Below are 55,311 nucleotides of genomic sequence, written 5' to 3'. Positions count from 1 at the left end.
CTGCATTCCGGTGCCATGGCGAACGGCGAGCTGTGGCACATCCTCGCCGTCGGCCTGCCGCAGGACTTCACCCCGCCCGAGGCGCCGGGCTTCGTGCCCGTCGAGGGGCAGGAGAGCGGCGCGGCACTGGCGCGGCGGGCGCGCGACGCGGGCGCCTTCGTCGCCATCGCGCATCCCGAATGGTCGGGCCTGACGCTGGAGGACGCCCGCAGCCTTTCGGCCGCCCATGCCGTCGAGGTCTACAACCACGGCTGCGCCGTCGGGGCGGACCGGCCGCACGGGTTCTGGACGCTCGACCAGCTTCTGACCGAGGGGCGGCGGCTGACGCTCTGCGCCACGGACGACGCGCATTTCACCGAGCCCGACCATTTCGGCGGCTGGGTCATGGTGCGCGCGGAAGAGAACACGCCCGAGGCGCTGCTGGCCGCGCTGAAGGCCGGTCGCTTCTACTCCTCGACCGGGCCGCTGATTCACGACGTGCGGTGGAGCGGCGAGAGCGTGCGCGTCTCCTGCTCGGCCGCGGCGACGGTGATCGCGCTTGGTGCGGGCTCGGCCGCGGTGGCGCGGCACGGAGAGAGCATGACCGAGGCCGAGGTACCGCTGGCCCGGCTCGGCAACAGTCCCTGGATGCGGGTGTCGGTGATCGACCGCGCGGGGCGGCGGGCCTGGAGCAACCCGGTGTTCCGCGACCCCGCCTGAGCGACGCGGCCGCTTGATCGCGCGCGCCCGGCGGCGGAGACTGGGGGCGCAACGGTGGACTCGGGGGGAGGGCAGGCGATGGGATACCGGATCGGCGGCGTGGCGGCGGCGGCTCTCCTCGGGCTGGCCGCGGCAGGCGCGGCGGCGGACGAGCGCACGCTCGCCGCGGCGCTCTATGCCCAGCACTGCGCCGTCTGCCACGGCGCAGGCGGCGAGGGCGACGGCGAGATGGTGGCCTTCCTCAGCATCCCCGTGCCCGACCTCACCGCGCTGTCGCGCGGCAACGGCGGCGCCTTCCCGATGGGCCGCGTGCTTGACGTGATCGACGGGCGGGCGAAGCGGCGGGGCCATGTCGGCCCGATGCCCTTCTTCGGCCCGATGCTGGGCCGCGCCGCGCCGGACGGTCCCGGCAGCGACGCGGCGCTGATCGACGCGCAGGGCCGCATCCTGCTGATCGCCCGTCATCTCCGGTCGATCCAGCGGCCTTGAGCGGTTCGGAACGGTCCCGGACCGCTCCCGGTTCGCTCAGCGCGAGAACAGGACCGGAAGTTCGAGGTGGCGCAACAGGTCGCGGGTCGCGGCGCCGACGATGAAGTCGTAGACCAGCGAATGGCCGAAGGCGCCGACCGCGATCATGTCCGCGCCCTTTTCCAGCGCCGACCGGTTCAGCATCTCGGCGACGCCGCCCGTCTCCCAGGCCACCTCGGCCAGGGTCGTCTCGATCCCGTGGCGGGCGAAGGCGGCGGCGAGGTCGGCGGTGGTCGCGTCGTGCTCCATCGCGTGGCTGCGGTCGTTGATCCGCAGGATGTGGGCCTTGTCGCCCTCCTGCATCAGCGCCAGCGTGTCGTGGGCGGCGCGCACCGCCTCGCGGGTGCCGTTCCAGCCGATCAGCACCGAACGGCCCAGGCTGTCGCCCTTGAAATCCGCGGGCACCACGATCACTGGCCGCCCGGCGGTGCGGATCACGGTGTCGAGCATCTGGCCATGGAAGGCGGCGTTGCGGCCCGGCGCGACGGCGGGCATCACCACCGCGTCGGCCGAACGGGCGCATTCGGCGATCCGGTCGGCGGCGGTCTGCGCCTCGGTCGAGAGCAGCCGCCATTCCGACACGAAGTCCTCGGCATGGGTGTGGCGGGTGAAGATCTCCTTCAGCGCCGTCGACTGCTCGGCCTGCGAGCGGCGGAAGGACTCGTAGACGGATTCCGGGATGTGCACCGCGACGCCGGGATAGATGTCGAGCGCCTCCAGCGGATGCGCGACGATCAGGTGGGCATCGTGGCGCCGCGCGAGAAGCGCCGCAGCCTGCATCACCGCGGCGGCGGTGTCCTTGTCGGTGAGGACGGCGAGAAGGGTCTTGATGGTCATGGTGGTCTCCTGTGAAGAGGCGAAGGCGGGGGGGGCGCGGACGGGACCGCGGGGCGTCGGGGGCAGGGAAATCCGGCTGTGTCGCGCGCCTCCTTCCGGGGGTTCCGGGGTCCTTCGGGATCGGTTCGACCCTAGGGGGCGGCGCGCGGCGCGGCCTTGATCTCGATCAAGGGCCGGCGCGGCCTGGGCGGCCCCCTTGAAGCGGCAGGGAAAGTGCAGGACAGTGCGAACACCCCTGGTCTCTGCAGATGCGAAAGACGGTGCACCAGCCTTCCGCCCCGCCGGCCCAGCCGGTCCGCTTCATCCTCGAAGGCCCGCGGCTGGCGCTGTCGGGAAGGCTGGATATCGCGGCGCTCGAAGGACTTGACCGGCCCCGGAGCCTGCGCATGGCCGAGGGGTGCCGCGGCATCGACGTCGCCGGGCTGGAGCGGGTCGACACCGCGGGCGCCTGGTTTCTCGTTGCGCTGCAGCAAAGGGCCGGGGAGGGCGTGGCGATCACCGGCGCCGCGCCGGGCACCGCGCAGCTGATCGAAACCGTCCGCCGCAACCTCGCCCCGCCCGCCGCGGCGAAGGGCCGCGCCACGCCGCTGCTCGACCGGCTCGAGGCGTTCGGGCGCAAGAGCGACCGGGCGGGGCGCAAGGCGCTGAGCCTCGTGTCGTTCCTGGGCCAGGTGGTCGCCGCCATCGCCATGCTCCCTGTGCGCCCGCGCCGCCTGCGCCTGACCGCGATGGTACATCACTGCCAGGAGGCGGGGCTGGCCGCGGTGCCCATCGTCGCGCTCATGGCCTTCCTGATCGGCGTGGTGCTGGCGTTCCAGGGCGCCACGCAGCTGCGCCAGTTCGGGGCCGAGGTCTTCGTCGTCGACCTGATCGCCATCTCGGTGCTGCGCGAGCTCGGGATCCTCTTGACCGCGATCATCGTCGCGGGCCGGTCCGGCTCGGCCTTCACCGCCGCCATCGGGGCGATGAAGATGCGCGAGGAGGTGGACGCGCTGAAGACCCTCGGGCTCGACCCGATCGAGATCCTGGTGGTGCCGCGGGTGCTGGCGCTGATCGTGATGCTGCCCGTGCTCGGCTTCATCGCCGACGTCTCGGGGCTGATCGGCGGCGCGCTGATGTCCTGGATCGAGCTCGGCGTCTCTCCGGCCGTGTTCCAGAGCCGTCTCGTGACCAACACCGACGTGTGGCATTTCGGCGTCGGGATGATAAAGGCGCCGTTCTTCGCCCTGATCATCGCCATCATCGGCTGCTATGAGGGCCTGAGCGTCGGCGGCGACACGGACTCCCTCGGGCGGCTGACTTCGACCTCGGTGGTGCTTTCGATCTTCATGGTGATCGTGATGGATGCGTTGTTCTCGATCTTCTTCGCGGTGGTGGGGGTGTGATGGACACCGCCGCCGCCGAAACGCCGCGCGACACCCGGGCGGGAGAGGCACCGGCGATCCGCGTGCGCGGACTCGTCACCCGGTTCGGCAGCCACACCGTGCACGACGGGCTGGACCTCGACGTCAGGCGGGGCGAGATCATCGGCGTCGTCGGCGGCTCGGGCACCGGCAAGTCGGTGCTGCTGCGCGCCATCGTCGGACTGCTGAAGCCCGCCGAGGGGGGGATCGAGGTCCTGGGCCAGAGCGTGCGCGACACCTCCGACGCCGACTACCGGCGCCTGCGCCGCCGCTGGGGGGTGATGTTCCAGGACGGCGCTCTGTTCTCGTCGCTGACCGTGCGCCAGAACGTCGAGGCGCCGATGAAGGAGCAGCTGCACCTCGACACCCCCCTGCGCGAGACGCTGGCGGCGATCAAGGTGCGCATGGTCGGCCTGCCCGAGGTCGCCATGGACAAGTTCCCGGCCGAGCTGTCGGGGGGCATGCGCAAGCGCGCGGGCTTCGCGCGCTCCATCGCGCTCGACCCCGAGATCGTGTTTCTGGACGAACCCACCGCCGGCCTCGATCCCATCGGCGCCGCCGCCTTCGACACGCTGATCCGCCAGCTTCAGGCGGCGCTCGGGCTGACCGTGTTCCTTGTCACCCACGACCTCGACAGCCTGCACGCCATCTGCGACCGGATCGCGGTGCTGGCCGAGAAGCGGGTGCTGGCCGTGGGCACCATGGCCGAGATGATGGAGGTGGATCACCCCTGGGTGCGCGAATACTTCCACGGTCCCCGCGCCCGGGCGGCGCTGGACGCCGGGGGAGTGCACTGAGATGGAGACGCGGGCCAACTTCATCCTGATCGGCGCCTTCACCCTCGCCGCGCTCGCCGGGGCGCTCGCCTTCTTCGTGTGGCTCGCCAGCGTGCAGATCGACCGGCAGTATGCCACCTACGGCATCCTCTTCGACGACGTCTCGGGCCTCGATCCTTCGGGCGCCGTGCTGTTCAACGGGATCCCCGTCGGGCAGGTGATCGGGCTCAGGATCTACGAGAAGGATCCCTCGAAGGTCTTCACCACGATCGAGGTCGACGCCACGGTGCCGGTGCGCGCCGACACCGTCGCGCAGCTCCAGTCCCAGGGCGTGACCGGCGTCGCCTACATCTCGCTCTCGGGCGGCACACCGGAAGCGCCGCTGCTGGAGGGGATCGACGGAGAGCTGCCGATCATCCCTTCCCGCCGCTCGACCGTGCAGGTGCTGGTCGAGGATGCGCCCGACCTCCTGGCCGAGACGGCGAAGCTCCTGCGCCAGCTCCAGCTGCTGACCGGGACCGAGAACCAGGCCTATGTCAGCAACATCCTCAGAAACCTCGCCGCCTCGTCCGAGCGGCTGGACCAGGCGCTGGCCGATTTCACGCGGATCACCGACACGGTCGGCACCGCCACCCAGCAGATCACCCGCTTCACCGACCGGCTCGACAGCATCGGCGCGGCGGTCGAGACGACGCTGCAGGGGGCGAACGGCACGCTCGCCTCGGCGCAGCGGGCGTTCGACGCGGCCAGCACGACGCTGACCTCGTCCGCCGGCGCGGTCGCGCGGATCGAGGGCACCTTCGCCGAGGCCGAGTCCCTGCTCGCGACCCGCGTGCCCGGCATCCTCGACGAGGTGGCGCAGACCGTGACCGACACCCGCAGCGCCATCGCCGATCTGCAGGCGAAGACGGGCGGCGTGCTCGACGGGTTCGGGCAGACGGCGGGGCTGCTGAACACGCGCCTCGCCGAGCTGGAGAACACGCTGCTGAACGCCAACACCGCCTTCGTCGCCGTGACCGAGGCCTCGGACACCTTCGACACGCTGGTGGACGGCGACGGCACGCTGATGGTGGCCGAGGCGCGGGACGTGCTGGCCGACGCGAAATCCGCCATCGGCGGCATCGACGCGGTGGTGAGGAACGACCTGCCGGGGATCGTCGCGGACGTGCGCGGCGCCGTCTCCCGCGCGGCCGCGGCGGTCGACCGGGTGGCGGCCGACGTCACCGGCCTGACCGGGCAGTTCGACCCCATCGCGACCGACACCCGCACCGCGCTCGCCTCCGCCAACCAGCTGCTGACCCGGGCGCGCGGCAGTCTCGACGGGCTCGACACGGCGCTTGCAAACACGAAGGGCGCGCTGGCCTCGGCCGAGCGCGCCTTCGACACCGCCGACGGGCTGATGCGCACCGACCTCGCCCCGGTACTGGAGGACGTGCGCACCGCCTCGGCCCGGATCGGTGCGGCGGTCGAGGACGTGGCCCGCGACGTGCCCGCCATCGCCGCCGACCTGCGCGCCCTGATCGCGCGCACCGACGCGCTGGTCGGCGACGTGCAGCGCGCGGTCGACGGCGCCGCGCCCGGCATCGGCGAGTTCAGCCGCACCGGCCTGCCCGAGCTGACCCGCCTCGGCACCGAGGCGCGGGGCCTCGTCTCCACGCTCGACTCGCTGGTGCGCAAGCTCGGCCGCGATCCCGCCCGCTTCCTGCTCGACAACCGCGTTCCCGAATACCGGAGATGATGCCCATGGCGCGCCACGCCCCGACCCGCAGACTGGTCCTTCTCGGCGGTCTTGCCGCGCTCTCCGGCTGCTCGGCGGTCTCGGCGCTGAACTCGGCCGCCGTGCCCCTCGACACCTACGACCTGTCGCCGCCTCCCGCGGGCCCCGCGGGCCGCGGTGGCGGCACGACGCTGCTGATCGCGCGCCCCGAGGCCTCGGCCGCGCTGACCTCGGACCGTATCATGGTGCGGCCCGATCCCGCCGCCATCGCCTATCTCCCCGCCGCGCAGTGGAGCGACGAGGCGCCGCTGCTGGTCCAGTCGCTGCTTGTGCGTACGCTCGCGGGCACCGGGCGGCTCGGCTATGTCGGGCGCAGCGAGGGCGGGCCGGTGCCGGACGTGGTCGCGCTGGCGCGGCTCGACGCCTTCGAGATCGAGGTGGCGCCGGACGGTGCGCTGACGGCGCGCACGGCCATCGCCCTGAGCCTGATCCGCGACCGCGACCAGCGGGTGATCGGGGGCCGCAGGTTCGAGGCGACGGCCCCCGCGGCCGACGACAGCCCGAAAGCCGTCGTCGCCGCCTTCCAGGCCGCGATGGACCGGCTCCTGCCCGAGATCGCGGGCTGGACCGTGGCCCGCGTCTGAGGCGCGGCGACCGGGATGCTGCCGCCAACCTGTTCGGATCATTACAAGTTTGTAATCCCGGAACTCCGACGTCCCGGGCGGCGCTTGGCTGGCGACATGCAACAGCGACCCCCGTCGAAAGGGCGCCGCAGTCACAAGGACCCGCACCCATGGAGATTCCCGAACAGACGATCCTCGTCCTTCAGGGCGGCGGGGCGCTTGGCGCCTACCAGGCCGGCGCCTATGCCGCGCTGGCCGAGGCGGGACACGAGCCGGGGTGGGTCGCGGGCATCTCCATCGGCGCGGTCAATGCCGCGCTGATCTGCGGCAACCCGCCCGCCCGCCGCGAAGCCGCGCTGCGGCACTTCTGGGAGGGCATCACCGCCAGCCTGCCCGCGCCACCCTTCGCGCTCGGGCCCACCGTGAGGAAGCTCTACGGCGAGGTCGCCGCGGCAAGCGTTACGATGACCGGCGTGCCCGGCTTCTTCCGCCCGAACCTGCCCTTCGCCTTCGCCCCGGTCCTGCCGCACCCGGCGCTCGGGGTCTACGACACCGCGCCGCTGCGCGACACGCTGCTCGACCTCGTGGATTTCGACTACCTGAACGACGCGGGTCCGCGCCTCTCGGTCGGCGCCGTCGACATCGAGACCGCGAACTTCGCCTATTTCGACAGCCGCGAGCGGACGATCGGCCCCGAGCATGTCATGGCCAGCGGCGCGCTGCCGCCGGGCTTTCCGCCGGTCGCCATCGACGGGCGGCTCTACTGGGACGGCGGGCTGGTGTCGAACACGCCGCTGCAATACGTGATGGACAACCTCGGCGCCGAACCGGTGGTGATCTTCCAGGTCGACCTCTTCGCCGCGCGCGGCATGGCGCCGGACGCGATGACCGACGTGGGCCAGCGCCAGAAGGACATCCAGTATTCCTCGCGCACCCGCCTGACCACCGACCGCTATGCCGAGCTTCACGCCCTGCGCCGGGCCGCCTCGCGCCTTGCCGCCAGGCTGCCGAAGGAGATGCAGGACGATCCCGACCTGAAGCGCCTGACCGCCGCGGGCCCGGAGGCGCCGATTAAGCTGGTCGAGCTGATCCACCGCAAGCAGGGCTTCGAGGGCGGGGCCAAGGACTACGACTTCTCCCGCGACAGCATGACCCGCCACTGGGCCGAAGGCGCCGCGGACGTTGCCCGCACGCTCGCCCATCCGAAGTGGTTGGCGCGCAAGACCGGGCAGGACGGGCTGCAGATCCTCGATCCGGGCGCCGCCGGGACCGGCAGACAGGAGAAACGGACATGACGTCCGCGGATGCCATCGCACGGGCACATCCCATCCCACCCGGCGGGCCGGGCCTTGTGCCGGGGATCGTTCCCGCCGTGGACTGTCCGCCGCGCATCTGCGAACTGATGCGCTGTCACCCGGTCGATGTCGCGCGGGAGGGGGCTTCGGAGAGTCCCGCCGCGTCGGACCTCGATCCTCACGATCACCTGGCCGCCTGACGGCCGCAGAAAGGAGAAGCACCATGAACCTCAAGGACAAGGTCTGCATCGTCACCGGCGCGGCCAGCGGCATCGGCAAGGCGATCGCCGAACGCTATGTCGCCGACGGCGCCCGCGTCGCCATCGCCGACCTGAAGATGGAGGCGGCCGAGAAGGCCGCGGAGGAGCTGACGGCGAAGGGTCCGGGCAAGGCGATGGCGGTCGAGATGGACGTCACGAACGAGGACCAGGTGAACGCCGGGGTCGAGAAGGTGGTCGGCGCATGGGGCGGCGTCGACGTGCTGGTGTCGAACGCCGGCATCCAGATCGTCCACCCGATCGAGGATTTCCCCTACAACGAGTGGAAGAAGCTCCTGTCGATCCACCTCGACGGCGCGTTCCTGACCTCGAAGGCGGTGATCCCGCACATGTACGAGAAGGGCGCGGGCAGCATCATCTTCATGGGTTCGGTCCATTCGAAGGAGGCCTCGGCGCTGAAGTCGGCCTATGTCACGGCCAAGCACGGGCTGCTCGGCCTTGCGCGGGTGATCTCGAAGGAGGGCGGCAAGAAGGGCGTGCGCGCCAACGTCATCTGCCCGGGCTTCGTCAAGACGCCGCTGGTCGAGAAGCAGATCCCCGAGCAGGCGAAGGATCTCGGGATCTCCGAGGAGGAGGTGGTCAACAGGGTGATGCTGGGCCAGACCGTCGACACCGAGTTCACGACGGTCGAGGACGTGGCCGAGGTGGCCTGGGTCTTCGCCGCCTTCCCGACGAACGCGCTGACCGGCCAGTCGCTGAACGTCTCCCACGGCTGGTCGATGACCTGAGCCGTCCCGGGATCCCTGCAGGAGCAACGACCATGACACATCGCACGATCCTTTCCGCCCTTGCCGTCGCCCTTCTGGTGGCCACGCCCGGCCTTGCCGCGGGGCCGGACGCGCCGGGGCAGGGGCGCATGGGCGAGACCTCGGCCAGCGACACGGTGCGCACGATGGAGCACCTGCAGGCGATCCTGCGCGACGTCCGCGACCGGGTGGAGGCCGACGACATGGACGCCGCCCGCGCGCGGATGGCCGAGCTGACGAAACGGCTCGACGCCGCGGCACCGGGGCTGCGCGCGGTGGACGAGGTGGGGTTCGGCGTGATCGAGGCCGCGGCCGATGGGGCCTCGGAGGCGCTGAACGGCGGCTCGGCGGACACGACGACGCTGCGCATCCGCCTGATCGAACTCGGTGCCGCGCTCGGGATGCCGCTGATCCGCGACAACGATCCCTCCGATCCGGCAGCGCCTGCGCCCGCTGCAAAGGATGCCGGGCCCGCCCCGGACCAGGCCTCGGCCCCCGGTGGCGCGGCGGTAAAGGGCGAGGACCTGGTTTCGGCCACGGTCGCCGTCCCGCCGATCTGCACCCGTCGCCGGGACGCCCTCCTGGCGATGGCGGACGAGAAGGGCCGCAGCCGCGATCTGAGGGTCGATGCGCTGCTGACCGAGGCGGCCCGGCTCTGCGTCGCGCACGACATCCGCATGGCCGAGGCCCGTTTCGCCCAGGTGCGCCAGCTGCTCGCCGACTGAGCCGCGTCCCGGAGCGTCGCGCCCCGACACAGGGCGCGCGGTGCCATCCTCCCCTTTGCCTAATTTGGAGGCATCCGCACCGGCGCGATGCCTGGAGCCGCGTTGCGCACGGATTCGGATTGCAATGTCAAAACGGCTTGTTCAACATGTCAGGGAAGCAAGTTGGACGCCGCATGTACGATCCGAGTTCGCCCCTCCTGCGCAGCGCCGTCGGCGCCGGAGCGCCCCCGGCCCCCGAGGCCAAGGCACGGTTCGCCGAGGACCGGCTGCTGGATGCCGTCATCTGGTGCGAGATCCGCCCCGGCGCCACCGTCACCGAGGCCGACGTGATGGAGCGCTTCGGCCTGACCCGCGCCGCCGCCCGCGCGGGGCTCGCCCGGCTCGGCTATGACGGCTGGGCGCAGCCCCAGGCGCGGGCGGGCTGGCAGGTGCTGCCCGTCACCGGCGCGCTGATCGGCCATGTCCTGCAGGCCCGGCGCAGCGTCGAACCGGCGCTGGCCGACGCGACGCTGAACGACAGGGCGCTGAAGGAGGTGGCGCAGATCGCCGCCATCCTGACCGCGCTCAGGGGCCGCCCCGAGGCGGCGGCGGTCGCCACGCACAGGAGCTATGTCGACCGGATCGACGGGCTGCTCCTCGGCGCGATCAACCCCTTCACCGCGCGGCACCTCAGGAAGCTCTGGCACCATTCCGCCCGCATCACCCGGTTTCTCGAGGATGCCGAGGCGGGGGTGCTGTTCCACCGTGTGAACGTGCTGGCCCTGGCCGAGGCGATCCTCGCGGGCGACCGCGCCGCCATCGCCGAGAGCCGGCTGAACCTCATCGCCAGCCAGGAAGCCTTCTTCCTGCGCCAGCTGCTGAAAAGCGACGCCCCGCTCACCCCTGGCAGCGGGGTGGTCGGGCACTGGAGCGTAACGACTGCCACTGACAGGAGAGCGACATGAAACACACGATGAGAGCCCTGCTGACGGGCGCCGCGCTGGCGGTCTTCGCCCTGCCGGCCTTCGCCAAGGACCTGACCGTGGACCTTGCGGGCGAGCCGTCCTCGCTGGACCCGCAGGTGCAGTGGAACCCCGACAGCTATTACGTCTATCGCAACATCTTCGACAACCTCGTGACCCGCAGCAACGAGGGCGAGATCGTGCCGGAGATCGCGACCGAGTGGGAGCAGGTGTCGGACAACGAGCTGGTGCTGACGATCCGTGACGGCGTGACCTTCCACGACGGCTCGGCCCTGACGCCCGAGGACGTTGTCTTCTCGGTCAAGCGGATCACCGATCCCGCCTTCGCCTCGCCGCAGCTCGGCCAGTTCAACCAGATCACCGGGGCCGAGGTGATGGAGGGCAACAAGGTCAAGCTGACCACGAACGGACCCTACCCGGCGCTGCTGGCGCAGCTCGTGAAGCTGTCGATCGTGCCGAAGGCGGTGGTCGAGGAGGTGGGCGACGAGGCGTTCAACGCCGCGCCTGTCGGATCGGGCCCCTACAAGTTCGAAAGCTGGGACCGCGGCGTGTCGGTGACGCTGACCAAGAACGCCGATTACTGGGGCGAGGAGGGGCCGTTCGACGCGGCGATCTTCCGCGCCGTGCCCGATGCCGCGACGCGGGTGGCCGACCTTCAGGCCGGGGCGGCGGATCTTGTCGTCAGCATCGACAGCGATGCCGCGGCGCAGTTGCAAAATAACCCGTCGGTCAAGGTGCTTTCGGCCCCGACCGAGCGGGTGGCCTACCTGGGCCTGAACCTCGACATCCCGCCGTTCAACAACCTCGACATGCGCAAGGCGGCAAGCCTCGCCATCGACCGGCAGGGGATCATCGACGGGTTGCTGCAGGCGGGCGAGCAGCCGGTGGCGCAACTGGCGAGCCCCGCGCACTTCGGCTATGCCGAGGACATCGCGCCCTTCGAGTACGACCCCGAGCAGGCGGCCGAGATCGTCAAGGCGCATCCCGACCTCGCCGCGACGCCGGTCAGCTTCGGCACGGCGCCGGTGTTCGACCAGCGGGTGGTGCAGGCGCTTCAGCAGATGCTGAACGACGTCGGCTTCAACGTCGAGATCAGCATGACCGACATGCCGACCTACCTTGCCGCCGCCCGTGCCGAGGACCGCGCGCAGCGCCCCGGCGCGAGCTTCGGCCGCTGGTCCTGCGCCTGCCAGGACGCCGACGGGATCGCCTATCCGCTGCTGAAGTCCGACAGCTCGTGGAGCCGGGTGAACGATCCGAAGATCGACGAGCTGCTGGAGAAGGCGCGCGTCTCGCTGGACGAGCAGGTGAGGAAGGACGCCTATGCCGAGGTGGCGCAGATCGTGCGTGACCAGTACTACGTCCTGCCGATCTACCAGGCGGCGGTGCTCTATGGGGCGTCGGCGAAGCTCGGGTTCGAGCCGACGGCGAACGAGAGCATGTTCCTCAACCGCATGACCTGGGAAGAGTAATGCTCCGCTTCCTCCTGCATCGCGGCGGGCAGGCCCTGGTGGCGGCCTTCGGGGTGGTCACGCTGGTGTTCTTCATCCAGCGCCTGACCGGTGACCCGACGGCGCTGCTGCTGCCGGAAACCGCGACGCAGGCGGATATCGAGGCCATGCGCAGCGCGCTTGGCCTCGACCGCGCCCTCTGGGTGCAATACGTCGATTTCCTTTGGGACATGGCCCGGTTCGACCTCGGCCGGTCCTTCGTGCAGAACGCGGACGTGTGGGACATCATCCTGTCGCGCCTGCCGCGCACGCTGCAACTCGCCGCGGGCGCGCTGTGCGTCGCGCTGCTGATCGGGCTCCCCTTGGGGCTCATCATGGCGCTGGCGCGGGAGCGTGCCGTGTCGCGCTGGATCATGGGGGCGGTGCTGGCGTTCCAGTCGATGCCGACCTTCTGGTCCGGCATCATGATGATCCTCGTCTTCGGCGTCTGGCTGCAATGGCTGCCGCCCTCGGGCACCGGGAGCCTTGCGCATCTCGTCATGCCCTCCATCGCCCTCGGCCTCCTGTCGCTCGCCACCTATGCGCGGATCACCCGCGCCTCGGTCATCGACGAGCTGCTGCGCGACTACGTCCGCTCGGCCCGTGCACGGGGCGTGGGGACGGGGCGGCTGGTCCGGAAGCATCTGCTGCGGAACGCGCTGATCCCGATCATCTCGATCACCGCGCTGGAGCTGTCGCAGCTTCTGGCCGGGGCGGTGATCGTCGAGACGGTCTTCGCCTGGCCGGGGCTCGGGCTGCTCACGGTGCAGTCCATCGCCTCGCGCGACTTCCTGGTGGTGCAGGCGGTGGTGCTGCTGGGCGCCTTCGTCACCATCGGCGCCAACCTTGCCGCCGACATCCTCTATTCCGTGGTCGATCCGCGCGTGCGTCTGGGGGCCAAGGCATGAGCGCCGCCGCGCCCGCCCGCCGGTCCTTCCGCGCCGCCGACCTCCTGTCCTGGTGGCCCGCGTGGCTGCTGTTCGCGCTGGTGCTCTGCGCGCTCTTCGCGCCCTGGCTCGCGCCGATGGATCCGGACCGCCAGAACCTGCTCGCCCGGCTGAAGGCGCCGGGGTTCGAGGCGCGGGGCGCCGTCTATCACCTCGGCTCCGACGAACTGGGCCGCGACGTGCTGAGCCGGCTGATCTACGGCGCGCGGATCTCGCTGTCGGTCGCGGTGCTGTCGGTGCTGCTCTCGGGCGTCGTCGGCGTGACGGTGGGCATGGCCGCGGGATACCTGCGCGGCTGGACCGAGACGGTGCTGATGCGGCTCGTCGACATCTTCCTGTCGATCCCGGCGATCCTCTTGGCGATCATCACCGTGGCGGTGCTGGGGCCGGGCTTCGTCAACGTCATCCTCGTCCTCGCGCTGACCCGCTGGCCGCGCTACGCCCGCGTCGCCTACGGCCAGACGCTGGCGATCGCCGAGCGGCCCTTCGTGCGCCTGTCCCGCGCCATGGGCGCCTCGCCCGCGCGGGTGATCGCGGTGCACATCCTGCCGAACATCGTGGGCCCGCTGCTGGTCGTCGCCACGCTGGAATTCGGGCTGATGGTGCTGTTCGAGGCGGGGCTGTCGTTCCTCGGGCTCGGGGTGCAGCCTCCCACGGCCAGCTGGGGATCGATGCTGTCGACCGGGCGCAACTATCTCGCGACGGCCTGGTGGATCGCCACCTTCCCGGGCCTCGCGCTGTTCCTGCTCGTGCTGAGCGCCAACATGATCGGCGACCGGCTGAGCGACCGTATCGGAAAGGGGTAAGGGTATGGATTTCGGAGAGGAGTTCCACGGCAAGCGGGTCGTGGTCACGGGCGCGTCGGGCGTCATGGGCCGCGCCTTCGTGGACCATTTCGCGGGGGCGGGGGCCACTGTGTGCTCGGCCGACCGCAGCACCGAGGGGCTGTCGGGCTTCGCCGTCGCCGCCGACCTGACGACGGACGAGGGGTTGCAGACGCTGCTCGACGCCGTGAAGGCCGAATGGGGCGCGCCCGACGTGGTCGTGAACAACGCCGGGATCTACCCCTCGGCCTTCCTGCTCGACATGAGCGTGGAGGACTGGGACCGGATCATGGGCGTCAACGTCCGCGCGCCCTTCGTGCTGATGCGGGGCTTCGCGCTCCAGATGATCGAGAAGGGCGTGGCGGGGTCGTTCATCAACATCTCGTCCGGCGCGGCGCGGAAGATGCGGCGCACGGCGGTGACCTATTGCATGTCGAAGACCGCGCTCGACCGGATGACCAAGGGCTTCGCGCTGGAACTGGCCGAATACGGCATCCGGGTGAACTGCCTCGAGCCCGGCTTTGCCGCCGGATCCTCGGTCTCGCAGCTGAGCCAGGAGCATATCGACCGGGTGACGAAGGGCATCCCGCTGGGCCACACGACGCAGCCCGAGGACGTGGGGCAGGCGGCGCTCTACCTCGCCTCGTCGGCGGCGAAGAACGTCACCGGTACCTCGCTGGCGGTGGACGGTGGCAACTCGGCCGGCACCATGGACGTGTTCCAGGACAAGAAGAGGGCGCTATGATCTGGGATCCCGCCCCCTATCCGTGGCCCTCGGGCAAGAGCGCGGCAGCCTGTTTCAGCGTCGACGTCGACGCGACGTCGCCCTGGCTCTGGCAGCACCGCGACGGCATTCCGGCCGGTCTCGCCGCGCGGGAGCATCGCCAGTACGGGATGCGGCAGGGCTTTGCACGGATGGTGGCGATGCTCGACCGGCTGGGCATCCGCGGCAGCTTCTTCGTGCCCGGCGTGGTGGCCGAGGAGAACCCCGATCTGCTGCCGGGGCTGCTGGCGCGGGGCCACGAGATTGCGCTGCACGGCTATTATCACGAGATCGTCGCCGAAAGCTCGGACGCGCGTTTCACCGAGGCGCTGGAGGCGGCGCTGGAGGTGTTCCGGCGGCAGACGGGGGAGACGCCGAAGGGCTTCCGCTCGCCCGCCTGGGAGATGACGGAGCACATGCTGTCCGAGCTGAGGAAGCACGGGCTGTGGGACAGCTCGCTGATGGGGTCGGACACGCCCTACCGGATCAACGGCGTGACCGAGGTGCCGGTGAGGTGGGACAACGACGATGCGATCTTCTTCAAGTTCCTAGGCGGCGGCGACAAGTCCCCGCGCCCGGACCGCGAGGTCGAGGCGCAGTGGGCGTCGGACGCCGCGGCGCAGGGACGGAGCGGGGGGATGTTCATGCTGACGGTGCACGACTGGATCAGCGGCCGCGCGGCGCGGGTCGAGATGCTGGAGCGGGTGCTGCGGCCCCTGGTCGAGGACGAGGCGGTCTGGTTCGCCACCTGCGGCGAGATCGCGGCCCATCACGACCGGGTCGGCGACGCGCTGGAGGTGGAGACGGCAGAGGTGGTGCCGGTCGAGCAGCGGAGGCGCGCCCATGGCTGATTTCGATTCCGCACCGTCCCACCAGACCTGGCAGGTGACGAAACCCGAGGTGACGGGCGAGGGCGGCATCGTCGCCTGCCAGCACTACGAGGCGGCCGAGGTCGGCGCCGCGGTGCTGGCGAAGGGCGGCAACGCCATGGACGCCGCCGTCGCCACGGCGCTGGCGCTTTCGGTGGTCGAACCCTGGCTTTCGGGCGTCGGCGGCGGGGGCTTCCTGCTGCACGCCGCGGCAGACGGGAAGGTCGAGACGCTGGACTTCAACCTGCGCGCGCCGATGGCCGCCGATCCCGCCGACTATCCGCTGGCGGGAGGGGACGGGGGCGACTGGTTCAACTGGCCCCAGGTCGAGGGCGACCGGAACCTGATCGGCCCGCTCTCGGTCTGCGTGCCGGGCGCCGTCGCGGGGCTGTCGGCCGCGCTGGAGCGGCACGGCTCCATCGGCTGGGACGAGGCGCTGGCCCCCGCCATCGCGCTGGCCGAGCGGGGGATGCGGGTGGACTGGTTCGCCGACCTCGCCTTTGCCATCGACACGCCGGGGCTGTCGGGCAATGCCGCCGCGAAGGCGCTGTTCCTCGATCCCGCCGCGCGGCGGCCCGATCCCCGCGACCGCACCGCGCAGTTCCTGCCGATGCCGAAGAAGGCGGCGATGCTGCGGCGGCTGGCCGAGAGGGGCGCCGACGACTTCTACACCGGCGGCACCGCCGAAGCGCTGGTGGCCGATCTCCAGCCGGCGGGATCGAAACTGAGCCGGGAAGACCTCGAAACCTATGTGCCGGTCTGGAACGCGCCCGCCACCGGAGCCTACCGGGGACGCGAGGTGCACACGATCCCCGGCCTCTCCGGCGGGCCGAGCCTGCTGGCGGTGCTCGAGGCGCTGTCGGGGCAGGACATGGCCAGGCTCGGCGAGGCGGCCTTCTCCGCCGCCCATGCCGACGCGATCCGCGCCGTGTACGAACGGCGGCTCAGGACCATGGGGCACGCGGCGGCGGGGGGCGACTGCACCAGCCACCTGTCGGTGATCGACCGGGCGGGCAACATGGTCGCGCTGACCAACACGCTCCTGTCGCGCTTCGGCTCGAAGGTGGTGGCGCCCTCGCTGGGCATGCTGCTGAACAACGGCATGATGTGGTTCGACCCGCGCCCCGGCCAGCCGAACTCCATCGCCGGGGGGGCGAAGCCGCTGGCGAACATGGCGCCGGTCATCACCACGCGAGACGGCCGGCCCGACATCGCCATCGGCGCGGCGGGGGGACGGCAGATCTTCCCGGCCATCGTGCAGCTGCTGACCCGGATGATCGACCGCGGCGAGAGTCCGGGGCAGGCGCTCCACGCGCCGAGGATCGACGCCAGCACGCCGACGATCCTCGTCAACCGCCGCGCCGATCCCGCCACGGCCTCCGCCATCTCGGCCAACCACCCGGTGCAGATCACCGAGGACGCGCTTTATCCCGTGCAGTTCGCCGTGCCCTCCATCGTGCAGGCAGGACGGGACGGGGCGCCGAACCTGGGCGCGGTACATCCGAACAACCCCTGGACGCGGGCCGTGGCCTCGTGACGCTGCTCTCGGTCTCCGATCTGACCATCGAGGCGGGACCGCCCGGCGACCGGCTGAGGCTGGTCGACGGCGTGTCGCTGAGCGTGAAGGCAGGCGAGACGGTGGCGCTGGTGGGCGAGTCCGGCTCGGGCAAGTCGCTGACGGCGCTGTCGATCCTCGGACTGCTGGGCGAGGGGCTGACGCCCACGGCGGGGCGGATCCTGTTCGACGGGCGCGACCTGGCGACACTGGCGCCCGAAGAGCTGCGCAGGCTGCGCGGCGCCGACCTCGCCATGATCTTCCAGGAGCCGGTGTCCTCGCTCAATCCGCTGGTCACGGTGGGCGACCAGGTGGCCGAGAGCCTGATCGTCCACGGCCGCGCCTCGGGAGCGGAGGCGCGGGAGCGGGCGGTGGAGATGCTGAAGCGCGTCGGCATCCCCGAACCCGCCCGCCGCGCCCGACAGCTGCCGACCGAGCTGTCGGGGGGCATGTGCCAGCGGGTGATGATCGCCGCGGCCCTGATCTCGCGCCCGCGGCTCCTGATCGCGGACGAGCCGACGACGGCGCTCGACGTGACGATCCAGGCGCAGATCCTCGACCTGCTGGCGGAACTCGGGGCCGAGGCGGGGACGGCGATCCTGCTCATCACCCACGACATGGGCGTGGTGGCCGAGACGGCGGACCGGGTCTGCGTGATGTACGGCGGCCGCGTGGTGGAGGAGGCGGCGGCGGTGCCGCTGTTCGCCGCCCCGCGCCATCCCTACACGGGAATGCTGCTCAGGACGATCCCGCGGCTCGACCAGCCGCCGAAGCGGGCGCTCTACTCCATCGCGGGCAACGTGCCCTCGCCGCGCGACTGGCCCGAGGGCTGCCGGTTCCGCACCCGCTGCACCCGCGCCGATGCCGCCTGCACCGCCCTTCCGCCACTGGATGCCGCAGGCGAGGGCGACCGGCGCGCCGCCTGTTTCCATCCGCTGGAGGGGCCCCAGTGACGCTTCTGAGCATCGAGGACCTGAAGGTGCATTTCCCCGTGCGCACCGGCCGCTTCGGCGGGGCGAAGGGGCTGGTCAAGGCGGTGGACGGCGTTTCGCTGTCGCTTGCGGAACGCGAGACGCTGGCCGTCGTGGGCGAGTCGGGCTGCGGCAAGTCCACCACCGGCAACGCGGTGCTGGGCCTCGCCCCGGTGACGGCGGGGCGCATCCTGTTCGAGGGGCGCGACATGGCCCGCTTCGACGAGGCCGAGCGGAAGGCCGCCTGGCGCGAGATGCAGGTGGTGTTCCAGGATCCCGTCTCGGCCCTGAATCCGCGCCAGAGCATCGCGCGATCGATCGCCGAGCCGCTGGTGATCCACGGCCATCCCTCCGCCGAGATTCCGGGCCGGGTGGACGAGCTGATGGAACTCGTCGGCCTGAACCCCGACCAGCGGAACCGCCGCCCCGGCGCGCTGTCGGGCGGGCAGCGGCAGCGGGTGGTGATCGCGCGGGCGCTGGCACTGTCGCCGAAGCTCGTCATCTGCGACGAGCCGGTGTCGGCGCTGGACGTGTCGATCCAGAGCCAGATCCTGAACCTGCTGATGCGGCTGCAGGAGGAGCTGGGGCTCGCCTATCTCTTCATCGCCCACGACCTGTCGGTGGTGCGCCACATCGCCGACCGGGTGGCGGTGATGTACCTCGGGATCGTGGTGGAGGAGGGGCCCGCGTCAAAGGTCTTCGGCGACCCGCAGCACCCCTATACCGAGGCGCTGCTCTCGGCGATCCCGGTGCCCGATCCGGCGCTGAAGGGCAGGCGGCAGCGCATCCGGCTGGAGGGCGACCTGCCGAGCCCGCTGGACCCGCCGCCCGGCTGCCCTTTCGTCACCCGCTGCCCCATCGCCGAGCCCGCCTGCCGCGAGGCGCGCCCGGCGCTGGTGGACGTGGACGAAGGCCACCGGGTGCGCTGCCGCGTGCGCGCGCCGGAGGGTGCTGCAAACTCCTGACGCCCTCGCGGCCCGCCCCGTTCACGGCGACCGCGCGCCGCGCCTTCGCCGTCCCCGGCCTGTCGCCGCGGGCGTCGAGGTGACGGAGTTTGGGAAACTCCGCCCGCCCCGCGGCAGCGGTCCGCCCGGCCTCGACGCCGGACCGCCCCCGCCTGCGGCCGGGCCGGTCCTTCCCGCGGAGCGGTGGGGTTGCGGTGTCATGGGGCGGCATCCCGTGCCCGGACGGCGTTTGAAGTCTTCCGGGCGCAGGATGTGGGCATTGCGACCCGCGAGGGCACTACATCCGCTAGCGTTGGCCGGGCCTTCCACCTTGGAAGGCCCCGTCGCGCATTTCGGCCTCGGCTCCGGACCAGTCATTCCCGTGAGGACCGCAGCTCTGCCGCGGCCGCCGCACGGGGCGTGATGCCCCGCGCCCGGCGGAAGGCTGCGCCGAACGCGCTTTGGGATGTATACCCAAGCCGGGTAGCGACCTGTCCGACGCCTGTCCCCTGCCGCAGCAGTTCGTCCGCGAGCTGCATCCGCCAGCCATTGAGGTAGGCCATCGGTGCGAGGCCGACCCGCTCCCGGAACGCGGCGGCGAAGCTCGATCGCGACATGCCGGCCACGCGCGCCATCTCGGCCACCGTCCAGGGACGCTCTGGCGCTGCGTGAAGGGCGTCGAGCGCCGCGCCCAGCCGCTGGTCCGCCAACGCGCCGATCCAGCCGCTTCGCCGCGCGCCGTCGCCCTCGTGGGCATGGGCGCGGAGGACGTGGACCAAAAGCAGGTCCGCAAGGTGTTGGAGTACCAGATCGGTCCCCAGACCCGGGCGATCGAACTCCTCCGCCATCGTCTCCAGCGTCCGCCGCAGCGCCGGCGCGGCGGGAGTGCCGGCCGGGAGGTGCAGCACGCGCGGCAAGGCCCCGGTCAGCAGCGCGCGGTGCTGCGCACTGGCCGAGAAGCTGCCGGCGATCAGCACCACCTCGTCGCCGCCGTAGCGCCCGGTGCTGCCGCCCGCGAACAGCGGAACGCCGTCCTCCGGCGGCAGGGCGGGATCGCTGGCCAGCACATAGGCCGGGCTCTCGGTCAGCAGGAAGACGTCGCCGGCGCTCAGCCGCAGCGGCGGCGCGCCGTCGTGCAGCATCCAGCAGGCGCCGCGCAGGACCGCCGCGAACTTCAGCGCCTCGCGCGCCGGGAAGCGGAAGGACCAGTCGCCGGCCGCCTCGAAGCGATGCGTGCGCGCGCTTTGCAGGTCGAGCAGGCGGAAGACGCAGGTCAGCGTGTCGGTCATTTCGGACGATCGCGAGAGTTATCTGGAGCCAAGGCTATCGAAGCTCCGACGCGCTGCCAATACCTGTGCCCCGAACGGAAGGAGACAGGACATGGATGGCATCCAGGACAAGGTCGTGGCGCTTACCGGGGCCAGCAGCGGCATCGGCCGCGCGGTGGCGCTGGATCTCGCGTCGGCAGGCGCGGCGCTGGTGCTTGGCGCCCGGCGGCAGGACCGGCTGATGGCGCTGGTGGACGAGATCACCGCCGCCGGTGGCCGGGCAATCGCGGTCGAGACCGACGTGCGAGACCGCGCGTCCGTGGGCGGCCTGGTCGATGCGGCGGTGACGACCTGCGGCCGGCTCGACGTGATGATCGCGAATGCCGGGGTCGGGCCGATCTCGCGCCTCGACAAGTTGAGGGAGGACGACTGGGCGGCGATGGTCGACGTGAACCTGAAGGGCGTGCTGCATTGCATCGGCGCGGCGCTGCCCGTGTTCCGGGCGCAGAAGGACGGGCATTTCATCGCCACCGTCTCGACCGCCGGGCTGAAGATCCTGCCGACGATGGCGGTCTATGCCGCGACGAAGAACGCGGTGCGCACGCTGATGGAAGGCTTCCGGCAGGAAGCGGGACCGGACCTGCGCGTCACCGAGGTCTCGCCCGGCTACGTCCGCACCGAGTTCGGGGACAGCGTCACCGACCCCGAGGTTCTGGCGGCGGTCTCCGAAACGATGAAGGCCACCGGCCTGCCGCCCGAGGCGATCGCCCGCGCCATACGCTTTGCCATCGCCCAGCCGCGAGAGGTCGATGTGGGGTCGATCGTGATCCGGCCAACCGCGCAGGGCTGAGGGCGCAAGGTCGCCTCTGCCGCCGCGGTGACTTCGCTTCTCCAGTCAGCAGTTGATCTTCGCTATCCTCTCTTCATCGCTCGCCAGCTTCTCCCCGCCCGCGACCGCGGCAAGCCCGGATCGGCGCACAGCAGGACAAGGCGCACCGCGCGATCCTGCAAGCCATGCGCGGCACGCCGGACCCGATGCTGGACAGCATCGCGGACGAGCGGATGCTCGAAGCGCTGTTCCGGGCCTGGACCGACGCGGCCTCCCTGGCGGATGCCCGCAAGATCGCCCGGCATCCGCTGTGCCCGCCCTCGATCGTCGAGGCCGTCGCCCAGCGCGCCGAGAAGCCGGCGAACGATGCGACGCTGCCGAACCAGAAGCCGCGGCCGCAGGCCGCGGCGGACGAAGGCTGAGCGCGTGTGCTGCGTAAGGCTGCCGATGGGCGTGGCCGGGAGGTTGCGCCCCTTCCTAATTGGGACCGAGCGCTGGCGGAAACTTCAACCGACTGTGCTCAGCCCCAGTCGAGGGGCTCGCCGCCCATGACTTGCCCGAAGACGTTCTCCCTGTGCCAGCGCAGGTTCTCGGGGTGCGGGGCGTTGCGCGGATCCTCGGGCTTCAGCAGCTTGCCGTCCGGCGCCAGCAGGCGGTCGACGACATCGCCCGGGACCTTGTTGCGCGAGACGAGGATGGTCTCGCAGTCGTCGGCGACGGAGATCAGGCCGCGGTCGAACATCCAGTGCAGCGTGCCCGACAGCGCGAGGCCATTGCGGACGGAGTCGCTGCCCTGCCGCTCCACGGGCCGGATATGGGCTGCCTGGACCTCGGGCCGTCCGCCGCCGTTGCGCAGGTGCAGGCCGGACATGGCGCAGCGGTAACCGTAGGCCTCGCGGACCTTCCGGCGGAAGGCGACCTCGCGGTAGGGCCGGCGCGTCAGGCGTTCCAGGACGGGGCGCTCGAAAAGCTCGGCGCCCTCGGCAAGCTCCGCCGGCTGCGGGTCGTAGCGGGTTGCCTCCTTCCGCTCCAGGTCCTGCGGCAGGCCAAGGTTCACGATCCGTGCGAAGTCCGCCTCCTGCAACCGGCGCACGGCAAGCTGGACGGACCCGCCCTTCTTCGGCGACCCGTCCGGCTCGGTCAGCGCAGCCTCCAGCGGGCGCCCGTTCACGAGGCGCGGCACCTCGCTGTCGAAGGGGAGGAAGCTCCCCGGTTCGATCAGGGCGAGGAAGCGGCCCTCGACACCCGGCTTGGGGATGACCCGCGAGATCTTGGCGACGGCGAAGTACCCGCGCGGTCCCGCCTTCACCGGCTCGTAGTAGACGACCCAGTCGCCAACGGCCTCCTCGACCGCCTTCAGGTAAGACCTGGGGAAGTCGTAGACGACGTCGGGCTCGTCCTCGTAGATCGAGTCCGCCTTGTGCAGCAGAACCAGCTTGACCATGCCGCCAGGAAACCAATCCAGCGCGCAAAGGCAAGGCTTTTCAGCGGCCTGCGCTACCCACCAACACAACGCAGACCCGTATCATTCCCCACGGGAACACACCGCCGACGACGAGTACAAACACTGGCCGGGCGGCGCCCTCTGCCCCGTCAGCCTTCGCGCTTGAAGCGGAGGCGCGTCACGCGGGGGCCGGCCACCGCCATCTCGTCCGGGCCGGTCGGCACCAGCAGGAAGCGGCGGGGCCAGGGGCCGGTGAAATCCTCGATCGCCATGATCCCGGCGGGCAGGGGGGGGGAGACCCAGGCGTGGGCCCAGTACTGCGGCGTGCGCACGCGGTAGCCGTCCGCGTCCCTGGTGACGATCAACCGGCTTGCCGTTTCCCCGCACCACCATGACCCCGCCAGCGCGCCCTCCTCGCCGAGGGGGGGCAGGGTGTCGAGGGCCTGCAACCGGACCACCTCTCCGTTCCTGCGCTGCATCTCGATGTATCCCTCGGGGATGCCGGCGATGTCGAACCAGGCGGTCTCGGCGGCGCCCGCGGCCGGGGTGAGGCGGGTCGGGCTCTCGGCCAGCACCTCCACCTTGCCGCCGTGGATCTCGAGCTTCGGCGTGCCGTCCTCGATGCAGAGACCCACCATGGTCAGCGTCTCGGGGCTGAAGTACGGCCCCTGCGCCGCGCCCTCGGCCCAGAGGTCCATGTCGGGCGACCCCTCGGGCGCCGGGGCGAGGGTGCCGTCGAACAGCCGCTCGGCCAGCTTGCGGTTGACGAGACGCGGCACCAGCGTGCTGAGGTTCGACAGGCAGACCAGCGTGACGTCGGGGTCGTCGAACCAGACGATCTCGGCCTGGTAGCCGGGCCAGAGGCCGGTGTGCCCGACGCTGGACATGCCCCGCCAGGGCTCGGCGAACAGGCCGAAACCGTAGTAGCCGGCACCGCCGCCGCTGAAGGCCGCCGGAACGCGCATCCGGGCGATCAGCCCGTCGGGATCCTCGCGGTAGTAGCGGGCCCATTTCACCAGGTCGTTCAGCGTCGAGTGGGCCGAGCCTTCGCCCCAGAGCTCGGTCGTGATCTGGCCGCGGGAGATCTTCCCGTCCTTCTCGACATAGCCCGCGGCGAGGTGCGGGATCACGTCGTGGTGGCCCGGGCGCAGCTTCGTCGAGGTCATGCCGAGGGGGGTGAAGAAGCGCCGCTCGATGTAATCCTCGATCCGTTCGCCCGCCGCCTGTTCGGCGATCCGCGACAGCAGCAGGAAGTTCGCGTTGGAATAGAGGTAGGACGAGCCGGGGGGAAAGTTGGTCTCGGTCTGCCGCGCGCACATCGCCACGCTGTCGCGCAGGCGGTGCGGCACCGGCAGGCCGCCACCCGCGATGTACCAGAGTTCCAGGTGGTCGCGGATGCCGGAGGTGTTCGACATCGCCTGCGCGATGGTCACGGTGGCGGGAGTGCCCTGCAACTCGGGCAGGTGCTGTCCGAGCCTGTCGTCGAGCGACAGCTTCCCGGCGTCCGCCAGCGTCATCACCGCGGCGCAGAGGAACTGCTTCGTGACCGAGGCGATGCGGAACACCGTGTCGGGCGTGATCGGCACGCCGTGCTCGACGCTGGCCATGCCGGTGCAGAACTCGGCCGCGACCTCGCCCTTGTGGAGCACGGCCATGGCGCAGCCGGGGCCTTCGGCGGTTTCGGGCAGGCAGGCGCGGAAGTCTTCCTCGCTCGGCCGCTTCAGGGTTTCGGCATCTTTCACTCGGTCTCTCCCCCGGTCTCGCCCGGCGGATCGGTCAGCCGGGTCAGGTAGTTGGTCAGGTGGAAGGGCACGGTATCGGCGCCGCCGTCCTGCCCCTTGGTCATCGCGATGATGTCCTCGCTCAGCGCCACCAGCCGGTCGCGCACGTCTTCGAACTGGTCGCGGGTCAGCCGTGCCTCGAAGTCGAAGTAATAGCCGTCTTCCAGCCCCTCCGCGTCGGCCACCGCGCGCGTGCGGTCGCCCGAGACCTGGAGCATCGCGGCGAGGAAGGCCGAGATCGCGCCCACCGTCTCGGGCGAGACGTTGCCGGGCAGGGCGCCGCCCCTGGGCATCAGCTTGCCGAAATGCAGCATCCGGCCCGCGGTGACATAGAACTTTTCGAGGATGCCGTTGGACAGCGCCTGCGAGTGCGGCTTGACCACACCCACCGCTTCCAGCTGCTTCAGGTGGTAATGCGCCTTCGGCCGGGTCAGGTCCAGCGCCCGGGCGAGCCCCGCGCAGGTCATCGGCCGCGCCAGCAGCAGCGCCATGCGGTAGCGCAGCGGATCGCCCAGCACCTTCACCTGCTCGATATCCTCCAGGAAATACACATCGGGCACCGGCTCCCCCTCCGGCGCCGCGCTTTCGGGGGCGCGGGTTTCGTCTTCGATCACCTGGTACTCTCCTCCTCCACCAGCCAGCACGCCGCCCTGTGCTCCCTCCCGAGCAGCGGCGGTTCGGCTTCGGCACATCTGGCCATCGCATACGGGCAGCGGCCGCGAAAGCGGCATCCCTGAGGCAGGTCGTCGGGACTGGGGATGTCGCCGGTCAGCGGCGGCGGAGTCCGGCGGGCCGGGTCGGGCTGCGGGATCGCCTGCATCAGCGCCTGCGTATAGGGGTGACGCGGCGCTGCGAACAGCGCGGCGCGGGGCGCGACCTCGACGATGCGACCGAGGTACATGACCGCGACGCGGTCGGCCATGTGCTCGACCACCGCGAGGTTGTGGGAGATGAACAGGTAGGTCAGGCCAAGTTCGTCCTGCAAGTCCTTCAGAAGGTTCAGGATCTGGCTCTGGATCGACACGTCGAGGGCCGAGGTCGGCTCGTCGCAGACGACGAGGCGGGGGCGCAGCACGAGGGCGCGGGCCATGACGACGCGCTGGCGCATCCCTCCCGAGAATTCGTGCGGATAGCGGTCGGCAAGGCTGGGGTCGAGGCCGACCTGCCGCATCGTTTCGGTGACCCGTTCCGCGCGCTCGGCGCGGCTGCCGATGCGGTGGATGTCGAGCCCCGCTCGTATCGTCGCGCCGATGGTGGCGTGGGGATCGAGCGAGGCGTAGGGATCCTGGAAGATCAGCTGCATGTCGCGCCTGAGCGCGCGGGTGTCGAGGGCCGAGAGGTTCTTCAGCTCCTGCCCGTCGAAGGTGATGCGGCCCTTGGCGAGGTCGCGCAGGCCAAGCACCGCGCGCCCGAGCGTGGACTTGCCGCAGCCTGATTCGCCCACCAGTCCCAGGGTCTCGCCCGGCGCGATCGACAGCGTCACCTCGTCCACCGCCTTCACCCAGGACGTCGGCCGCCGCAGGACGCCGCCCTTGACGGGATAGTGGACGCTGACCTCTTCCATGGACAGGAGCGCGGTCATGTCGTGGCCTCCGCCGGGGCATCGCACCAGCAGCGCGACACGCCGCCTTCGACGGGATACAGCGCGGGCATCTCGTGGGTGCAGATGGTCATGTTCCTCTCGGCGCGCACGGCGCAGCGGGGGGCAAAGCGGCAGGCCGCGGGCATCCGGCCCGGCGGCGGCACGCTGCCGGGGATCGCGCCGAGGCGCGGTGCGACGCGCCCCTGCACCGGCATCGAGGCGAGGAGGGCGCGGGTATAGGGGTGACGCGGGTCGTCGAACAGGCGGGCCACGGGGCGCTCCTCCACGATCTGGCCCGCGTACATCACCGACACCCGGTCGGCGGTCTGGGCGATCACGCCGAGGTCGTGGGTGACGAGGATCATCGCCGTCCCCGTGTCGCGGCAGAGCTCGCGCAGAAGGTCGAGGATCTGCGCCTGAATGGTGACGTCCAAGGCTGTTGTCGGCTCGTCCGCGATCAGCAGGCGCGGCTTCAGGGCCAGCGCCATGGCGATCATCACCCGCTGCGCCTGGCCGCCCGACAGCTCGTGCGGATAGGCCAGCGCCTTCCTCTCGGGGGCGGGGATGCCGACGCGGGCCAGAAGCTCCACCGCCTGATTCATCGCCGCCCTGCGCGAGGCGCCGCGGTGGTGGATGAACAGCTCGGCGATCTGCGCGCCGACCCGGCGCACGGGGTTCAGGCTGGCCTTCGGCTGCTGGAACACCATCGAGATGCGGTCGCCGCGAAGCTGCACCATCTCGCGCTCGCTGGCCTGAAGCAGGTCCTGCCCGCCGAACATCACCCGGCCCGCGACGATCTTGCCCGGCGGAGAGACCAGGCGGATCAGCGAGAGCGCGGTGATCGTCTTGCCCGAGCCGCTTTCGCCGACGAGGCCCAGCACCTCGCCCTCGTTCACCGAGAGGTCCACGCCGTCGACCGCCCGGACCAGCCCGCTTTCGGTCTGGAAGTGGGTCTTCAGCCCCTCGACCTGCAACAACTCGCTCATGTCCTGGCCTTCGGGTCGAGGACATCGCGGAGCGCGTTGCCGAGAAGGTTCAGCCCGAGGATCGCGAAGAAGATCGCGAAGCCCGGCGCGGCGACGACCCACGAGGCGGTGCGCAGGAACGAACGCGACTGCACCAGCATCGCCCCCCATTCCGGCAGCGGCGGCTGCGCGCCGAGGCCGAGGAAGGACAGCGCGGCGGCGGAGAGGACGGCAAGCGGCATGGTATAGCTTGTGTAGATGACGAGGGGCGAGGCGATGTTCGGCAGCACGGTGCCGAAGGTGATCCGCCAGTTCCCCGCGCCGAGGACGCGCATCGCCTCGACGTATTCGCTTTCGCGCACGCTCAGCGCCTCGCCCCGGACGAGGCGGGCATAGCCGGGCATCGAGGCGACGCCGACGGCGACCAGCGCTGTCACCAGCGATGGCCCGAGGATCGCGATGATGGCGAGGAGCAGCAGGATGTAGGGAAAGGCCAGCATGATGTCGACGATCCGCATCACCGCCATGTCCGTCCACTTGCCTCCGGCCGAGGCGAGCAGGCCCAGCAGGATGCCGCCCGTCGCGCCGATGGCGGTGGCGACGCAGCTGACCAGCAGCATGTAGCGGGTGCCGTAGATCACCCGGGTCAGCAGGTCGCGCCCCAGCTCGTCCGTGCCGAGCCAGTGGGACCAGGAGGGCGGTTGCAGCCGGTCGATCATGTCGAGCTTCAGCGGATCGTAGGGCGTCAGCCAAGGCGCGAAGATCGCGCAGAAGACGATCAGCGCCACCAGCCCGCCGCCGATCTTCCCCGACCGGTGCCGCCAGAGGCGGCGCAGCGCGGCGCGGAAACCGCCCCGGGGCGGGCCTGCGGGCACTTCATCCAGCGCTGTGCCGAGGTCGGCGGCGGCGAGTTCGCGGGGGTCTGCCAAGGTCATCGGCTCAGCCCAGCTTGATCCTGGGATCGGCCCAGGCATAGAGGATGTCGACCACGAGGTTGACCAGCACATAGGTCGTCGCGGAGACGAGGATGATTGCCTGGGTGATCGTGAAGTCGCGCCAGCCGATGGCCTTCACCGCCAGCTCGCCGATGCCGTGCCAGCCGAACACCACCTCGATGATGAAGGCCCCGCCCAGCAGGCCGCCGATCTGCAGCCCGAGGATCGTCAGGATCGACAGGAGCGCGTTCGGCAGGGCGTGGCGGAAGATGACGTGCCGCTCGGGCAGGCCCTTGGCGCGGATCGCCTTGACGTAATCCTGGCTCAGCACCTCGACCATGCTGGCGCGGGTGATGCGCGACAGCGGCGCCGCCTCGATCAGCCCCAGCGTGACGGCGGGCAGGATCAGCCCCTTCCAGTCGCCCGCGTTCATCACCGGCAGCCATCGAAGCTGCACCGCGAAGAAGAAGATCAGGATCAGCCCGAAGAAGAAGGCGGGCATCGAGATGCCGAGCAATCCGATGCCCATTGCCACCTCGTCGATCCACGTGCCCTTCCAGTAGGCCGAGGCGATGCCGGTCGAAAGCCCCACCACCAGCGCCACCACCAGCGAGGCGAAGGTCAGCACCAGGGTGTTCCAGTAGCGATAGCCGATCTCGTCCACGATCGGCTGGCGTGTCCGGATCGACTCGCCCAGGTCGCCCCGCGCCACGTCGCCGACGTAGATCGCGAACTGCTGATACCAGGGCTTGTCGAGGTCGTACTTGGCGCGGATCTGGGCGATGGCCTCGGCCGCCTTCTCCTCGGAGACCTGGCCCGAGTAGAGGGCGAGCACGGCGTCGGTGGGGATCAGCGCCTTCATCAGGAAGGTCACGAACAGGATCCCGAACAGGACCGGAACGGTCATCGCGATGCGGCGGATGATGTAGGCGGTCATGGGCGGGATCCTGCGCTGTTCTACCTGTGCCTCACTCGACCTTCAGGTCGGTCGCCAGCAGGTAGCCGGAGTGGTCGAGCTTGTAGCCCTCGATGTTGGCCTGGGTGGCATAGACGCCCCAGTTGGTCAGCACCGGCACGGCCACCATGTTTTCCAGCAGCACCTTCTGCGCCTCCGAGATGCAGTCGAGCCGTGCCTCGGGCTCCATGGTGGTCGAGCAGCGCTTCAGCACCGAATCCACCGCCTCGTTCGGGATCGTCTTGTCGCGGTGGCCGTCGCCCTGGAAGATCTGGTTCAGCACGTCGGCATCGCTCCAGGTCCAGCGCATCAGGTCCATGTCCCAGCCATCTTCCAGCAGCGAGGGGTAGAACGCGCCCCAGTCCGAGGTCTGGAGGTCGATCTTGATGCCGATGTCGGCGAGGTTGGCCTGGATCACCTGCAGCGTCCGGTCGATGTGGGTGAAGCCCGCGTAGGAAAGGATGGTCCACTCGGCGGGCGTGCCGTCCTTGTCGAGCGTGCCGTCGCCGTCGCTGTCGGTCCAGCCCGCCTCGGCGAACAGCGCCTTCGCCTTCTCGGGGTCGTAGGGGGTGCCATACTCCTTCGCCACCTCGGGATCGTAGCCCGGGATCGCCGCTGACAGCAGGCTGTAGGCCGGCTGGCCGTAGCCGTTCCAGGCCGCGGCCACTGCCGCCTCGCGGTTGATGGCATAGCCGATGGCCTTGCGCACCGTGACGTCGTCGAACGGCTTCTGCTGCATGTTGAACTCGAGGAACACGAGGTTGCCCGATGACTTGTCGATGATCGTCTTGAAATCCGGGTTGTCGACGAACTGCCCGATGGCATCCGCCTGGAGCGAGGCCGCCGAAAGCTCGCCCGTCTCCAGCGCCGCCTGGGCCACGCCTTCCTCGGGGATGACGTTCAGCACGATGCCCTCGATGTGGGCGGGGCCGGGGTTCTCGACATCGTCGCGGTACTGCTCGTGATAGGCGTCGTTCCTCGCCAGCGTGATCGAGGTGCCGGGGATCCACTGTTCCACGGTGAAGGGGCCGGTGCCGACGGGCGCGCGGGCGTAATCGTCGCCCGCCTTCTCGACCGCGGTGGGAGAGTTGATGCCGGCGCCCACGCCCGAGAGTGCGTTGAAGGCGGGGGCGAAGGGTTCGGAATAGGTGAAGACGACGGTCTTGTCGTCCTTCGCCTCGACCGATTTCAGCGGCCCCTGCGTCGCCAGCTGCGGCGAGGCGGTATCGGGGTCGAGGATCGTGTTGAACTGGGCGACCACGGCATCGGCGTTGAAGGGCGTCCCGTCGGTGAAGGTCAGCCCGTCGCGCAGGGTGAAGGTGATCCGGGTCTGGTCGTCCGAGACCTCCCAGCCGCTGGCGAGCCATGGCTTCGGCGTGCCGTCGAGGTCGATGTAGACCAGCCGTTCCACGACGTAGTTGATGACGCTGTTCGCGGTCAGCGAGTTTGTCTGGACGTTGTAGAGGCTTTCGGGATCCTCGCCGAGGCGCAGGTTCACGGTCTGGGCGGAGGCCGCCGTGGCGAGGGCGGCGGCACAGATCGGCGTCAGGAGAAGGGGTCGAACGAAGCGGCGCATGGCCGTCACCTCCTTGTTGGAAGGAATGGGGCGTTTCGTTTGCGTTGGCCGGCCCGCGGGCCTGCCCCCTCAGGGGACGACGGTTCGGATTGACTAGTCAAATTGATTTGACACCCCGGCCGTCAGAAACCTTCCCCGCTGCTGAAAAATGCGGCAGAGTTGTCGTACAATCCAGCGAAGTGAGGATGCGGGGCCCGGGGCCGCGGCCGCGGCAGGAGGTTTTGGTCCTGCCGCGGCGGCTCAGAACATCATTCTGAAGGGTTCGCCCAGCAACTGGCCGCAGAAGCCGAGGAATCGGGCGGCGTCGGCGCCGTTGATGACGCGATGGTCGTAGCTGAGGTCGAGCGGCACCATGGGGACGGGACGCGGCGTTTCGCCGTCCCAGACCGTTTCCGTGACGGTGCGGGTGATCCCGAGGATCGCAACCTCGGGCGGGTTGACGATGGGGGTGAAGGCCGTGCCGCCGATGCCGCCGAGATTGGTGATGGTCATCGACGCGCCGCCCATCTCGTCCTGCCTGATCTTGCGGCCTTGGGCGCGGAAGGCAAGGTCGGCGATCTCGGCCGCGATCCGCCAGAGGCCCTTCCGGTCGGCGTCACGGATCACCGGCACCATCAGCCCATGCGCCGTGTCCACGGCGATGCCGATGTGCACGTACTCCCGCAGGTACAGCGTCTTGCCATCGGTCGAGAGCGCGGCGTTGAACTTGGGGAACTCGCGCAGCGCCCGGGCCAGCGCCTTGACGTGGAAGGCGAGGGCGGTCAGCCGGACGCCGCGCGCCTGCGCTTCCGGCTTCAACTCGGCCCTGAGCGCCTCGATCGCCGTCACGTCCGCGCGGTCGTGGTGGGTCACCGCCGGGATCAGCGCCTGCGCGGCGGCGAGGTTGCGGGCGGCGGCCTGCGCGAAGCGGCTCATCGGCTCCTCGGTCACGGGGCCGTACCCGGTATGGTCCACGTCCCAGTAATTCGCAGCATCCGGCGCAGCAGGCGCGGTAGATGCAGGGGCGGCACCGCCGCCCAGATCCTCCGGCCCGATGGTCTGGCGGCCGAGGCCCTCGGCCAGCCGGTCGATGTCGATGCCCTTGTTGCGGGCCATCGCCCGGACCGAGGGGCTTGCGATCACGTCAGCCATGTCAGCTCCTCACCAGCTTGCCGAGATGTACTGGCTTTCCATGAATTCCAGCATCCCCTCGTGCCCCCCCTCGCGCCCGAGGCCCGACTGCTTGGTGCCGCCGAAGGGCGCCGCGGGGTCCGAGACGAGGCCGCGGTTCAGCCCGACCATGCCGTAGTCCAGCCGCTCGCAGACCTGCAGCGCGCGCTTGAAATCCTCGGAAAACACATAGGCGACAAGGCCGTACTCGGTGTCGTTCGCGCGGCGGATCACGTCCTCGGTGTCGGTGAAGGTCTGGAGCGCGGCGACGGGGCCGAAGATCTCGTCATGGACGCAGTCGGCGGTCTCGGGAACGTTCGACAGCACCGTGGGCGGGTAGTAATACCCCTTGCCCTCGGGCGCCTTGCCGCCGCATTCGATCTTCGCGCCCTTCGCCACGGCATCGGCCACGAAGGCCGCCACCTTGTCGCGGGTGTCGGCGTTGACCAGCGGGCCGACGTCGACGCTGGGATCGGTGCCGTCGCCGACCTTCAGCTTCGCCATCGCCTCGGTCAGCTTCGCGGTGAAGGCTTCTGCGATGTCGGCGTGGACGTAGATCCGGTTCGCCGCCGTGCAGGCCTCGCCGAGGTTCCGCATCTTGGCGAGCATCGTGCCGGTGACGGCCGTGTCGAGGTCGGCGTCCTCGAACACGATCAGCGGCGCGTTGCCGCCAAGCTCCATCGCCGGTTTCAGCACCTGGTCGGCGGCGGAGTGCAGCAGCTTTCGGCCGACCCCGGTGGAGCCGGTGAAGCTGACGACGCGCACCCGCGGATCGTGCAGCATGTGATCGACCAGCGCGCCGGTGCGGCGGCTGGGCAGCACGTTGACAAGGCCGTCCGGCACCCCGGCCTCGGCCAGCAGCGGCATCAGCGCGAGCATGGTCAGGGGCGTTTCCGAGGCGGGCTTGATGATGACGCCGCAGCCCGCGGCCAGCGCCGGGGCGATCTTCCGCGTGCCCATGGCGGCGGGGTAGTTCCAGGGCGTCACCAGCACGGCGAGGCCCGCGGGCTTGTGCTGCACCATGATCCGCGCGCCCGAGGCGGGGGCGTGGGTCAGCAGGCCATCGGCGCGCACCGCTTCCTCGGCGAACCAGCGGAAGAACTCGGCGGCATAGGTCGCCTCGCCCATGGCGTCGTTCCTGGCCTTGCCGTTCTCCAGCGTGATGAGCCGGGCGAAATGGTCGAGCCGCGCGGCCATCAGCTCCCACGCCTTGCGCAGCACTTCCGAGCGCTGGCGGGGCGTGCGGGCGGCCCAGTCCTTCATCGCCGCTTCGGCAGCGTCGAGGGCCGCGTCGGCATCGGCGATCTCGGCCGAGGCGACGGAGGCGAGCACCGTCTCGTTGGCCGGGTTGATGACGTCGAAGCGCGCGCCCTCGGCGCCCTGCTTCCACTTGCCGTCGATGAAGAGGTCGGTGTGGTCGATCTGGAACGTGGCGTCCATGGTGAACTCCGTTTCGTTAGAGCAGGTGGCGGAGCGGCTGCTCCATCCTCCCCGCGAAGCCGGTGAGAAGGGTGAGCGCCGCCTCGGCCCCGAGCTGACCGGCGCCGCACTCGAGGGTGATGGTCAGGGTCTCGCCGTGCCGGGTCAGGGTCAGGACGGGGCAGTCTTCGGCCCCGAGCGAGACGAAGGAGAGCGGCGCGTGGCGCAGGTCGCGCAGCAGGAGATGCGGCGTGCCCTCCGGGGCCTCGGCCCTGGCCCGGCCCAGCCACGGGCGGTCTGGGTCGGCGTAGTGCCGTGTGCTGCCGAAGGCGCTGACGGCGATGGTCAGGGGGCTGTCACCGGTCCTGAGCCCCGCGGCGGCGAACCCCGCGAGAAGCGATGCGGCGTCGGTGATCCCGAGCTTGTCCTTCGCCCAGGCGCAGAAGGCCGTGAAGCCCGCTTCCGGCACCTCGGCGCAGAGGCGGCGGGATGCTGCGGCGGGCGCGGTGCCGGCCGCCGTGGAGGTCTCCGTCCCCGGCGCCTCGGCGGGCAGGGCGGCAAGGGTTTCCAGATCCTTGACGTGGAACGGCTGCGGATGCCCCGCCTCGGCCAGCCGCCGCAGGTCGAGTCCCCGCTCCAGCGCCAGCCTGCGCGCCTTCGGCGAGGCGAGGATGCGGCCGTCGCTGCGTGCCATGGCAGGCGTTGCTTCCTTCGCCGGTTTCGCGGACGCCTCGGCCTTGGCTTCCGGCGCTTTCGCCTCGGCGGCTTTCCCGGGCGCCTTGGCCGCCGGAGCGCCCCCGGCCTTCGCGCTCTGCATGAAGGGCGCGCCGGGTTTCTTGGCGCTGATGATCGCCACGGAACCGCCGACCGGGATCTCTTCCCCCGGCTCGGCCAGCAGGGCGGCGACGTAGCCGTCGAAGCCCGCGGGGACCTCCATGGCGGCCTTGTCGGTCTCGACCTCGAACAGCGTGTCGTCGGCGGAGACGGCATCGCCGGGCTGCTTCTGCCAGCTGACGAGAAGCCCGGTGTCCTGCGCCATGCCGAGGGCCGGCATGATGATGGTCTTCCCCTCGGGCATTGTCCTGTCCCCCGAAGCCGGTTCAGCGTCGGGCGGGGCTTCGGCTCCGTTCGCGGGGGAAGGGGCCGAGTCCTCCTCTGCCGTCTCGGTGATCATGGCGATCACCTGGCCCACCGGCACGGCGTCCCCGGCACTGGCGGTCACGCCGGTGAGATAGCCGCTGCCCTGGGCCTCGACCTCCATTGTCGCCTTGTCGGTTTCGACCTCGAACAGCGCGTCGCCCTCGGCCACGGCGTCGCCGGGCTGCTTCAGCCACGAGACGATGACGCCGCTGTCCTGGGCCATCCCGAGGGCCGGCATGATCACTTCATGCGGCATGGATCAACTCGCCGCCGCAAAGCTTGCGCGCATTGGCCGCGACCCCCTCGGGCGTCGGAACGGTGACATCCTCCAGCGCGGGCGAGAACGGCACCGGCACGTCCATGGCTCCCATCCGCATCACCGGCGCGTCGAGGTGGTAGAACGCCTTCTCGGTCAGCCGCGACGCGATCTCTCCGGTGATGCCATAGCTCTGGTGCCCCTCGTCGATGACGATGGCGCGGGAGGTCTTCCTGACCGACTTCAGCAGCGTCTCCTCGTCCAGCGGCACGATGGTGCGGGGGTCGATGACCTCGGCGCTGATGCCCTCCTTTTCCAGGATCTCGGCGGCCTTCTCGGCCACTTGCACCATGGAGGAGGTGGCGATCAGGGTGATGTCCGTCCCCTCGCGCTTGATGTTGGCGACGCCGAAGGGGATCAGGTATTCCTCCTCCGGCACCGGGGCCTTGTCCTGGTACATCAGCTTGTCTTCGAAGATCACGACCGGGTTGTTGTCCCGGATCGCGGTCTTCATCAGCCCCTTCGCCTCGTAGGCCGAGGACGGCATCGCCACCTTCAGCCCCGGGATATGGGCCACCAGCGCATGCAGCGACTGCGAGTGCTGGGCGGCAGACCGCCGTGTCGCCCCCATGTTGGTCCGCAGCACCATCGGCACGTTCAGCTTGCCGCCGGACATGTAGTGGGTCTTGGCTGCCTGGTTGCAGAGCTGGTCCATGACGAGGAAGATGAAATCGCCGAACATCAGGTCGACGATGGGCCGGGTGCCGGTCATCGCGGCGCCGACGGCGAGGCCGACGAATCCCGGCTCGGAAATCGGCGTGTCGATGACGCGCTCGGTGCCGAACTCCTCGACAAGGCCCGACAGGACCTTGAAGGGCGTGCCGGCCTCGGCCACGTCCTCGCCCAGCAGGAACACGGTGGGGTCGCGGCGCATCTCCTCGGCGATTGCCTCGTTCACGGCCTTGGACAGGGTGATCTCTCGCATCTCGTCTCTCCTCAGGCCGCGTAGACGTGCATGTCGACTTCGGACACGTCGGGATATTTCGCGTCCAGCGCGTAGGCGACGGCGTCTTCCGCCTCCTTCCGGATCTTCTCGTTGATCTCCACCAGCTCGTCGGTGGTGACGATCTTCTCGGATTCCAGCCACTTGCCGAAGTTGGTGATCGGGTCGCGGGTGGTCTTCCACTCGGCCTCCTCGTCCTTCGCGCGGTAGTAGTCGCGGTTGATGTCGCCCACGTGGTGGCCGTGGTAGCGGTAGGTCTTGAGATTCATGAAGAACGGCCCTTCGCCCTTCCTGCACCGCTCGACCAGCTTCTGGGTCAGCTGGTTCACCGCCAGCACGTCCTGCCCGTCGACCTCGAAGCTCTCGATCCCGAAGGCCTCGGCGCGCGCGGTGATCGAGCCGGCGGCGATCTCCTCGGTCTTGGTGTACTCGGAATAGCCGTTGTTCTCGCAGGCATAGATCACCGGCAGGCCCCAGAGGGCGGCCATGTTCATCACCTCGTACCAGAGCCCCTGGGCCGTCGCGCCGTCACCGAAGAAGCAGACGGCGACGCGGCCGTTCTTCTGCATCTTCGCCGACATCGCGGCGCCCGTGGCGATGCCCATGGAGCCGCCGACGATGGCATTGGCCCCGAGGTTGCCGTTGCCCTGGTCGGCGATGTGCATCGAGCCGCCCTTGCCGCGGCAATATCCCTCTTCCTTGCCGAGAAGCTCGCAGAACATCTCCCTGAAGTTCGCGCCCTTGGCCACGCAATGGCCGTGGCCGCGGTGGGTCGAGGTGATCTTGTCCTCGGGGGTCAGCGCCTCGCAGATGCCGACGGCGACCGCCTCCTGGCCCGAATACATGTGGGTCAGGCCCGGCATCTTGGCCGAGAGGTAAAGCTGGTTGGCGTTGTCCTCGAAGGCGCGGATCCGCACCATCTGGGTATACATGCGCAGGTAGTCTTCGGTGTTCGTCTTGGACATGGCGGGTCCTCGAAAGATGCAGGCCGTCATCCTCGGGCTCGACCCGAGGATCTGCTGGCCGGGAGATCCTCGGGTCAGGCCCGAGGATGACAGCTGGAACGGGGCTCAGTAGCGGTTGGCGATCGGCAGCTCTTCCGCCGGGAACAGCGAGATGACCTCGCACCCCGTCTCGGTCACCACCACCTCTTCCTCGATCCGGGCGGCGGAATAGCCGTCCGTCGCGGGGCAGTAGGTTTCCAGCGCGAAGACCATGCCGGTCTGGATCTCCATCGGGTGGTCGAGGCTGATCGCGCGGCTGATGATCGGGCGTTCGTGAAGCGCAAGGCCCAGGCCGTGCCCGAACTGGAGGCCGAAGGCGGCATCCTCGTTCGGAAAGCCGAGCGATTCCGCGGTGGGCCAGACCTCGGCCACCTTGTCGGTCGTCACGCCCGGCTTGATCATCGCGATCGAGGCGTCGATCCATTCCCGCGCCTTCACGTAGGCGTCGTTCTGCGAGGGCGTCGCGCGGCCGACGTTGAACGTGCGGTAGTAGCACGTTCTGTACCCCTGATAGGACTGGAGGATGTCGAAGAACGCCTGATCGCCGGGCCGGATCAGCCGGTCGGTGAAGTTGTGGGGATGCGGGTTGCAGCGCTCGCCCGAGATGGCGTTGATCGCCTCGACGTCGTCGCTGCCCATCTCGTAGAGCATCTTGTTGCTGAGCGCGACGATGTCGTTCTCGCGCACGCCCGGCTTCAGCTCCTCGTAGATCATGTGATAGACGCCGTCGACCATGCTGGCCGCCTGGGTCAGAAGCTGGATTTCGTCCCAGTTCTTGATCTCGCGCGCCGCCAGCATGATCTGCTGGCCGTCCACCACCTTGATCCCTTCCGCCTGGAGTGCGTGGAACATCGCGGTTTCGGCATAGTCCACGCCGACGGGCATGTCGGCCATGCCCGCGTCCTTGATCAGCTGGGCGATCATCTTGGCGTATTTCTGCATCAGCCCGAAGTCGGGCGGGATCGTGCCGCGCATGCCGACGACGCCGGCAAGGCAGTGGTCGGGTTCCAGCCAGTCGGAATAGCGCTTGTGGTGGACGGCGGCCGAGCCGAAGTCCCAGACATAGGGGCTGTCGTCGCCGGTCAGCAGGCAGAAGCGGCACATCTTGTCCCGCTCCCACTCGCCGATCTTGGTGGCGGTGACGTAGCGGATGTTGTTCACGTCGAACAGCAGCAGCGAGCCCGCCTGCGAGTTCTGGAGCGACTGGCGGGTGCGCGCGAGGCGGTAGCGGCGCAGGCGGTCGTGGTCGATCCGGCGTTCGAAATCGACCGAGGTGTGGCCCCAGGCGGGCAGGCGCTCGCGCCATTCCCAGTTGGGTTCCAGGTCCTTGGGGGTCAGCAGGTTCGGCATCAATGCGCGTGACATGGCGTTCTCCTCAGGGTGCGCGCTGGCACGCACCGCTTGGTTGGATTTCGGGGGAAGCTGGGTGCGGGCACGCACCCTGCGGCATCACTGGATGCACCAGCCGCCGTCGATGTGGATCATCTGGCCGGTCATGTAGTCGCTGTCGTCGCTGGCGAGGAAGGACGCGGTGCCGGTGATGTCGTTCGGATAGGAGACCCGCTTGATCTGGAGCGCGTCGCGGACGATGTCCTCGTAGGCCTGGCCTTCCTTCTGCTTGAAGCCGATGTCCACGAGATCCTTGTCGAGCTGCTCCCACAGCGGGGTCACGACGACGCCGGGGGCGTAGCCGTTGACGGTGATGTTGTGCTCGGAAAGCGCGATGGCGCCGCAGTGGGTCAGGGCGAGGCAGCCGTATTTCGAGGTGCAGTAGACCGTCACATCCACCAGGGGCTTTCTCGAGGCGATGGAGCCGACGTTGATCAGCTTGTAGGGATGCCCCTCCATCGGACCCTGGGCGATCATCTGATTCGCGGTCTCCTGCATCCCGAGCCACATCGCCTTGGTGTTCACGTTCATGATGAGGTCCCAGTTGTCCTCGTCGATGTCCATGAAGAACCGCGGCTTGTTGAGCCCCGCGTTGAACAGTCCGACGTTGATCGAGCCGAAGGCCTCGACCGTGGCGGCGACGGCGGCGGCGTTGTCGGCGCGCTTCGTCACGTCCATCCTCACCGCGATCGCCTTGCCGCCGCCCGCGCCGTTGATCTTCCCGGCCATGGCTTCGGCCGCGTCGCCGTCGAGGTCGCCGAGGCAGACGTTGGCGCCCTGGGCCGCGAAGGCTTCGGCGTTGGCCGCGCCCATGCCGCGGGCCGCGCCGGTGATCAGAATGTTCTTACCCTTGAGCCGATTGGGGTCCATGGTTTCCTCCCTTGGTATTCATCATGTTCGCAAGGCCGCTTCCGCTGCCGCCTGGGCGCGCCTCAGCGCCTCGGCCGGGGGGATCACCCCGCGCAGCATGTCGTGCATCTCGGTGCCGCAGATGCGGATGATCTCGCAGATCTCCGGGATCGGCGGGCGCGGCCAGAACTGCAGCTCGTCGCGCCAGGACATGCCGTCCACCGCCTCGAAGATCGGCGACAGGCGCCGCACCTCGGGATCGGCGCCGACGGAATAGCGCGGCGCGGTGCGGCTGCCGTTCTGGATGTAGAGCTTCTGCGCCGCGGGGGACGTGAAGGCGACCAGCGCCTCGACCGCGTCCTCGATCCGCTCCTCGGCGAGGTTGGCCGGGATCCCGAGGACATAGCCGCCGACCGGGGCCAGCGGCGCGCCGTGCGGTCCCGCCGGGTGGGGCAGGTATCCGGTCTGTCCGTTCGCGGGCGATCCGGGGTCGAGCTCGAAATAGGGGGCGAGCAGGGTATAGCCGTAGGCCATGGCGATCCTGCCCGCCGCATAGGGGCGGACGCGCTCGTACCAGGACATCGACAGGATGTCGGGCGGCGAGAATTCGAGCAGCGCCATCAGGTATTCCGCCGCCTCCCGCGCGCGGGGCGTGTCGATGCTGGGCACCGCGGTCGTGGCGGCAAGGCTGTCGAGGTCGTAGCCGCCGGCGTTCTTCGGCATCTCGATGATCGGCTGGCCGAAATCGGCGCAGGTCATCATGAAGGTGTGGCCGAGCGCCGTGCCCCGCGCGGCGTTCCAGGCAATGCCGTAGCGGCCGTGGCGCGGATCGCTCAGCGCCTTCGCCGCGGAGAGCAGCTGGTCGGTGGTCGCAGGCGGCTCGAGCCCCGCCTCGGCGAACCAGTCGCGGCGGTAGAACAGCAGCTCGGGCGTCGTCTGGCTGGGCACGCCGTAGGGGTGGCCGCCCCAGTGGGCCGCGCGCCAGCCGGCGGTGTGGAAGTCCGCCGGGTCGAGCCGCGAGATGTCCATGACGGAATCGAGCGGCAGCAGGATGTTCCGCTCGGCGAACTCGCCGATCCAGGGCAGGTCCACCGCGATCAGGTCGTAGCGGCTGGCGGGGCGGGCGGCGTTCCTCAGCGTCTCTTCGCGGAGGCGGTCGATGGAGAAGGCGCGCTGGTTGATCTTGGTGCCGATCACCTGCTCGAACTGGCGCTTCAGGTTCTCCATGACCATGAAGGTCGGGTCGCCGTGCACGAGGATGCGGAGGCCGCCGGGCAGGGTCAGCGGCCGGCTCAGCACCCGGGGCGGCTGGATCGTCGACTGGCTCTCCATGTAGGAGCCGCCGAAGTAGTAATCTCCGCCTGCGGCCTGACCGCCGCCGAAGCGGGTGCCGGCCAGGCGGTGGACGCGGTCGGCAAGGCGTGTCCAGGTGGCCAGCAGCGACGGGCTGGGGTGGAGCGAGAAGCTCTTGCCGCTGCGCGAGCGCGGCCGCTGCTCGATCAGCCCCGCCTCCTTCATCTCGGCCAGCTTGCGGACTGCGGTGGCATAGGGCACGCCCGAGGCCGCGACGAGGGCCGATGCGGTGACCGCGCGCCCTTCGAGGTGGCAGCGCAGCAGGTGGATGCTCATGTTGAGGTAGGGGTTCGGCGCGGCGGGTTCGAGCGTGGTGTCGATCTCGTCGCTCAGGGCTTCCAGAAACTCGATCACCGTGAGAAGTTCCGCCCGGGCCGGTGCCGTGCCCGGGTCGGCGGCGGTGCCGTCGACCTTTCCGGGCGTGCTGGCGTGGGGGGGCATGACATTCACTTTGGATCGTCCGGTTTGATCGGAATACTTCGGTGTCGACTCGGTCATCCGGTCGCCTCTCGACTTTGTTCAAATTGGTCCGGGGGGAGTATGTCCTAAAAATCCGAACTGGATACTTCAAAGTCCGAAATGGACATATTGGCGGCGGATACGGCAGGGGCGCTCGGCAATCATGTTCGTGGCACATGGCCGACCGGCGAATCCCCGGGCCAAGGAGGGCAGCGGGGATCGACCGAGGAACAGAGAACAACACCCTGGGAGGAGAAATCGGATGAACACGACCCTGAAGGCAGCGCTTGTCGCCACCACCGCCCTGGCCGCTTCGGCGACCGGCGTGCTGGCGGAGGCCCACGGCAAGATGAAGATCGGCATCACCCAGAACAACGTGGGCGTCGACAGCTATCAGACCACCTACGAGAAGGCCTTCATCGAGGCCGCCAACGCCAACGAAAACGTCGAGGCCGTGGTGCTGGATGCCGGCGGCGACGTCGCCCGCCAGATCGCCCAGGTCGAGGACCTGATCCAGCAGCAGGTCGACGCCATCATCATCTGGCCGACCAACGGCGAGGCGGTGATCCCGGCCGTCAGGAAGGCGCAGAAGGCCGGCATCCCGGTGATCGTGACCAATTCGAACATCGCCGAGGAGGGCTTCGACTTCGTCGCCTCCTTCTCCGGCCCCGACAACATCACCCAGGGCGCCCGCGCGGCCGAGATCATGTGCGACAAGTTCAAGGACATGGGCATCGCGGACAGCGCGCAGATCGTCCAGATCTCGGGCCAGCCCGGCTATACCACCGCGATCGAGCGGGCGAAGGGCTTCGAGGACCGTCTGCCCGAGGTCTGCCCGGACGTGAAGCTGGTCGAGACGCAGCCCGGCGACTGGAACCGCGAAAAGTCGCAGAAGGTCATGGAAGCCTTCCTGGTGAAGTACGACAAGATCGACGGCGTCTATGCCGGCGACGACAACATGGGCGTCGGCGCGCTGAACGCCGCCAAGGCCGCGGGGCGTGACGGGATCATCTTCGTCGGCGCGACCAACTTCGCGGTGGGCTACGAGGCGATGGAGGCGGGCGACTACTGGGGCTCGATCTACCAGTCGCCGGTGGACGACGCAAAGGCGGCGCTGCAGACCGCCATCGACGTCCTGGACAAGAAGGATGTCCCGTTCCTGAACTACTTCGACACGCCGAAGATCACTCAGGACAACATGGATCAGTTCACGAAACCCGTGTTCTGATCCCCTCCCGGGGTGCGCGGGGCGGCGTGTTTCGTCCCGCGCATTCTTTCCTGCACTTTTCGAGGGAGGTCCTGTGATGGGACGAGTCTCCGGGCGATCCTGCATCGTCACCGGCGCAGCCCAGGGCATCGGGCGCGCCATCGGCGAGGCGCTGCTGGACGAGGGCGCCGACGTCTGTTTCGCCGACATCAATGCCGACAAGGTGGCCGAGGTGGCGAAGGCCAACGCCGACCGCGCCCGGGCGGCCGGTGGCAAGGTCACCCACGCGGCGGTCAACGTCACCGACCGCGCCCAGGTCCGGGCGATGATCGCCCATGCCGCGGTCACCTTCGGCAAGGTCGACGTCGTGTTCAACAACGCGGGCGTGAACAAGCCGATGAACTTCATGGATGTCACCGAGGACAACTGGAGGTTCATAATGGACATCAACGGCCTCGGCGTGCTGATCGGCATGCAGGAGGCGGCGCGGCAGATGATCGCGCAAGGGTCGGGCGGCAAGATCGTCAACACCGCGTCGATCGCCAGCCGCCAGGGCTTCGACAACGTCGCGCCCTACTGCGCCTCGAAATGGGCGGTGGTGTCGCTGACCCAGTCGGGCGCCCGCGACCTCGCCAAGCACGACATCACCGTGACGGGCTTCGCCCCCGGTGTCGTCGCCACCGAGATGTGGGAGGAGGTCGACCGCGACCTGATGAGTATCGGCGCGTCGGAGCGGCCCGGCCAGGCGATGGAGGAATTCTCGGCCGACATCCTGAAGGGACGCGTCGCGCAGCCCGTGGACATCACCGGCACGACGACCTTCCTCGCCTCGAGGGACAGCGACTACATGACCGGGCAGATCGTCATGATAGACGGCGGCATGACACTGGTTTGACGCCCCCCGCGGGGGGCGGACGGACGCCCCCCGGACCGGGGGACATGGGGAGGGGAGAACATGGCGGCTCTGACATGGTCGAACATCACGCAGGTGCTGGCGAAACAGGGAATCCTGATCGCCTTCGCGCTGTTCATGTTCGGCTTCGCGCTGGCGAACGCGCGGTTTCTGGACATCGACAACGTGCTGGGGGTGGTGCGCTCCTCGGCGATCCTCGGGGTGATGGCGCTTGGCGTGACCTTCGTGGTCATCAGCGGCAACCTCGACCTCTCGGTCGGCTCGATGATGTCCTTCTCGACCATCGTGGTGCTGGACCTGCACGACAAGATCGGCCCCGCGCTCGCCATTCCGGCGATGTTCGCGCTGACGCTCTGCCTTGGCGCGCTGATCGGCTTCCTCGTCGGCTATCTCCGGCTGAACTCGCTGATCGTGACGCTCGGGATGCTGTCGGCGATCCACGGGCTGACGCTGACCTGGTCGGGCGGCAAGAACATGGACATCGCCGACAAGCAGGGCACCTGGTTCGGCATCTTCGGTCAGGACGAGATGCTGGGCGTGCCGGTGCCGATCCTGGTCTTCGTGCTGCTCGCCGTGGTGCTGAGCGTGCTCTTGGCGCGGACCCCCTTCGGGCGCAAGGTCTATGCCGTCGGCGGTAACGGGACGGCGGCCACCTTCTCGGGCATCCCGCGGGCGCGGATCGTCTTCTGCACCTACCTGATCTCGGCCTTCTGCGTCGCCTGCGCGGGTCTCCTGCAGGCCAGCCGCTCGCTCGGCTCGCAGAACACCGTGGGGCAGGGGCTGGAGCTGGAGGTCCTGGCGGCGGTCATCCTTGGCGGCGCCTCGCTGCTCGGCGGATCGGGGACCGTGTTCAAGACGGTGATCGGGGTGCTGATCCTCGGTTTCATCCAGAACGGACTGCTGCTGGTCGGGCTCGAGTTCTACGTCCAGTACGTCGTCACCTGGGTCATCATCATCCTCGCCGTCTGGCTGGACGTCGCGGCCAAGCGCGGCCGGCTCTGGTCGCCGATTGCCTGAGGGACACGCCATGCAGAACGAAAACACCGCGCGGCTCCTGAAGCAGGGGGCGATCTGGGGCTTCATCGTGCTGGAGCTGATCTTCTTCAGCGTCGCGGGCAAGTTCCTGTCGCTGTCCGACGGCGCCTTCATGGACCTCGACAACATGCTGCTGCTCCTGAAGCAGTCGGCGCCCATCGGGATCATCGCGCTTGGCATGACCATCGTGATGATCAACGGCAACATCGACCTCTCGGTCGGCGCGATCTTCGCCCTGTCGGCGGTGATCCTCCTGGACAGCATGACCTGGCCGATCTTCGAGGGTCTGGGCGACTGGGTGATCCCCGTCTCGTGGCTGCTGGCGCTGGCGACGGGCACGGCCCTTGGCGCGCTGAACGGGCTGATCGTGTGGAAGACGGGGGTGGATGCCTTCATCGTCACGCTGGGGTCGATGCTGGGCTACCGGGGCCTCGTCTTCATGTACAACGGCGAACAGCCGACCTCGAACCTGAACTGGACGCTGGTCGACTTCGCCGAGGCGCAGCCCCTGGGCCTGCACACGGCGACGTGGTTCCTGCTGGGCTGCACGGCGGTGCTGTGGTGGCTGCTGAACCGGACCGTGCACGGGCGCAACGCCTATGCCATCGGCGACAACCGCGAGGCGGCGGTGAACGCCAGTATCCGCGTCGGGCCGCACATGATGATCAACTTCATGATCATCGGCTTCCTCGCCGCGCTGTCGGCGGCGGTGTTCTACTCCGAAAGCGGCTCGGTGAACCCGAACGACGGCTCGCTCTACGAACTCTGGGCGATCACGGCGGTGGTCCTCGGCGGCACGAAGCTGACCGGCGGGCGCGGCTCGGTCATCTCGACCTTCGGGGGGGTGATCGCGATCCAGCTGCTGAGGAAGGGTCTCGGCTACATCGGCGCGGACACCGAGACGGTGAACCTGGTGATCGGCCTGATCCTGATCGCGGTGCTCTACCTCGACAAGCAGCTGAACCGGAAGGGCAAGGAGGAGTTGCGGATATGACGACCGAGAGCAAACCGGCCCTGCGGCTGTCGGGGATCGTCAAGACCTTCCCCGGCGTGCGTGCCCTCGACGGCGTCAGCTTCGACGTGCGGCCCGGCGAGGTCCACGCGCTCCTGGGCGAGAACGGGGCGGGCAAGTCGACGCTGATGAAGGTGCTGGCCGGCATCCACCAGCCGAACGAGGGCGCCATCTTCATCGAGGAAGAGAAGGTGGTGATGCGCAACCCGCTGGACGCCAAGGCGAAGGGCGTGGTGCTGATCCACCAGGAGCTGAGCCTCGCCGAGGAGCTGTCCGCGGCCGAGAACATCTACCTCGGCGAGTTGCCGAGGAAGAGCTTCGGGCGGGTGGACTGGGCGACGCTCTATGACCGGGCGGGCGGGATCCTGAAGCGGCTGAACTGCAGTTTCGGCCCAAAGACCATCGTCGGCGACCTGTCCATCGCGAACAAGCAGATGGTGGAGATCGCCCGCGCGCTAACGGTGGACGCCAAGGCCGTGATCTTCGATGAGCCGACGGCCTCGCTCACCGATGCCGAGAAGGTCGTGCTGTTCGACGTGATCCGCGACCTGACGGCGCGGGGTGTCGGGATCGTCTACATCTCGCACCGGATGGACGAGATCTTCACCCTGTCCGACCGGATCTCGGTTCTGCGGGACGGCGCCCATCGCGGGACGCTGATCACGAAGGAGACGGACGAGGACGAGGTGACGAAGCTGATGATCGGCCGCTCGCTGGACCTGACGCGCAACATCGTGGCGGGCGAGCTGGGGCCGGTGGCGATAGAGGTGCAGGGGCTGTCCTGCGGCAAGCTCTACCGCGATGTCGGCTTCGAGGTGCGGGCGGGCGAGGTGCTGGGCTTCTACGGGCTGGTCGGCGCCGGGCGCACCGAGATCGCCGAGACGCTGTTCGGCCTGCGCGCGCCCTCGGCCGGGGAAATCCGGGTGGACGGGCAGGCGGTGACGATCCGCTCGCCCGGCGACGCGATCCGGCTCGGCATCTCGCTGGTGCCCGAAAGCCGGAAGGAGCAGGGGCTGATCCTGGGCATGAGCTGCAAGGACAACATGACCCTGCCGCAGGTGGGCGACCTGACCGCCGGTCCCTTCGTGTCGGACGGGGCCGAGATCGCGATCTTCGACCAGTACCGCGACAAGCTGGCGATCAAGACGCCGGGATGGCGGCAGGCGGTCGGCAACCTCTCGGGCGGGAACCAGCAGAAGATCGTGATCGGCAAGTGGCTGTCGATGCAGCCGAAGGTGCTGATCGTGGACGAACCGACGCGGGGGATCGACGTGGGCTCGAAGTCGGAGATCCACGCGCTGATCCGGGACCTGGCGAAGCAGGGCTATGCGGTGATCGTCATCAGCTCGGAAATGCCCGAGGTGCTGTCGGTCAGCGACCGGATCGCGGCGATGTACCACGGTCAGCTGATGCGCATCTTCACGGCCGCGGAGGTGTCGGAGGACAGCCTGGTGCAGGCGATCTCCGGCATCGGCGCCGGGAAGGTGGCGTGATGCGGGTCGGGTTTGCCGGGCTCGGGCGGATGGGCGCGCCGATGGTGAGGAACCTCGTCGCGGCGGGCCACGCGGTGACGGTTTGGAACCGCACGACCGCGGCGGCGGAGGCGCTGGCGGAGGAGACGGGATGCGCGGTGGCCGCGGCGCCCGTGGGTCTGACCGATGGCTGCGAGGTCGTGGTCACGATGCTGGCCGACGACGCCGCGTCCGAGGCGGTGCACCTGGGCCCCGGCGGGCTTTTCGCCGGGCGGGGGGCGTCGGTGTTCCTCGAGATGGGGACCATGAGCCCCGGCCACATCGCCTCGCTGGTCCAGCGGGTGCCGGACGGCGCGCGGGTGATCGACGCGCCGGTGTCGGGCGCCACGCAGGCGGCGGCGGAGGCTGCGCTTCTGATCATGGCGGGCTGCACCGAAGCCGAGGCGGCGCCGGTGATGCCGGTTCTGGAGGCCCTCGGCAGGAGGGTGATCTGCCTCGGCGCGCCAGGTCGGGGCGCGGTGATGAAGCTGTCCGTCAACGCCCTGATCCACGGACTGAACCAGACGCTGGCCGAGGCGATGACGCTGGCCGAGGCGACGGGGATCGACCCCGAGCGCGCCTTCGACGTGATCGAGGCCTCGGCCGCGGCGGCGCCGATGCTGCGCTATCGCCGCCCGCTCTACCTGCACGAGGCTGACCACGACGTGACCTTCACCGTGGCACTGGCGCGGAAGGACATGGGACTGATGGCGGAACTGGCCGCCGAACATGGCGTCGCGGTGCCCCAGGGCGCGGTGACGCTGGAAACGCTGAAGGCCGCCGAGGCCGGTGGATACGCCGGGCGCGACATGGCGGCGATGCTGGATTACATGAGGAAGACGAGACGATGAAAGCAGCCCTGTTCGTGGGAGGCTGGGAAGGCCACACCCCCACCGCCTTTTCCGACTGGTGCCGCGACCTGCTGGCCGGGAACGGCTTCGAGGTCGTGGTGCACGATACGCTCGCGCCGCTGGCGGAGCCGGAGAAGATGGCCGATGTCGACCTGATCGTGCCGATCTGGTCCTCGGCCCGCTCGGCTCACCGGCCCGAGTTCGGCAACATGACCAAGGCCGAGGAGGACGGGCTTCTGCAGCTGGTCGCGAACGGCTGCGGGTTGGCGGGATGGCACGGGCACATGGGCGACGCCTTCCGCGACCGGCCGACCTATCACTTCCTGATCGGCGGCCAGTTCGTGGCCCATCCGCCGGGCTGGCCGGACAACGCGGTGCCCTCGGACGATTACGTCGACTACGACGTGACGATCTGCCGGCCCGCCGATCCGATCGTGGAAGGCATCCGCAGCTTCAGGCTGCATTCCGAGCAGTATTACATGCTGGTCGACCCCTCGAACGAGGTGCTTGCGACCACCACCTTCTCGGGCGATCACCTGTGGTGGATCGAGGGCACGGTGATCCCGGTGGTCTGGAAGCGGCGGTGGGACCGGGGGCGGGTGTTCTACTGCTCGATCGGCCACACGCTCGACGACCTGAAGGTGCCGCAGGTGACCGAGATCATCCGCCGCGGCGCGCTCTGGGCGGCGCGGGGGGCGGCGTAGGGATTGGCCTGTCGGTGCCGGAGTTCGGGGAACTCCGGGGCGCACCCGCAGAGATGTCGCGCCGGGCGGTAACGCCGGGCAGGACGGGTGCGCAAGGATCAGGATGTCCCTTTGAAATCCGGAAGTTGTTGATCCTTCTCAGCCGCTTGCGTGGGGCTCTTGAGGCTTCACGCGAAGCGGCCGCTACTCCGCGGCCTTCAGCAGGAAACCCTTCTCGATCTGGTCCGAAGGCGCCACCGGATATTCGCCGGAGAAGCAGGCGTCGCAGTATTGCGGGCTGGCCGGATCGCGGCCCTGGGCCTCGCCCACGGCACGGTAGAGACCGTCGAGCGAGATGAAGCGTAGCGAGTCGACCTTCAGGTGGTCGCGCATCTCGTCCTCGCTCATGTGCGAGGCCAGAAGCTTTTCCCGCTCGGGCGTGTCGACGCCGTAGAAGCAGGGCCAGGCGGTGGGGGGCGAGGCGATGCGGAAGTGCACCTCGGCCGCGCCGGCGTCGAGGATCATCTCGCGGATCTTGATCGAGGTCGTGCCGCGCACCACGGAATCGTCCACCAGGATCACCCGCTTGCCGCGGATCAGCGCGCGGTTGACGTTCAGCTTCAGGCGCACGCCCATGTTGCGGATCTGCTCGGTCGGCTCGATGAAGGTGCGGCCCATGTACTGGTTGCGGATGATCCCCATGCCGTAGGGGATGCCCGATTCCGCGGCGTATCCGATGGCGGCCGGGGTGCCGCTGTCGGGAACGGGGCAGACCAGGTCGGCCTCGACCGGCGCCTCGCGGGCCAGTTCCACCCCGATGGCGCGGCGCGTCTCGTAGACCGAGCGGCCGCCGATGATCGAATCGGGGCGGGAGAAATAGACGTGCTCGAAGATGCAGAAGCGCGGACGCTGGGGGGCGAAGGGGCGGTGGCTCGCCACCTTGCCGTCCTCGATCACCACCATCTCGCCCGGCTCGATCTCGCGCAGGAACTGGGCGCCGATGATGTCGAGCGCGCAGGTCTCGGAACTCAGCACGAAGCCCTCGCCGAGCTGGCCCAGCACCAGCGGGCGCACGCCGAGGGGATCGCGCACGCCGATCAGCTTGGTGCGGGTCATGGCGACGATGGAGAAGGCGCCCTCGACCCGGCGCAGCGCGTCCTGCATCCGCTCGGGCACCTTGCGCTGCAACGAGCGGGCCATCAGGTGGATGATGCACTCGCTGTCGCTGGAACTCTGGAAGATCGAGCCGCGCTCGATCAGCTCGCGCCGGAGCGCGTCGGCGTTGACGATGTTGCCGTTGTGCGCGATGGCCGCACCGCCCATGGAGAACTCGCCGAAGAACGGCTGCACGTCGCGGATCTGGGTGTTGCCCTTCGAGCCGGCGGTGGAATAGCGGACATGGCCGATGGCGAGCGGCCCCGGAAGCGTATCCATCAGCGACTGCTTGGTGAAGTTGTCGCGGACATAGCCGAAACGGCGGGCCGAGTTGAAGCCGTGCTCGGGGTCGTGGCTGACGATGCCGCCGGCCTCCTGGCCGCGGTGCTGGAGCGCGTGCAGGCCGAGGGCGACGAAATTGGCTGCGTCGGCCACGCCGACGACGCCGAAGACCCCGCATTCCTCCTTCAGCTTGTCGGCGTCGACGTCGAACGGATGGGCGGGGGGCAACTGGCGCATGGGATCGGGACTCCGAATCCTGTGGGGCAACTGCGCGTCACATAGGACGTTCCCGGCCCGGTGTCACGAAAGGATCATCAAACTTTCCGTGCCGTGGCCTCAGAGCGGGGCATGGTGCGTCAGGATCGGCCAGAGCGAGGCGACAAGCAGCGCCGCCATGGCGAGGTTGAAGGCCCGCAGATGCCGCGGCTGACGCAGGAGGCGCGCCACCTCGCGCCCGAGGATCGTCCAGACGCCGACCGAGGGCAGGTTCACGAGGCCGAACACCGCCGCCACCAGCAGCACCGAGACGAGCGAGCGGTCGGGGGCATAGGCGGTGGTCGCGGTCAGCGCCATCGCCCAGGCCTTCGGGTTGACCCACTGGAACGCGGCGGCCTGCAGGAAGGTGAAGGGGCGGCCTTCGGGCGCCAGCTTCCGCTCGGGCGGCGCGGCGGTCGCGATCTTCCAGGCGAGGTAGAGCAGGTAGACGACCGCGAAGACCTTCAGCAGCATGTCGGCCAGCGGGAACCTCTGGAACAGCTGTCCGACCCCGGCGCCCACCAGCGCCACCATCAGCGTGAAGCCGAGCGCGACGCCGAGCATGTGGGGCAGGGTGCGGCGCAGTCCGAAGTTGGCGCCCGAGGCCATGAGCATCAGGTTGTTCGGCCCCGGCGTCACCGAGGAGACGAGGGCGAAGAGGGCAAGGGCGAGGATCAGGTCGAGGCTCATGGCGCAAGGATGTAGCAGCTTGCGCGGCGGGCGCCCGCGAAAAGCGTCGGGCGGACGGATTTTTGCGGAAATGCGGGGAGAGGATCCTCCTCTCCCCGCACCCCTCTCCGGGCCGGGCGGCGGGAGAGGGTCAAGCGCATGGGGGTGCGCCGCGTCACGTCCGCCGGGCAGTGTCTGCGGCGGGCACAAGCGCGGGAGGATCAGGCTGCCGCCAGGTCCTCCTTCACGATCTTCTCGATGTCGTCGATGGAGTGGTTGGTCAGCGTCTTCGCGACCTCGCCGATGACCTTCTGGCGCACCTCCTGGTGCATCTTGTCGCGGATCTCGCCCAGGACACCCGGCGCGGCCACCAGCACGAGCGAATCGTACTTCCCCCTGTGCGCCTGCTTGTAGAGCAGCTCGGCCAGGTCGTCGGCGAAACGGTCCTTCGCCAGCTGGTGCCAGTCGGTGTCCTGGAAGGCCGAGCGGGGCCCCGAGGCCTCGCCGCCCGGGCGGCCCTCCTGCATCCGGCCGGGACGGTTCGCGGACTGGTCGAGATCCGAGGGATTGTCCTGCTCCTCCTTCCGGCGGACCTGGAGGTGCGGATCCTCGCCGTCGGTCACGTTCTCGAGGAACAGCGCCTTTTCCCCGTCGGCGATCAGCACCCAGGTGCCGTTCTTGAGGGTGGTCATCGCTGGCCCTCCCCGGTGCCGTGGTGGCCGCCGAGGTTGCCCTCGCCTTTTTCGTCGGACTTGCGCACGCGCTCGTTGCTCTCGCCCTGGCGCGCGGCCTCCGCCTCGCTGCGGGTGCCGACGTCGCGCTCGAGGTTGCCCTGGGCGCGGCCCTGCTGGCCGGGGGTCGGGGTGTCGGAGGTGAAACGCTCGGTCTCGCGGGTGCCGGAGGTCGATCTCTGTCGTTCGGCCATGGTCTGACTCCTTCTTTCAGCTGTCAGACCAACCCGGGGACGGGGGGCGGAGTTCCGGGCTCAGATCGCGCCGCAGTTGCCCACCAGTTCCTCGTAGCGGCCGACGATCCAGCCCGGCGCGTCGGTCGGGATCTGCTCGTCGATGCTGGCCTGGGACTGGGCGAAGATCGCGGCGGTGCGCGAGTTGTCGACCATCGGGAAGGCGGCCGTGGTGGCGACGCGGTCGTAGACCACGAAGGCGACGGCCACCAGGATCACGCCGCGCACGACGCCGAACAGGAAGCCGAGCGCCTGGTCGATGCCGCCGATGGCCGAACGCTGCACCGCCCCCGCGAAGAGCGGTGTGAAGATCGAGGCCAGCACCAGCGCCACGGCGAAGACGGCGGCGAAGGCGGCGATGATCGACAGCTCGCAACTGTCGTTCAGGAACTTGTCGAGCACCGGGATCTGGCGCACCAGAGGTTCCGCCTGGGGAGCGAAGATGAAGGCCAGCACCGCGGCGGCGACCCAGCCGACGATCGACATCAGCTCGCGCACGAGACCGCGGGAATAGGCGAGGATCGCCGAAATCACGATGACCGCGGCCACCACCCCGTCGATGACGGTAAAACCTTCCATGCCTCAGCCTTCCCTTTGGCGCCGCCTGCGGACCGCCTGGTTGTCACCCCGCCCCGAACAGATCGCCGACGAGGCCGGTCAGGTCCTTGTAGCGGCGCATGGACAGCCCGGCATCCGCCGAAGGCTTGCTGCGCTCGGGCGCAATCGCCGCCGAGAAACCAAGTTTTTGCGCCTCTTTCAACCTGTTTTCGGTCTGGCTGACGGGACGCAACGCGCCACTGAGGCTTATTTCCCCGAAAACCACCGTCTGCGGCGGCACCGCGATGTCCTCGCGGGCGCTGAGCAGGGCCATGGCCACGGCGAGGTCGGCGGCCGGTTCGCTGATCCGGAGGCCCCCGGCGACGTTGAGGTAGACGTCGAGCCCGCCGAAGGGGATGGCGCATCGGGCTTCCAGCACGGCGAGGATCATGGCGAGCCGTCCGCCGTCCCAGCCCACGGTCGAGCGGCGGGCCTGGCCCGCGGGGGCGGGGGCGACCAGCGCCTGGAACTCGCACAGGACGGGCCGCGTGCCCTCGATCCCCGCGAAGACGACCGAGCCCGGCGCGGGATCCTCGCGGTCGGACAGGAACAGGGCCGAGGGGTTGGCGACCTCGGACAGCCCGCCGCCCGTCATCTCGAACACGCCGATCTCGTCGGCGGGGCCGAAGCGGTTCTTCACGGCGCGCAGGATGCGGAACTGGTGGCCGCGCTCGCCCTCGAAGTAGAGCACGGTGTCCACCATGTGCTCGACCACCCGGGGGCCCGCGATCTGGCCGTCCTTGGTGACATGGCCGACGAGGATCACCGCGACGCCGTGGCGCTTGGCGAAGCTCGTCAGCTCGTGGGCCGCGGCGCGCACCTGGGAGACGGAGCCGGGGGCCGAGCCCACCTGGTCGCTCCACATGGTCTGGATCGAGTCGATGATGGCGAGCTGGGGCTTCTCGGCCTCCAGCATCGTCAGGATGTCGCGCAGGTTGGTCTCGGCGGCGAGCTTCACCGGCGCGTCGGCGAGCGCGAGGCGCTGCGCGCGCATCCGGACCTGGGCCGAGGCCTCCTCGCCGCTGACGTAGACAGATTTCAGCCCCGCGCGGGCGAAACTGGCGGCGGCCTGGAGGAGGAGGGTGGATTTGCCGATGCCGGGATCGCCGCCGACGAGGATCGCCGAGGCGGGGACGAGCCCGCCGCCGAGCACCCGGTCGAGTTCCCCGAGGCCCGAGGCGGTGCGTGGCGGCGGCGCCTCCTCCCCGGCGAGGTCGGTCAGCTGGATGCGCGCGCCGCGCTTCGCCCCGAGGCTCTGCGCGGCCGGGCCGGACGAGAGCGGCACGTCCTCGACGATCGAGTTCCACTCGCCGCAGGCATCGCAGCGCCCGGACCACTTGGTGTGGACGGCGCCGCAGGCGTTGCAGACGAAGGCGGGGGATCTGGCCATGGCGCCTTGTGACGCCCCGGCCAGCCGGTTGCAAGACCGCCTATTCGGCGGCCGTCGCGTGCGGGTAGCTCACCACGTTGCCGCGGGGCCGCTGACGGCTGAAGCCGAGCGGCTGGAGCACGTCGCCAAGCTGGTCCTGCAGCCGGTCGAGCTGGCTGCGCAGGATGTCCTCGTCCACGCCGATCGCCTCCTGCCAGCGGCGGAGTTCATGGGCGACGGTGTTGGCCTCGGCGATCTGGTCCTGGAAACGCTCGATCTCGGCCTGGCGTTCGGCCAGCAGGCTGCGGGCGCGGGCCACCTTCTCGTCCGAGTAGGTCTCGGCCAGCTCGTGCGACACGCTGCTCATCTGCGCCGCCGCCTCCAGCACGTCGAACTCGAGATGGCCGAGATCGGGGTGCTTGCGGAGGTAGAGCAGCCTCTCCTTCACCGCGTCGTACTGCTCGGACAGCTGGAACACGCCGCCCCGGTCCGCGGCATGGCAGGCGCGGTAGGCGTCGGCGACGTCGCTCATGCAGATGCGGAAGTCGCGGTGGGTGCGCTCCAGCGCCATGACCCGATGGCCCGAGGGCACGAGGAAGGCGATGAACAGCAGCAGCAGCGCCAGCCCGCACTGGACCGCGATCCCCGCGGCAGGATAGGTGACGTCGCCGAAGGTCAGCGGGAGGGTCAGCCAGGGAAGGACACCGGCGGCGGAGAGGGCGACGGTGCCGAGGGCCGCGAGCGCCGCCGCGCCAAGTCCCAAGGTGGCCAGTCCCTGAGCCCATCGACCGATCCGGTCGACGGCGGTGCGGTTGCCCGTTTTCATATCACTCATCCTTCGTTCTCGGCACATCTCCGCCGAGGGAACACACGATGCGGTGATATGGTTGCATGCATTTGTGAACTAAGGCGAACGAACCGGCCGTAGGTCAGGTTTCGCCGGTCCGGGACGTGCCGTGCAGCGACGGCCTCTGCGCCATTTCGCCGATGCGCCGGTTCAGCGGAACCACGGTATCGGCCTTGCGACGGCGGTCCTCGATCGTCGTCTCGAAGCCGAGCTTCGGCAAGAGTTCCAGCAGGTCGGATTCGAGCCGGGCGAGGTGGCGGCGCCCCAGAGCTTCCTCCGACGTCGCCGATCCCCCGAGACCGCGGCCTGTCGATGTCGGTCATGGCACTCACTCCCGCAATGGATGCCGGCCGGACATCGTGGCGGCATTGTGGCAAGCATACGGCAAAGCCGGGGCGCGTGAACCCGTTCAGCGGCCAGAGAGGGACAATGGCGCGAACGCACTGTTTCCGGAGCACCGACAGTGCAGGGTCGTCAGGAGGGGGTGCCGTCGCCGCCGTAGCGGCGGCCGTAGCGGGCGCCGAGGGAGGTCAGGATCTCGTACCCGATGGTGCCCGCCGCCTCGGCCAGGTCGTCCACCGACTGGTGGGCGCAGAGGATGTCGAGGTGGCTCGGGACGCTCGGCAGGTGGGTCACGTCGACGGTCAGAAGGTCCATCGACACCCGCCCGGCGAGCGGGCAGGGCACCTCGCCCGCGAACAGCACCGCCCGCGCGCCCATGGCGCGGATCAGCCCGTCGGCATAGCCCGCCGAGACGGTGGCGATCAGCGACAGTTCCTCGGCCGTGAAGGCGCAGCCGTAGCCCACCGGCTCCCCGGCCGCGACCTCGCGCACCTGCACGACGGGCAGCGCGAGATGCGCGACCGCCCGCGCCTCGGCGAAGGGCAGGCCGCCGTAAAGCCCGATGCCGGGGCGCACGAGATCGAAGTGGTAGTCGGGGCCGAGCAGGATCCCCCCCGTGGCCGAGAGCGACAGCGGCACGTCCAGCCCTTCCGTCATCTCGCGGAAGGCGGCGAGCTGGCGGGCGTTCATCGGATCGTCGGGCTCGTCCGCGCAGGCGAGGTGGCTCATCACCAGGACCGGGCGCTGCGCCATGACGATGCCGCGCGCCGCCTGCCATTCCGTCGGTTCGAGCCCGAGCCGGTTCATCCCCGAATCGAGCTGCACGCCGAAGGGATGACCCGGCAGCGCCTCGAAATGGCGGGTCATCTGCTCGATCGAGTTCAGCATCGGCGTCAGGGCGAGATCGTGGAGCATGTCGGCGTCCGCCGCCATGTGGCCCGCGAAGACGCAGATCTCGGGATCGGGGCCGAGGGCCTGGCGCAGCGCCGCGCCTTCCTCGGCCACGGCGACGAAGAACCGCCGCGCCCCCGCCCGCGTCAGCGCCCGCGCGACGCGCCCCGCGCCGAGGCCGTAGCCGTCGGCCTTGACCACCGCGGCCGTCTCGACCTCCGGGGCCGAAAGCGCGTCGAGCGCGCGCCAGTTCGCGCAGAGCGCGTCGAGGTCGATGGAGAGTGTGCCGGTGCCCATGGCGGTGTTGTGACCAAGCCCGCCGGGCAGGGCAAGAGGCGGCGAGGCGGGCGGCCGCTTTTTCCGGCGCGGTGTTCCGGGACCGTCGCGTCCGGGCGGCGGGGGAGAGGAGACCCTCTCCCC

General features: G+C 69.6%; 54 protein-coding genes (1 of these 54 only partly in view). 27 read left to right on the top strand and 27 right to left on the bottom strand.

What is annotated here, in order from left to right; all coding sequences use genetic code 11:
- Positions 1 to 699, top strand: partial view of a CehA/McbA family metallohydrolase gene (locus A7B20_RS05960; protein WP_102107644.1) — the 3' portion only. 231 nt of this gene lie to the left of the window's left edge; only the last 699 of its 930 coding nucleotides appear in the window; its start codon lies off the left edge, out of view; it ends in the stop codon at positions 697 to 699.
- Positions 700 to 777: 78 nt separating this feature from the next.
- Positions 778 to 1,188 carry a c-type cytochrome gene (locus A7B20_RS05955; protein ID WP_102107643.1) on the top strand — a complete coding sequence of 137 codons (411 nt, stop codon included), beginning with the start codon at positions 778 to 780 and terminating at the stop codon, positions 1,186 to 1,188.
- 36 nt (positions 1,189 to 1,224) lie between these two features.
- On the opposite strand, the gene A7B20_RS05950 is transcribed toward A7B20_RS05955, so the two are convergent.
- The gene (locus A7B20_RS05950; RefSeq protein ID WP_102107642.1) at positions 1,225 to 2,064 is read right to left on the bottom strand and encodes a universal stress protein; all 840 of its coding nucleotides are present in this window, start codon (positions 2,062 to 2,064) and stop codon (positions 1,225 to 1,227) included.
- A gap of 248 nt (positions 2,065 to 2,312) precedes the next feature.
- Here A7B20_RS05950 and A7B20_RS05945 point away from each other — a divergent pair, with 248 nt between their 5' ends.
- The 16 genes from A7B20_RS05945 (at position 2,313) to A7B20_RS05870 (ending at position 18,973) form a co-directional block, all read left to right on the top strand.
- Positions 2,313 to 3,449 carry an MlaE family lipid ABC transporter permease subunit gene (locus A7B20_RS05945; RefSeq protein WP_102107641.1) on the top strand — a complete coding sequence of 379 codons (1,137 nt, stop codon included), beginning with the start codon at positions 2,313 to 2,315 and terminating at the stop codon, positions 3,447 to 3,449.
- The gene (locus A7B20_RS05940; RefSeq protein ID WP_102107640.1) at positions 3,449 to 4,264 is read left to right on the top strand and encodes an ABC transporter ATP-binding protein; all 816 of its coding nucleotides are present in this window, start codon (positions 3,449 to 3,451) and stop codon (positions 4,262 to 4,264) included. Before A7B20_RS05945 ends, A7B20_RS05940 begins: the two co-directional genes overlap by 1 nt.
- Before the next feature lies 1 nt (position 4,265).
- Entirely contained in the window at positions 4,266 to 5,981 is a 1,716-nt protein-coding gene (locus tag A7B20_RS05935) for an MlaD family protein (protein ID WP_102107639.1), read from the top strand.
- Positions 5,982 to 5,986: 5 nt separating this feature from the next.
- Positions 5,987 to 6,604: an ABC-type transport auxiliary lipoprotein family protein gene (locus A7B20_RS05930; RefSeq protein WP_102107638.1), complete on the top strand. Its 618-nt coding sequence runs from the start codon at positions 5,987 to 5,989 to the stop codon at positions 6,602 to 6,604.
- Positions 6,605 to 6,753: 149 nt separating this feature from the next.
- Positions 6,754 to 7,878 carry a DUF3734 domain-containing protein gene (locus tag A7B20_RS05925; protein WP_102107637.1) on the top strand — a complete coding sequence of 375 codons (1,125 nt, stop codon included), beginning with the start codon at positions 6,754 to 6,756 and terminating at the stop codon, positions 7,876 to 7,878.
- Positions 7,879 to 8,101: 223 nt separating this feature from the next.
- Positions 8,102 to 8,884 (top strand): 3-hydroxybutyrate dehydrogenase, encoded by a 783-nt coding sequence (locus tag A7B20_RS05920; RefSeq protein ID WP_102107636.1) that lies wholly within the window; start codon positions 8,102 to 8,104, stop codon positions 8,882 to 8,884.
- A 32-nt stretch (positions 8,885 to 8,916) separates the two neighbouring features.
- Positions 8,917 to 9,627, top strand: a complete 711-nt coding sequence (locus tag A7B20_RS05915) for a hypothetical protein (protein WP_102107635.1) — start codon at positions 8,917 to 8,919, stop codon at positions 9,625 to 9,627.
- 173 nt (positions 9,628 to 9,800) lie between these two features.
- Complete coding sequence (locus tag A7B20_RS05910; protein ID WP_102107634.1) at positions 9,801 to 10,571, top strand: GntR family transcriptional regulator; 771 nt, start codon at positions 9,801 to 9,803, stop codon at positions 10,569 to 10,571.
- Complete coding sequence (locus A7B20_RS05905; RefSeq protein ID WP_102107633.1) at positions 10,568 to 12,061, top strand: ABC transporter substrate-binding protein; 1,494 nt, start codon at positions 10,568 to 10,570, stop codon at positions 12,059 to 12,061. Before A7B20_RS05910 ends, A7B20_RS05905 begins: the two co-directional genes overlap by 4 nt.
- Complete coding sequence (locus A7B20_RS05900; protein ID WP_102107632.1) at positions 12,061 to 12,987, top strand: ABC transporter permease; 927 nt, start codon at positions 12,061 to 12,063, stop codon at positions 12,985 to 12,987. Before A7B20_RS05905 ends, A7B20_RS05900 begins: the two co-directional genes overlap by 1 nt.
- Positions 12,984 to 13,832, top strand: coding sequence for an ABC transporter permease (locus A7B20_RS05895; protein ID WP_102107631.1), 849 nt, complete (start codon positions 12,984 to 12,986; stop codon positions 13,830 to 13,832). The genes A7B20_RS05900 and A7B20_RS05895 overlap by 4 nt, the downstream gene beginning before the upstream one ends.
- A gap of 4 nt (positions 13,833 to 13,836) precedes the next feature.
- A complete protein-coding gene (locus A7B20_RS05890; protein ID WP_102107630.1) occupies positions 13,837 to 14,595 on the top strand; it encodes an SDR family NAD(P)-dependent oxidoreductase in 759 nt (252 codons plus the stop codon).
- Complete coding sequence (locus A7B20_RS05885; protein WP_102107629.1) at positions 14,592 to 15,464, top strand: polysaccharide deacetylase family protein; 873 nt, start codon at positions 14,592 to 14,594, stop codon at positions 15,462 to 15,464. The genes A7B20_RS05890 and A7B20_RS05885 overlap by 4 nt, the downstream gene beginning before the upstream one ends.
- On the top strand, positions 15,457 to 17,019 hold the full coding sequence (locus tag A7B20_RS05880) for a gamma-glutamyltransferase family protein (protein WP_102107628.1): 1,563 nt from the start codon (positions 15,457 to 15,459) through the stop codon (positions 17,017 to 17,019). Before A7B20_RS05885 ends, A7B20_RS05880 begins: the two co-directional genes overlap by 8 nt.
- Positions 17,016 to 17,990, top strand: a complete 975-nt coding sequence (locus tag A7B20_RS05875) for an ABC transporter ATP-binding protein (RefSeq protein WP_216641174.1) — start codon at positions 17,016 to 17,018, stop codon at positions 17,988 to 17,990. The genes A7B20_RS05880 and A7B20_RS05875 overlap by 4 nt, the downstream gene beginning before the upstream one ends.
- Positions 17,987 to 18,973 (top strand): ABC transporter ATP-binding protein, encoded by a 987-nt coding sequence (locus A7B20_RS05870; protein ID WP_216641173.1) that lies wholly within the window; start codon positions 17,987 to 17,989, stop codon positions 18,971 to 18,973. Before A7B20_RS05875 ends, A7B20_RS05870 begins: the two co-directional genes overlap by 4 nt.
- A 353-nt stretch (positions 18,974 to 19,326) precedes the next feature.
- Here A7B20_RS05870 and A7B20_RS05865 read toward each other — a convergent pair whose 3' ends face one another.
- Positions 19,327 to 20,241 carry an AraC family transcriptional regulator gene (locus tag A7B20_RS05865; protein ID WP_102107627.1) on the bottom strand — a complete coding sequence of 305 codons (915 nt, stop codon included), beginning with the start codon at positions 20,239 to 20,241 and terminating at the stop codon, positions 19,327 to 19,329.
- 91 nt (positions 20,242 to 20,332) lie between these two features.
- Between A7B20_RS05865 and A7B20_RS05860 the strand changes: the two genes are divergently transcribed.
- Together A7B20_RS05860 and A7B20_RS05855 are read left to right on the top strand one after the other, a co-directional pair.
- Complete coding sequence (locus A7B20_RS05860) at positions 20,333 to 21,070, top strand: SDR family oxidoreductase (RefSeq protein ID WP_102107626.1); 738 nt, start codon at positions 20,333 to 20,335, stop codon at positions 21,068 to 21,070.
- A 164-nt stretch (positions 21,071 to 21,234) separates the two neighbouring features.
- The gene (locus tag A7B20_RS05855) at positions 21,235 to 21,471 is read left to right on the top strand and encodes a hypothetical protein (protein WP_102107625.1); all 237 of its coding nucleotides are present in this window, start codon (positions 21,235 to 21,237) and stop codon (positions 21,469 to 21,471) included.
- Positions 21,472 to 21,569: 98 nt separating this feature from the next.
- Here the strand turns inward: A7B20_RS05855 and A7B20_RS05850 are convergent, their stop codons facing one another.
- The 16 genes from A7B20_RS05850 to A7B20_RS05775 all read right to left on the bottom strand — a co-directional run bounded on the left by A7B20_RS05850 (position 21,570) and on the right by A7B20_RS05775 (position 40,290).
- On the bottom strand, positions 21,570 to 22,493 hold the full coding sequence (locus A7B20_RS05850; protein WP_102107624.1) for an HNH endonuclease: 924 nt from the start codon (positions 22,491 to 22,493) through the stop codon (positions 21,570 to 21,572).
- Positions 22,494 to 22,642: 149 nt separating this feature from the next.
- Positions 22,643 to 24,235: a serine hydrolase domain-containing protein gene (locus A7B20_RS05845; protein WP_102107623.1), complete on the bottom strand. Its 1,593-nt coding sequence runs from the start codon at positions 24,233 to 24,235 to the stop codon at positions 22,643 to 22,645.
- Complete coding sequence (locus tag A7B20_RS05840; protein WP_157937613.1) at positions 24,232 to 24,888, bottom strand: ArsR/SmtB family transcription factor; 657 nt, start codon at positions 24,886 to 24,888, stop codon at positions 24,232 to 24,234. Before A7B20_RS05840 ends, A7B20_RS05845 begins: the two co-directional genes overlap by 4 nt.
- Positions 24,885 to 25,856 carry an ABC transporter ATP-binding protein gene (locus tag A7B20_RS05835; protein ID WP_102107621.1) on the bottom strand — a complete coding sequence of 324 codons (972 nt, stop codon included), beginning with the start codon at positions 25,854 to 25,856 and terminating at the stop codon, positions 24,885 to 24,887. The genes A7B20_RS05840 and A7B20_RS05835 overlap by 4 nt, the downstream gene beginning before the upstream one ends.
- Positions 25,853 to 26,842, bottom strand: a complete 990-nt coding sequence (locus tag A7B20_RS05830) for an ABC transporter ATP-binding protein (protein WP_102107620.1) — start codon at positions 26,840 to 26,842, stop codon at positions 25,853 to 25,855. The genes A7B20_RS05835 and A7B20_RS05830 overlap by 4 nt, the downstream gene beginning before the upstream one ends.
- On the bottom strand, positions 26,839 to 27,756 hold the full coding sequence (locus tag A7B20_RS05825; RefSeq protein ID WP_102107619.1) for an ABC transporter permease: 918 nt from the start codon (positions 27,754 to 27,756) through the stop codon (positions 26,839 to 26,841). Before A7B20_RS05825 ends, A7B20_RS05830 begins: the two co-directional genes overlap by 4 nt.
- A 4-nt stretch (positions 27,757 to 27,760) precedes the next feature.
- A complete protein-coding gene (locus A7B20_RS05820; protein WP_102107618.1) occupies positions 27,761 to 28,693 on the bottom strand; it encodes an ABC transporter permease in 933 nt (310 codons plus the stop codon).
- A 31-nt stretch (positions 28,694 to 28,724) separates the two neighbouring features.
- Positions 28,725 to 30,287, bottom strand: coding sequence for an ABC transporter substrate-binding protein (locus A7B20_RS05815; RefSeq protein WP_102107617.1), 1,563 nt, complete (start codon positions 30,285 to 30,287; stop codon positions 28,725 to 28,727).
- Positions 30,288 to 30,527: 240 nt separating this feature from the next.
- Positions 30,528 to 31,418, bottom strand: a complete 891-nt coding sequence (locus A7B20_RS05810) for a 2-oxo acid dehydrogenase subunit E2 (RefSeq protein WP_102107616.1) — start codon at positions 31,416 to 31,418, stop codon at positions 30,528 to 30,530.
- 9 nt (positions 31,419 to 31,427) lie between these two features.
- Positions 31,428 to 32,858, bottom strand: coding sequence for an NAD-dependent succinate-semialdehyde dehydrogenase (locus tag A7B20_RS05805; protein ID WP_102107698.1), 1,431 nt, complete (start codon positions 32,856 to 32,858; stop codon positions 31,428 to 31,430).
- Positions 32,859 to 32,892: 34 nt separating this feature from the next.
- Positions 32,893 to 34,251: a biotin/lipoyl-containing protein gene (locus A7B20_RS05800; RefSeq protein WP_102107615.1), complete on the bottom strand. Its 1,359-nt coding sequence runs from the start codon at positions 34,249 to 34,251 to the stop codon at positions 32,893 to 32,895.
- Complete coding sequence (locus A7B20_RS05795; protein ID WP_102107614.1) at positions 34,241 to 35,236, bottom strand: alpha-ketoacid dehydrogenase subunit beta; 996 nt, start codon at positions 35,234 to 35,236, stop codon at positions 34,241 to 34,243. The genes A7B20_RS05800 and A7B20_RS05795 overlap by 11 nt, the downstream gene beginning before the upstream one ends.
- A gap of 11 nt (positions 35,237 to 35,247) precedes the next feature.
- Positions 35,248 to 36,219, bottom strand: a complete 972-nt coding sequence (locus A7B20_RS05790) for a thiamine pyrophosphate-dependent dehydrogenase E1 component subunit alpha (RefSeq protein ID WP_102107613.1) — start codon at positions 36,217 to 36,219, stop codon at positions 35,248 to 35,250.
- A gap of 105 nt (positions 36,220 to 36,324) precedes the next feature.
- A complete protein-coding gene (locus tag A7B20_RS05785; RefSeq protein ID WP_102107612.1) occupies positions 36,325 to 37,623 on the bottom strand; it encodes a M24 family metallopeptidase in 1,299 nt (432 codons plus the stop codon).
- An 84-nt stretch (positions 37,624 to 37,707) separates the two neighbouring features.
- Positions 37,708 to 38,517: an SDR family NAD(P)-dependent oxidoreductase gene (locus A7B20_RS05780; protein ID WP_102107611.1), complete on the bottom strand. Its 810-nt coding sequence runs from the start codon at positions 38,515 to 38,517 to the stop codon at positions 37,708 to 37,710.
- 21 nt (positions 38,518 to 38,538) lie between these two features.
- Positions 38,539 to 40,290 carry an extracellular solute-binding protein gene (locus A7B20_RS05775; RefSeq protein WP_216641172.1) on the bottom strand — a complete coding sequence of 584 codons (1,752 nt, stop codon included), beginning with the start codon at positions 40,288 to 40,290 and terminating at the stop codon, positions 38,539 to 38,541.
- Positions 40,291 to 40,570: 280 nt separating this feature from the next.
- Between A7B20_RS05775 and A7B20_RS05770 the strand changes: the two genes are divergently transcribed.
- The 7 genes from A7B20_RS05770 (at position 40,571) to A7B20_RS05740 (ending at position 47,541) form a co-directional block, all read left to right on the top strand.
- A complete protein-coding gene (locus A7B20_RS05770; RefSeq protein WP_102107609.1) occupies positions 40,571 to 41,536 on the top strand; it encodes a sugar ABC transporter substrate-binding protein in 966 nt (321 codons plus the stop codon).
- A gap of 76 nt (positions 41,537 to 41,612) precedes the next feature.
- Entirely contained in the window at positions 41,613 to 42,410 is a 798-nt protein-coding gene (locus tag A7B20_RS05765; protein ID WP_102107608.1) for an SDR family NAD(P)-dependent oxidoreductase, read from the top strand.
- A 60-nt stretch (positions 42,411 to 42,470) separates the two neighbouring features.
- On the top strand, positions 42,471 to 43,445 hold the full coding sequence (locus A7B20_RS05760; protein ID WP_102107607.1) for an ABC transporter permease: 975 nt from the start codon (positions 42,471 to 42,473) through the stop codon (positions 43,443 to 43,445).
- A gap of 10 nt (positions 43,446 to 43,455) precedes the next feature.
- A complete protein-coding gene (locus A7B20_RS05755) occupies positions 43,456 to 44,457 on the top strand; it encodes an ABC transporter permease (protein WP_102107606.1) in 1,002 nt (333 codons plus the stop codon).
- Positions 44,454 to 45,968 (top strand): sugar ABC transporter ATP-binding protein, encoded by a 1,515-nt coding sequence (locus tag A7B20_RS05750; protein ID WP_102107605.1) that lies wholly within the window; start codon positions 44,454 to 44,456, stop codon positions 45,966 to 45,968. The genes A7B20_RS05755 and A7B20_RS05750 overlap by 4 nt, the downstream gene beginning before the upstream one ends.
- Positions 45,968 to 46,837: an NAD(P)-dependent oxidoreductase gene (locus A7B20_RS05745; protein ID WP_102107604.1), complete on the top strand. Its 870-nt coding sequence runs from the start codon at positions 45,968 to 45,970 to the stop codon at positions 46,835 to 46,837. Before A7B20_RS05750 ends, A7B20_RS05745 begins: the two co-directional genes overlap by 1 nt.
- Positions 46,834 to 47,541 (top strand): ThuA domain-containing protein, encoded by a 708-nt coding sequence (locus tag A7B20_RS05740; RefSeq protein ID WP_102107603.1) that lies wholly within the window; start codon positions 46,834 to 46,836, stop codon positions 47,539 to 47,541. Before A7B20_RS05745 ends, A7B20_RS05740 begins: the two co-directional genes overlap by 4 nt.
- Positions 47,542 to 47,724: 183 nt before the next feature.
- Here A7B20_RS05740 and purF read toward each other — a convergent pair whose 3' ends face one another.
- From purF to alr, 9 genes are all read right to left on the bottom strand, one after another.
- The gene (gene purF, locus A7B20_RS05735; RefSeq protein WP_172960972.1) at positions 47,725 to 49,194 is read right to left on the bottom strand and encodes an amidophosphoribosyltransferase; all 1,470 of its coding nucleotides are present in this window, start codon (positions 49,192 to 49,194) and stop codon (positions 47,725 to 47,727) included.
- A gap of 99 nt (positions 49,195 to 49,293) precedes the next feature.
- Positions 49,294 to 49,902 (bottom strand): LysE family translocator, encoded by a 609-nt coding sequence (locus tag A7B20_RS05730; RefSeq protein WP_102107602.1) that lies wholly within the window; start codon positions 49,900 to 49,902, stop codon positions 49,294 to 49,296.
- A gap of 200 nt (positions 49,903 to 50,102) precedes the next feature.
- Entirely contained in the window at positions 50,103 to 50,573 is a 471-nt protein-coding gene (locus A7B20_RS05725) for a host attachment family protein (protein ID WP_102107601.1), read from the bottom strand.
- Positions 50,570 to 50,806: a hypothetical protein gene (locus tag A7B20_RS05720; RefSeq protein WP_102107600.1), complete on the bottom strand. Its 237-nt coding sequence runs from the start codon at positions 50,804 to 50,806 to the stop codon at positions 50,570 to 50,572. The genes A7B20_RS05725 and A7B20_RS05720 overlap by 4 nt, the downstream gene beginning before the upstream one ends.
- A gap of 60 nt (positions 50,807 to 50,866) precedes the next feature.
- The gene (locus A7B20_RS05715; RefSeq protein ID WP_102107599.1) at positions 50,867 to 51,424 is read right to left on the bottom strand and encodes a CvpA family protein; all 558 of its coding nucleotides are present in this window, start codon (positions 51,422 to 51,424) and stop codon (positions 50,867 to 50,869) included.
- 43 nt (positions 51,425 to 51,467) lie between these two features.
- Entirely contained in the window at positions 51,468 to 52,832 is a 1,365-nt protein-coding gene (radA, locus tag A7B20_RS05710) for a DNA repair protein RadA (RefSeq protein WP_102107598.1), read from the bottom strand.
- 40 nt (positions 52,833 to 52,872) lie between these two features.
- On the bottom strand, positions 52,873 to 53,646 hold the full coding sequence (locus tag A7B20_RS05705; RefSeq protein WP_172960971.1) for a DNA repair protein: 774 nt from the start codon (positions 53,644 to 53,646) through the stop codon (positions 52,873 to 52,875).
- 94 nt (positions 53,647 to 53,740) lie between these two features.
- A complete protein-coding gene (locus A7B20_RS21195) occupies positions 53,741 to 53,878 on the bottom strand; it encodes a hypothetical protein (protein ID WP_157937612.1) in 138 nt (45 codons plus the stop codon).
- A gap of 254 nt (positions 53,879 to 54,132) precedes the next feature.
- Entirely contained in the window at positions 54,133 to 55,188 is a 1,056-nt protein-coding gene (gene alr / locus A7B20_RS05700) for an alanine racemase (protein WP_102107596.1), read from the bottom strand.
- Positions 55,189 to 55,311 lie beyond the last annotated feature (123 nt).

Origin of the sequence: Oceaniglobus roseus, from assembly GCF_002869745.1 — a bacterium.
Taxonomy (GTDB): Bacteria; Pseudomonadota; Alphaproteobacteria; order Rhodobacterales; family Rhodobacteraceae; genus Oceaniglobus; species Oceaniglobus roseus.
The sequence above is the reverse complement of the archived record's forward strand: the minus strand, read 5'-3'. Positions and strand labels throughout refer to the sequence as shown.

What these genes read in the sequence shown, in the direction of transcription:
- A7B20_RS05730 (WP_102107602.1), bottom strand. Translation starts at nt 49,902, where the DNA reads ATGAGCCTCGACCTGATCCTCGCCCTTGCCCTCTTCGCCCTCGTCTCC.
- A7B20_RS05880 (WP_102107628.1), top strand. Translation starts at nt 15,457, where the DNA reads ATGGCTGATTTCGATTCCGCACCGTCCCACCAGACCTGGCAGGTGACG.
- A7B20_RS05795 (WP_102107614.1), bottom strand. Translation starts at nt 35,236, where the DNA reads ATGCGAGAGATCACCCTGTCCAAGGCCGTGAACGAGGCAATCGCCGAG.
- A7B20_RS05835 (WP_102107621.1), bottom strand. Translation starts at nt 25,856, where the DNA reads ATGACCGCGCTCCTGTCCATGGAAGAGGTCAGCGTCCACTATCCCGTC.
- A7B20_RS05755 (WP_102107606.1), top strand. Translation starts at nt 43,456, where the DNA reads ATGCAGAACGAAAACACCGCGCGGCTCCTGAAGCAGGGGGCGATCTGG.
- A7B20_RS05715 (WP_102107599.1), bottom strand. Translation starts at nt 51,424, where the DNA reads ATGGAAGGTTTTACCGTCATCGACGGGGTGGTGGCCGCGGTCATCGTG.
- A7B20_RS05765 (WP_102107608.1), top strand. Translation starts at nt 41,613, where the DNA reads ATGGGACGAGTCTCCGGGCGATCCTGCATCGTCACCGGCGCAGCCCAG.
- A7B20_RS05860 (WP_102107626.1), top strand. Translation starts at nt 20,333, where the DNA reads ATGGATGGCATCCAGGACAAGGTCGTGGCGCTTACCGGGGCCAGCAGC.
- A7B20_RS05920 (WP_102107636.1), top strand. Translation starts at nt 8,102, where the DNA reads ATGAACCTCAAGGACAAGGTCTGCATCGTCACCGGCGCGGCCAGCGGC.
- A7B20_RS05705 (WP_172960971.1), bottom strand. Translation starts at nt 53,646, where the DNA reads ATGAGTGATATGAAAACGGGCAACCGCACCGCCGTCGACCGGATCGGT.
- radA (WP_102107598.1), bottom strand. Translation starts at nt 52,832, where the DNA reads ATGGCCAGATCCCCCGCCTTCGTCTGCAACGCCTGCGGCGCCGTCCAC.
- A7B20_RS05745 (WP_102107604.1), top strand. Translation starts at nt 45,968, where the DNA reads ATGCGGGTCGGGTTTGCCGGGCTCGGGCGGATGGGCGCGCCGATGGTG.
- A7B20_RS05785 (WP_102107612.1), bottom strand. Translation starts at nt 37,623, where the DNA reads ATGTCACGCGCATTGATGCCGAACCTGCTGACCCCCAAGGACCTGGAA.
- A7B20_RS05725 (WP_102107601.1), bottom strand. Translation starts at nt 50,573, where the DNA reads ATGACCACCCTCAAGAACGGCACCTGGGTGCTGATCGCCGACGGGGAA.
- A7B20_RS05760 (WP_102107607.1), top strand. Translation starts at nt 42,471, where the DNA reads ATGGCGGCTCTGACATGGTCGAACATCACGCAGGTGCTGGCGAAACAG.
- A7B20_RS05925 (WP_102107637.1), top strand. Translation starts at nt 6,754, where the DNA reads ATGGAGATTCCCGAACAGACGATCCTCGTCCTTCAGGGCGGCGGGGCG.
- A7B20_RS05820 (WP_102107618.1), bottom strand. Translation starts at nt 28,693, where the DNA reads ATGACCGCCTACATCATCCGCCGCATCGCGATGACCGTTCCGGTCCTG.
- A7B20_RS05825 (WP_102107619.1), bottom strand. Translation starts at nt 27,756, where the DNA reads ATGACCTTGGCAGACCCCCGCGAACTCGCCGCCGCCGACCTCGGCACA.
- A7B20_RS05950 (WP_102107642.1), bottom strand. Translation starts at nt 2,064, where the DNA reads ATGACCATCAAGACCCTTCTCGCCGTCCTCACCGACAAGGACACCGCC.
- A7B20_RS05720 (WP_102107600.1), bottom strand. Translation starts at nt 50,806, where the DNA reads ATGGCCGAACGACAGAGATCGACCTCCGGCACCCGCGAGACCGAGCGT.
- A7B20_RS05885 (WP_102107629.1), top strand. Translation starts at nt 14,592, where the DNA reads ATGATCTGGGATCCCGCCCCCTATCCGTGGCCCTCGGGCAAGAGCGCG.
- A7B20_RS05780 (WP_102107611.1), bottom strand. Translation starts at nt 38,517, where the DNA reads ATGGACCCCAATCGGCTCAAGGGTAAGAACATTCTGATCACCGGCGCG.
- A7B20_RS05945 (WP_102107641.1), top strand. Translation starts at nt 2,313, where the DNA reads ATGCGAAAGACGGTGCACCAGCCTTCCGCCCCGCCGGCCCAGCCGGTC.
- A7B20_RS05850 (WP_102107624.1), bottom strand. Translation starts at nt 22,493, where the DNA reads ATGGTCAAGCTGGTTCTGCTGCACAAGGCGGACTCGATCTACGAGGAC.
- A7B20_RS05815 (WP_102107617.1), bottom strand. Translation starts at nt 30,287, where the DNA reads ATGCGCCGCTTCGTTCGACCCCTTCTCCTGACGCCGATCTGTGCCGCC.
- A7B20_RS05810 (WP_102107616.1), bottom strand. Translation starts at nt 31,418, where the DNA reads ATGGCTGACGTGATCGCAAGCCCCTCGGTCCGGGCGATGGCCCGCAAC.
- A7B20_RS05770 (WP_102107609.1), top strand. Translation starts at nt 40,571, where the DNA reads ATGAACACGACCCTGAAGGCAGCGCTTGTCGCCACCACCGCCCTGGCC.
- A7B20_RS05775 (WP_216641172.1), bottom strand. Translation starts at nt 40,290, where the DNA reads ATGCCCCCCCACGCCAGCACGCCCGGAAAGGTCGACGGCACCGCCGCC.
- A7B20_RS05865 (WP_102107627.1), bottom strand. Translation starts at nt 20,241, where the DNA reads ATGACCGACACGCTGACCTGCGTCTTCCGCCTGCTCGACCTGCAAAGC.
- A7B20_RS05905 (WP_102107633.1), top strand. Translation starts at nt 10,568, where the DNA reads ATGAAACACACGATGAGAGCCCTGCTGACGGGCGCCGCGCTGGCGGTC.
- A7B20_RS05955 (WP_102107643.1), top strand. Translation starts at nt 778, where the DNA reads ATGGGATACCGGATCGGCGGCGTGGCGGCGGCGGCTCTCCTCGGGCTG.
- A7B20_RS05830 (WP_102107620.1), bottom strand. Translation starts at nt 26,842, where the DNA reads ATGAGCGAGTTGTTGCAGGTCGAGGGGCTGAAGACCCACTTCCAGACC.
- alr (WP_102107596.1), bottom strand. Translation starts at nt 55,188, where the DNA reads ATGGGCACCGGCACACTCTCCATCGACCTCGACGCGCTCTGCGCGAAC.
- A7B20_RS05935 (WP_102107639.1), top strand. Translation starts at nt 4,266, where the DNA reads ATGGAGACGCGGGCCAACTTCATCCTGATCGGCGCCTTCACCCTCGCC.
- A7B20_RS05750 (WP_102107605.1), top strand. Translation starts at nt 44,454, where the DNA reads ATGACGACCGAGAGCAAACCGGCCCTGCGGCTGTCGGGGATCGTCAAG.
- A7B20_RS05900 (WP_102107632.1), top strand. Translation starts at nt 12,061, where the DNA reads ATGCTCCGCTTCCTCCTGCATCGCGGCGGGCAGGCCCTGGTGGCGGCC.
- A7B20_RS05910 (WP_102107634.1), top strand. Translation starts at nt 9,801, where the DNA reads ATGTACGATCCGAGTTCGCCCCTCCTGCGCAGCGCCGTCGGCGCCGGA.
- A7B20_RS05890 (WP_102107630.1), top strand. Translation starts at nt 13,837, where the DNA reads ATGGATTTCGGAGAGGAGTTCCACGGCAAGCGGGTCGTGGTCACGGGC.
- A7B20_RS05855 (WP_102107625.1), top strand. Translation starts at nt 21,235, where the DNA reads ATGCGCGGCACGCCGGACCCGATGCTGGACAGCATCGCGGACGAGCGG.
- A7B20_RS05790 (WP_102107613.1), bottom strand. Translation starts at nt 36,219, where the DNA reads ATGTCCAAGACGAACACCGAAGACTACCTGCGCATGTATACCCAGATG.
- purF (WP_172960972.1), bottom strand. Translation starts at nt 49,194, where the DNA reads ATGCGCCAGTTGCCCCCCGCCCATCCGTTCGACGTCGACGCCGACAAG.
- A7B20_RS05915 (WP_102107635.1), top strand. Translation starts at nt 8,917, where the DNA reads ATGACACATCGCACGATCCTTTCCGCCCTTGCCGTCGCCCTTCTGGTG.
- A7B20_RS05930 (WP_102107638.1), top strand. Translation starts at nt 5,987, where the DNA reads ATGGCGCGCCACGCCCCGACCCGCAGACTGGTCCTTCTCGGCGGTCTT.
- A7B20_RS05895 (WP_102107631.1), top strand. Translation starts at nt 12,984, where the DNA reads ATGAGCGCCGCCGCGCCCGCCCGCCGGTCCTTCCGCGCCGCCGACCTC.
- A7B20_RS05740 (WP_102107603.1), top strand. Translation starts at nt 46,834, where the DNA reads ATGAAAGCAGCCCTGTTCGTGGGAGGCTGGGAAGGCCACACCCCCACC.
- A7B20_RS05800 (WP_102107615.1), bottom strand. Translation starts at nt 34,251, where the DNA reads ATGCCGCATGAAGTGATCATGCCGGCCCTCGGGATGGCCCAGGACAGC.
- A7B20_RS05940 (WP_102107640.1), top strand. Translation starts at nt 3,449, where the DNA reads ATGGACACCGCCGCCGCCGAAACGCCGCGCGACACCCGGGCGGGAGAG.